This is a genomic window from Pseudomonas marginalis (genome assembly GCF_900105325.1).
Classification (GTDB): Bacteria; Pseudomonadota; Gammaproteobacteria; order Pseudomonadales; family Pseudomonadaceae; genus Aquipseudomonas; species Aquipseudomonas marginalis.
This window is the reverse complement of sequence record NZ_FNSU01000002.1, coordinates 1-57,671: the sequence shown is the minus strand read 5'-3', so window position 1 is coordinate 57,671 and position 57,671 is coordinate 1. Positions and strand designations below refer to the sequence as shown.

Sequence of the window (57,671 nt, the reverse complement as noted above, 5' to 3'; positions counted from 1 at the left end):
TGGAATTCAACCAATGCCGCCAGATCTTCACTGTGTTCAGCCAGCAGGTAACGCAGGATATTGGCGTGCAGGATGGCGCTGGCATTCGGGTTGGGCGTGTTCAGCCAAGGAGCTGGCTCGGGCACCGGATAGTCACCGGGGGCAGGGTTGTCACCACAGTGCCAACTGCCTTCATGCCAGTAGCACACACTGATCAGTGGGCCGAGGAATGCTGGCCAGTGTTCAAGGCCCAGATGGTTCAGTGCGCGCGCCAACGTACGATTGTCGTGAAGGCGGTACAGCGTCCGGTTATTCTCCGGTCCGACCAGCAGCCGGTCGCGCCAATGCCGGGACATGTCCGTCAGGTCCGCGTCTGGCAAGCTGCCCAGCCAGCCCCAATTCATCTCTGGTTCTTGCAGAAGATCGAGCAACGCGGGCTCCCCTACCTGATCCAGCAACAGGATCACGGGGCCAGCCGTGGCCATTTCCGCCAGTGGGGTTTGTGCGTAGAGGTGGCAGTACGCCGGAAAACCGCGTGCCGCCAACATTGGCTGGCACGCTGCGTTATTCCCCTCAAGCATCAGGCACAGCCTGTGCCCCGCCTGTTGCTGTTGGCTCATCCATCGGCTTGGAAGGTTTTCCATCAGGCTGCCCTCCCGCCGACAGTGCAGAGGCCTTCGCGGCAGTCCTCGCATAGCGGGCAGAAGTCCGCATCCAGTTGCCTGGCCAAGTGCATGATGGCGCCCTGTGTGGCGGAGATTTTCGGGCTCTGCGCAACCAACAGGGCGTTCGCAGACCCGGTCGCGGACGGGGTTCCACCGAGGGTGATGGGCCGACTGCTGAAAATGCCGCCTGCCTGGATCACCAGGTGCTCTCCGCCGGCCTTGAAACTCAGTTGTACGCCCGCGTCGATCACCAGGCTGGCGCCGGCCTTGAGATGCACCTGTTGCCCGGCTTCAATCACCAGGGTTTGCCCGACATAGGTCCGGCTGTCGCCCTGCACGTCCAGATGATCGCTGGCCTTGAGCACAACCTTGCGGTCACCGGTGACGTGACGATGCTCCTCGCTTTCCAGGTGCGCCGTACTTATCCCTCGAATGATTTCACGCCGCTCACCGGCCACTTCCAGGCGACTGTCATGCCCCACCTGCTGCTCCAGGTCCCGCTGGGCACGAAGGTAGATGAGCTCCTTGCCACGGCGGTCTTCCAGGTGCAATTCGTTGCCGCCGCCTCCGCCCGGGGTGCTGCGACTGCGCAAGACGCTGCGGGTCTTGTGTTGCGGCAAGGAATAGGTCGGCATGTGCAACGCATTGGCCAGGCAACCGTTGATCAATGGTTGGTCCGGGTCGCCCTCCAGGAATGTCACCAGCACTTCCATACCCACCCGCGGGATCATCGTTGCGCCAAACCCGTCTCCGGCCCAACCCGATGCCACCCGCACCCAACAACTGCTTGTGTCATCGCTCTTGTCCAGTCGGTCCCAGTGAAACCGTACTTTTACCCGGCCGTATGCATCGCAATGCACCTCCTCGTCGGCAGGCCCGGTCACCGTGGCGGTCTGGGTGCCGTGGATGGTCGGCTTGGGGTGCTTGAGAGGGGGTCGATACGGCGCACTCCAGGGTGTCGCGGTGAAACGGTTGCGATACCCCTGGAATGCATCCACCTCACCTGTCCCATCCTCCAGCACCTGCGGTTGATAACCCTCGTGACGGACCGAAGTGATCAACCATAAATCATTGCAGGCCGGATCCGGATGGTCGTGCAGCTCAAGAAAATGCCCACTGCGCAGCACCGCTTGGTCGCTCCTGCCCAATGCCCGATATCCGCCGATCTGAAGGCGCTCCAACCCCCTGCGCGCCAGGCGCGCGCCCCGTGCATGGCCGGTAAATCCAGCCGGGTAGCGGTAGTCCTCAAGGGGTTGCGCTGAGGCAGAACCCGCGCTGTCTTGCAGACATAAGGACGGATGCTCGAAGTCATGATCACGACGCACCGTTTGCTGGCTGCGGGTCGCCAGGCGTACGTCGAAACGCTGGATAACCCGTGTCTCGGCCAGCGGCCCGCCGGCAGCTGAATAACGCTGCGCAGGCAGGCGGTGGAACACGGTCTGGTCGTCGCCAAACACCAGCACATGCTGGTGCTCGCTGTGACGGAAGTGGTAGTGAATGCCCTCCTCTTCACACAGCCGCTGGATGAAATGCAGGTCGGTTTCCGCGTATTGCACGCAGAACGTCCGCGGCGGGTAGACCACCGGCCCCAACTCAAAGGCATAGCGGTCGGCCAGGATGCCGTGGTGTTCGAGGACTGCCGCGATGATCTGCGGAACACTGCGCTGCTGGAAAATCCGCTGGTCGCGTCGATGGGCAAGGTAGGCGAGATGCGGCGCCAACGTCAGGTGATAACGGGTGAGCCGCCGCCCGGGATCATCGCGGCCAATCGCGTAAACCTGCCCGTGCAGGCCTTCATTGGCATCGCCAAAAACCAGGTAGGCAGGCTGGTGGAGCAGTGACTCCAGGTCCAGTGAAGGGTTTTCGCTGACCACCTGCACCTGGATGAAAAACGGCTGATCAAGCACCTCCTGACCGTTGAACGCCAGTACTTGAAAGTCAGTCTTTATGCCTGGAAGGATTAATTTGAAACGTGACGAAACAAACGCGTTAACCATCCGTTGTTACCCGCCAATATCGATAGTTATTACCGGACTGAGATACCTCCCCCGCCAAACATGAAATAAGTTGCCGAGGAAAAGCGCCTGAACGCCTTGAAGCTTAGCGTTTCCAGGAAAAAATCGGCCCCCAAAAAATAAAAAAGAAGTTTCGTACGACTGAGATTGAAGTGTCTTTTACAAAATAATAAATCAAGTCAATGAGCCACTTCTCAAACATAAGAAATGCCCTACACCAACTTTTATCTGATCAATTAATTAATAGCGAAACAGCTGACACCCACTCAGGGCGTCAACTGCTCAAAAGACTTCATGTCCGAGGCCGTGCAGTCCCGAACAGACTGACGCTCAGCAGCGTATCGACCTGGGTGTGCAAACGTACCGGCGCAGTGCCACCCGGCATCACCACCGCGACTTCACCTCCCTCAACCCAACCCGCTCGCCACGCCGCACAGGCCACGGCACTGGCGCTGGTGCCGGAGGACGCCGTGGGGCCCTCTCCCCGCTCGAACACCCGGGCAACCACCCGGTTGCCGGATTGCCTGGCGACCCATTGCAAATTGACTCCGGCCAAGCATGGCTCGCCGCTTCCTGCCGGGGGGGCGAAGGCAATCGCCTGCAACGGTTCGAACAGCGCTGGCTGTTGCATCTGCAGATTGTCCGGCAAGGCTGACATGTGTTCGACCAGGGTCACACAATGAGGATTGCCCACACGCACAAACTGACTGTGCGCCCACTGTGGGTTGATTGCCGACAACGCCTTCACATGGCTCAGTTCAATGTCGCCTTGGAACACCTGCTCAACCCCCTGAGCACCCACGGCCGACGGCCCGAACCCGGGCAACCCCAATGCCAGCCAGAATCCAGAGCGGTGCTCATAGATGGCAGGTTCGACCCGAGTCACCAACGGCGACACCCCGTCAGGCTGGTCATGATGCACGCGCAAATCACAGGCCTCGGTCATCAAGCCCTGGTCAGTAAGCGCCTGGGCAAAAATCGTCAACCCATTGCCACTGCGCTCGGCCAGGGAGCCGTCGGTGTTCACGATCAACAGGTCAAACGGCGGCTCGGCCTGGAACGGGCCCACCAGCAAGCCATCGCAGCGGTGGGCCTTGGCATTGGCCGGGCGCGGCGTCGAGCCCCACTCGCATTCAGACCTTATGGCCGATGCAGCCCAAGCCTCGCGAGTCCTCGCGGCCTGCGCCGCGCTGTCGGGCACCTCGATACCCCGCTGTCGTAGGAACGCCGGGCTGGCGACCCCGTAAATGTTGCCACGTGCGTCATAGAACTGGGTCATGGCGCCACTTGCCTTGCAATCTTCATCGGTGCGTCCGCTCGGTTGCCTACAGGGTTGGACCAGCAGCGTATTACACAATGCAGGGTGTGTGGGAGGCGGCCTGGAAGGTGGTAATCCACCGTGAAAACCCGGGGGTTCACCAGCTCCCACAGGGATTACACACCTTCCAGAACGCCTTCCGCAAAGACACTCCGTGTGTGGTTGCCAACGCCCATGGCGTTCCAGAATTGCAAAAAAACTCATCGCCGCTGATCTCGGGGGGAACCCGGCTCGCCCCCCAAGGCCTGATGTGCAAGGATGTCGCGCCGGACATCGTTCGCTGAACGCAAAACCAAGGATTTTTTCATGACTGCCATCCCCACCTCAGCACCCGTGGTTCCCGGGCGGCTGGAACAAATGTCGACCCGTATCGCATTTTTCATCGCCGGCTTCGGCATTGCTGCCTGGGCGCCGTTGGTGCCATACGCCAAAGCACGCGCCGAACTGAGTGAAGGCACTCTGGGCCTGCTGCTGTTATGCCTGGGGGTGGGGTCTATCATCGCCATGCCGGCCGCCGGTGCGCTGGCGTCTCGTTATGGCTGCCGACGCGTGCTGAGCGCCGGCACGATCATGATATGCCTGGCCTTGCCCATGCTGGCCACGGTCAGCTCGATTCCGTTACTCATCGCCGGATTGTTCCTGTTTGGCGCGGGCCTTGGCACGGTGGACTCCACGGTGAACCTGCAAGCGGTGATTGTTGAGCGCGCCAGTGGCAAAACCATGATGTCGGGCTTCCACGGCTTGTTCAGCCTGGGAGGGATCGTCGGCGCGGCCGGGGTTGCCGGGCTGCTGGGGTTGGGTCTGTCACCTCTGCACGCGACCCTGGTGGTGATCGTCATCATGGCACTGGCGCTGCTCAAGGCCGGGCCCCATTTGTTGCCCTATGGCAGTGAAAGTTCGGGTCCGGCATTTGCGATCCCCCACGGCGTAGTACTGTTCATCGGCTGTCTGTGCTTTATCGTGTTTTTGGCAGAAGGCGCCGTACTGGATTGGAGCGCCGTGTTCCTCAGTGCCGAACGCGGTCTGGACGAAGCTTACGCCGGCCTGGGTTACGCAGCCTTCGCCCTGACCATGACTGCCGGGCGCCTGACCGGCGATGCCATCGTGCGGCGCCTGGGCGCGACCCGTGTGATTGTGATCGGTGGTGCACTGGCCACTGCTGGCATGTTGCTGGCAACATTATTGCCAGCCTGGGAAACCGCATTGCTGGGGTATGCGCTGGTAGGTGCCGGTTGTTCGAATATCGTACCGGTGCTGTACACCGCCGTCGGCAAGCAAACGGTGATGCCGGAACATATTGCCGTGCCTGCCATCACGACCTTGGGGTATGCCGGGATTCTTGCCGGCCCCGCAGTGATTGGCTTCATTGCCCATGGCAGCAGCCTGAGCAGTGCCTTTGTGCTGATCGCAGTGCTGCTCGCCGGTGTGTCCCTGAGCGGCAAGGTCCTCAAGGTATGACCCCCGCACATCAGCGCGCTTTGCGGGCCTTGTCCTGTTCCAGCCAACGCTCGAGGCTTTTGTTACTGAGCCAGCCGTCTTTTTGCGGCAGACCAAACAATCGTGTGCCGTTCGCACGTATCAGCGAAGGCAGCAGACCAGGCCGCTCAAGAATGTTCTTCGCCGTGTAGACACAGAGCTCGCTGTACCTGGGCCGAGGCATGCCGGAGGAAGGATCCAGCACAGGCGCACCCTCTTGATCAACGGCATGCGGGTCCTGCATGACGGCCTTGAGCATGGCGATTTCAACGTACTGGTGTTGTTCAAAGAAGAACGTCCGATCCTGCGATTTATCCCTCAATTGTTCGAACTGGCCCTGCAGGGCCAGCACCACCTGGGTATTGCCCTGGGCATGGAACGGGTCCTGGCTGAACACACTTGGTGAGCTGTTCCCCTGTAGCGTTTGGGCTGCCGCCCTGAGACTGTCCCGGGTGATATCGCCGTCGCGGCTCAAAATTGCATCGCTCAACCGCGGGCGCTTGAGAATCTCGCTGACCACTTGAATCGTCCGGTCCAACTCCTCGCTTTTCCCCATACGTTCGTCTGCAACACGCTGCAATGACGAGCAGGTCAAACGCCCGTCGTTCAGGAAGGGGTACAGCCTGCCAAAATCTTTTTCCAGGCCCAACGCCAGTTGGCTGTCGGTGGACGTTACGCCGGGCTGGGCGAGGTTCACGCGCGTAGCAGCGGGCAGGTTCTGCAGCGCTCGCTGGCGCAGCACCGACATTGTTCCGCGCAGCACCAGAGGCAACCGCGACACGCCGTCGAGGCGCGCAGGAACAGCCCCCTGTCAGGTTTCAGAGGGCGTGAGCGGCGCTGGCACTGTAGACCGTAAAGCCGGCTCATCCAGTGCCAAGGGCAGACCATGAGGGGGTGCACCCTCGATCGTCATGGGTTTTCTCCAACGCGTTTCCGATACATACCTGCCCGGTGATCACCACCCCCAGACGGAATCAGCGAATGGATTCCACCGGCAAGCACCCCATGTGTGGTTGGACAAACACAACAGTTCCGGACAACCGATGAATACCAATGACAGCATGTAAACAACGACCAGAAGGTACGGTGATTCCCACCCTTACCGACGCAACCAGGTCGTCAGGCTATTGATCAGCCTGGAATATCTGGGGGGCTTGGCGTCGTCACTCGCCATCTGTCCGGTCGCGAGCATGCCCCGGGAAAAGTCTTCCTCGACCGGCGCCTGGAATTGGCACTGACCGGCGAAAGCCCTCATGCGCCTGGCTTCGACAGCATGCACATCGGCCAGGGCCGGGGGCTCTTGCGCAACGATGGCACCCGTGGGCACAGTCGGATCGCCATCATCCGTATTGCGAAAGAGCTCATGACAGCTGGGCTGGGGCGGGTGAAACGAGCTTGACGTCATTTGCTAGCTCTCCATACGGAATCTGAAAGCCGACCGGTTTGATCAAGGCCGGTGCCTATGAACGACTTGGTCAGTCGGCGTAAACAGTTCCTGACAAAATTGAGCCAGGCACCGTCATTCAGCGGCGGCGCCTGGCGGACGGTCAGCGGGAAAGCAGGTAAAGCGCTTGCCAGCTGATCCGGCCGTCATTATCACGACCGGCGAGATTGTCCATTTTCCTCAACACGTCACTGCGCTTGAGTATCTCCTGGGACAGCTGGATCAGATGATCCATGGGCGAATCGCCTGTCTGCTCCTGGGCCGCCAGGCTCCTCAGGTGGTTGAAGCTCAGCTCCCGGTCCCAGGGATTACGTTTCAACTCGTCGAAATGCTCAAGCATTTCACCGGCCATTTCCTTGTCGGTCTTGTACTTGAAGTAGTTTTCCCCCTTGACCACGATGTTCACATTTTGCCGGTCGATCAGGCCATCCAATGCACCGGTGGAGGAGTGCCGGTCCAGGGCGCTCATCAGTTCCGGACGTCGCAGCAACTCGTTGGCCAGGCGAATGTTCGCGTTCGTGACCGGATTGGGAGACCAGGTTTTTTTCGCCATCCCATAGATACTGTCAACGCTGACATACCCAGGGTTGCTGCGGTCCCTGAAGGCATTGAAATTGTCACGTAACTGTTGCGCCAACTCGTCATTGCTTTTCAGCGAGTACGTCGGATCAGGCCAGCCCGGCGCGGGCGGATACGGCTTACCCACGGTAGGATCGGGGCGTGGTGGCGGATTGCAGTAGCCAGGACCTGGTTGTGGGCGATGCCAGGCAAACCAAGGGCTCACCCAGTGTCTGACCGTATCCATCAGGCCCTGCCTGGCCGGCTCGCTGGAGTGACGCATCACGTTGTCAGCAGCACTCTGACGGGGGGCCTGCGAAGAGGGCGCGCCGAACACGGGCCCCCTCTGGTTTTCCCGAGGCAGGAAGCTGACGTTTGCAGCCGCTTGGCCGTTGGGGGCAGTCGCTGGCCGAGGGGCTTTGACCTCAGGCCTGGAAGTGGCCTGCAAAAGGTCAGAAGTTGATGAGGTCGAGGCCTGTGTATCGGACACCAATACCGACATAGTTTTCTCCATTACAGTGGGCGCGATCTTCAGCTTGCCGCTCCAACGCAACGTCGAAGCCCTTTAGCTTTCCCATGTGTGGCACTTCTGTCGGAAACGGTTCCTGAACCAGCCGCAATATGCACTGCGAGGATGTAAGAAACAGGACAAACGATCGCAGCCTCTTGCAAGACTGCGACTTTTCCAAACCGATAAAGGTCAGAACCCGACGCTGGCCTGTACAAAAAACGTACGCGGCTCGCCCAGGTACAGCCCGGCATTGTTGTCGCTGGAGCGGGTGTAGTGCTGCTGGTCAAAGACGTTTTTCACCCCCACCCCCAGCTTCAGGTTCGACAGTTGTTCGCCAAAGTCGTAGCCACTGCGCACGTTGACCGAGACATAGCCCGGGATATCACCGTACTGCCCATCGGCGCTGCCCTGGGTAATGTAGGTGCTGGTGGTACCCGGTGCACGCTGTCCGGACTGGGCGTACACATCCAGGTTGTGGGTCCAGTGGTTGACGTCGTAGCGCAGGCCCAGGGTTGCCACTTCCCGGGAATACAGTGGCAGGTCGCGTCCTTTGAACGGTACGTCACCTTCGGCGGTAGCCTTGGTGTAGGTGAAGCCGGCGTTGGCGGTCAGGCCGTCCAGGCGAGGGTCCAGGTTCGACAAGTCATAGTGGGCCGACGCTTCGATGCCGGTGTGCTTGGTGGCGCCAAGGTTGGTCCAGCCCACGGCATTGCTGACGTATTGCAGCTCATCCGAGAAGTCGATGTAGAAATACGTGAGTTCCCCGCCCCACACACTGTCGCTGTAGCGCGTACCGACCTCATAGGTCTTGGCTTTTTCCGGGTTCAGGCCGCTGGCGGTCTGGTCGCCGCTGCCGCCTTGTCCGAGTTGGAAGTACTGCAGGCTGCCGAAGGAGGTTTCGTAGTTGGCGAACAATTTCCACGCATCGGAAAGGTGGTACATCACGCTCAGGGCCGGCAGCGGTTCCTGGCTATGGACCTCGCGGCGTTTTTCCTGGGTGCGGGGCCCCGTAAGGGGGATGACCGGACGGTCGTGCCATTCGGTGCGGATGTCTTCAAAACGGATGCCCGGGGTGACGGTCCACTTGCCGATATCGATCTTGTTGTCCACATAGAAGGCGTTGGCCTCGGTGCCACCGGTGCGATCCTGGTAGACGTGACCATCGCTGCGGCCACCCGACGTCGGCACGTTGTTGATCAGGTTCAGACTGGTGGCCTGCTCATGCATGCCTTCCTTGAGGTAGCGGTAACCGACGCTGACTTCCTGGGTGCTGGGGCCCACGTCGAATACATGGGATACCCGCGGCTCGATGCCGAAGGTGTAGTAGGTGCGCGGGTAGGACCCGAGGGTCGCGAGGTCGCGGTTAGCGATGTTACTGCCGCGGAAACTGTCGGAATAATAAGTCAGCACTTCGGCCTGGGTCCGGTCGTCGATTTGCCGGTTGTACTTGAAGGACACGTCCTTGCGACGCCCGCTGAAATTGTCCCAATCGCGCACCGACTGGTACGGGTTGGCATCGAACTGTTTCTGGGTCAGCCCGCCGGGCATGTCGGCGCTGGCATCGTAGTAATGGAAGTTCAGCGAGAAGTCGTCCTGGTCGGTCGGCGCCCAGTGGGTCTTGAAGATCACGTCGTCGATGTCGTTGCCGTTGTTGCTGTTGCGGTAACCGTTGCCATTCACTCCGGAGTACAACAGCGCAGCGCCGATGCCGTTTTCGGCAGTGCCGCCGATAAAAGCGCTCTCGATGTGCTTCCAGCCACCATGGGCGGAAGTTTGCAGGGTGGTGCCGACTTCACCGGAGAATTTCTCGGGGATCGCGCGGGTCACGAAGTTGATCACGCCACCGACGTTCTGTGGCCCATAACGCACGGAACCGGCGCCGCGTACCACGTCGATGCTGTCCAGGTTGCCGGCGGAAATCGGCGCCATCGACAGTTGTGGCTGGCCATAGGGCGCGAATGCCGCCGGCACCCCGTCGATCAGCACGGTGGAGCGTGGCGACAGACGTGATGTCAGCCCGCGTACGCCGACATTGAGGGAAATATCGCTGCCACCTGTGCCGTTGGATTCCTGCACCTGGACCCCAGGCATACGACGCAGCACATCACCGACATTCATCGCGCCCTGCTCCACCATGGCTTCGCGGCGAATCACCGTACGCGCGCCCGGGTGGTTCTGCACCACTTCGGCATCGGCATCCCCAAGCCAGTCGCCGACCACCCTGATGTCGGTGGCACTCAGTTCCAGGGGCGAACCGGCGTCACCGGCGCCGCTGCCGAGCGGGCGCAGGGTCACGGAACCGGCGTCGATCTGATAGTCCAGGCCACTGCCTTGCAGCAATTGGCGCAGGGCCTGTTCCGCCGACAGGTTGCCATCTACTGCCGGGGCCTGCTTGCCGGCGACCAGGTCGGGGCTGAAAAACACTTGCAGGGACGTCTGCTGCCCCAGTTGGCTCAGCGCGCTCCCCAGGGGTTGGGCCTGGATATGGATAGCGTCGCCAGCATAGGCCGCCGGCACTGCGGCACTGACAGCAAGCGCAAGGGCAAGCGGCGCCCAGCGGGAGATTTTATTGTTGTGAACGGCACATTTTTTCACGTCGACCCCAGTCCTGTAATCGCAAGAGTATGCGACTGTTAATGCAAACCAGTTGCAGCTGCAGGAGAAGACGAAGAACTCGGAAAAAACCTGAATCTCAGCGTGAAATAATTTCCTGGCTGCCATCCGGCAGGGTCCTCAGGGCCACGGGCAGGATATGGGGCAAGGCCTTGAGCAAGGCATCGGTGTCATTGGCCTTGAACACACTGGTCAGTCGCAGGTTGCCAACGGCGGGTGTGCTGACGCGCAACGGGCGCTCGCGATAACGCGACACCTCACGGGCGACTTCACCCAGGGATGCGTTGTTGAACACCAGTTTGCCGCTGCGCCAGGCCGTCAGTTCCTCGGCATTCACTGCGTAGGACGCTGCCACCAAGCCTTGGTCATTGATATGGGTTCCCAGCCCCGCCGTCAGCGTCACCCCCTCGTTCGGTGAGCGCCCTTGCACCTTCACCGTACCGGCCTCGACCACCACACGGGTCTGGTCATCATCGCGACGCACATCAAAGCGCGTGCCGGTGACCGTCACCTGCCCTGCACCGGCGGCGACCACAAAGGGACGGCTGCTGTCATGCTCGACATTGAACATGGCCTCGCCCTGCTTGAGTTCAATACTGCGGCGGCCTTTTTCGTAGTGCACCGAGACAACACTGCGGCTGTTCAAATCCATCATCGAGCCGTCGGGCAATGCCACCTGGCGATGCTCACCCAGGCGCGTGCTGAAATCGGCCCGGTAGGGCTTCGGATGATCAAGGCCGCTGAACAAGCCGAGCCCCAAGGCCACGGCGACCACACTGGCGGCGACGGCGTAACGCAACACGCCACGACGTTTTGGACGCTCGGCCGGCGCCTCGCCCAACGCCTGCAAGCGGGCCTTGGGCACCAGGTCGGCGGCGCCCCACAGGCCTTGCAGCACATCGAATTCATATTGGTGCTCGGGCTTTTCATTGCGCCACACATCGAAACGCTCGCGCTCGGTGGCGTCCAACCCAGCGTCTTGCAGGCGTACAAACCATTGCGCGGCTTCGTCGCGGGCACGGTTATCCATCATGGAAGGTCCTGTTTCAGAGCGAGCGTGTGTCATGGGGCCATCGCATCCAGGCGGTCACGCAAATGCCGCAGGGTGCGGATCATATACTTTTCCACCATGTTCTTGGACAAGCCCAGGCGCTCGGCGATCTCCTGCTGGGTCAGGCCCTCGATCTTCTGCCAGATAAAGATCCTGCGGCAGTTGAGCGGCAACTCGGCCAATGCCCGCTCGATGGAGTCCGCGAGCTGGATCGCGTGCATGAAATGCTCCGGGTCACCGCCGTGGGGCTGGCTCTGATCAAAGGCTTCCAACGCCATGGCTTCCCGCCGGTCTTCGCGTCGGTAGGCGTCCACGGCGATATTTCGCGCAGTTTGATGCAGATAAGCGCGCGGTTGCTCTACCTGGGAGGCGGTTGTCTCCAGCACTCTCACAAAGGTGTCATGGGCCAGGTCCTCGGCCTGCTGACGGTTTCTCAGGCGGCGTGTCCAGGTGCCGATCAACTCTTCGTAGTGCTCGAAAAAGCCTGTTCTGCGGGGCGGCTGAGGGATCATCGCGGGAGCACTGGGGAGGCGGGGCGTGAATAGTAATGCTTCCTATTAAGTGGAGCAATTGCTACCCGTCGACCGCGCCACTGCCTGGAAACTAAAGCGCCTGTTTAAGGCGACTCAATTTCTCCCGGCTGCCGCACACGCTCATCTGGCACCATTTGCGCAGTTTGTTCTTGGAGATATCCAGGAATAGCCAATCACAGTCGGTGGCCGTGCAGCACTTCAGCACGCGAAGATCACCGGACACCAGCAACTGCGTGGCCTCGATCGCCAGGCGCCCGATCAACATTGCACTCAGTTCCTGAGCAGAGGTGCAGGTTTTCCACGCCCAGGCCGGTGTCCCATCAACCATGCGCAGCACCCGCCAGGCGGTGCCTTGCTGGAAATTCAGGTTGATCTGCTGCAAGGCGTCATCGGCCGCAGCCTGGCGCAAGGACAACGGGTAAAACACGGCATACAGGCATTCGCGGAACGCAATGATGGCGTCCAGATCCGGCTGGTAGGAAATAGGCGACTCAAACACCATGGCCTTGTATTCAGCGAACTCCTGGGTGGAGATCAACGAGGCGTGCAGCGCCCATTCAAAGAAAAACTGAAAACTGGTAAGCCGCTCTTCCATGACTTTGAGCGGCGACCCAGGGCGGCGGCCGTTGGTGGTATTGATGAAGTCCAACACCTGGGCCCCGCCGATCAGGCGGATGGATTTTGCAGTGCCGGTGAAATGCGTCATGCCTGCTCCTGAAAAAACGCGGTATGCCTGCGATGGCGCAGATTACCTTGTTTTCCGAAGGTGCAGGCACCGCCACCGCGGCGCAAAGACCAGCGGCTATGTGCGCTCGTCGTTGCGGGCCATCCAATCGAGAATAGTCGCGACAGACTGTTCGACAGACAGCGCCTGGGTGTCCACGTGCACTTCCGGAAAGATCGGCACGTCGTAGTCCGAATCAATCCCGGTGAAGTGTTGGATCAACCCCAGGCGGGCTTTTTTGTACAAGCCCTTAGGGTCACGTTGCTCCGCCGTTTCCAGCGGCGCATCCACATGCACCTCGACAAAATGCTCATTGCCGACAATGGCGCGCGCGTAATGCCGGCTGGCCGCCGACGGTGAGATCAGCGCCACGATCACCACCAGCCCTGCGTCCAGCATCAAGCGCGCCACTTCGGCGACCCGCCGGATATTTTCATCGCGGTCGCTGTCGGTAAAACCCAGGTCGCGGCACAGGCCGCCGCGCACCGAGTCGCCGTCAATGATGCAGGTCAAGCGCCCCTGTGCCTGCAAGGCCCTGTCCAGCGCATCGGCAATCGTCGACTTGCCGGCCGCCGAGATGCCCGTCATCCAGATGACCAAGGGCTTTTGCCCCATACGCGAGCGTTCCGCGGCGAGATGGCTGAACGCAAACGCATGCAGATTCCGTTCTGGACGTTCCGCAAAATGACTCATGGCCGCTCACCCTCCGTCACCGCCACAGGCGGTTTACCCAACAGGAATACCATCACGCATTGCACGAACAGCAACAGCGCAACCACCCAGTAGACGGTCGCGAACGAGCCGGTCAGGTCCTTGGAAAAACCGCCCAGGAAGTTACCGCACACACCCCCCAGGCCGATCAGCACATTGGCAATGCCGAATGCCTGGGTCAGTCGGCTGACCGGCACGATTTGCCCGATGTAGCTGGGGACAAGCCCGAAGATGGGGTAGAACGCCAGCGCAAACAAAAATGCCGCCAGGTAGAACAGCGGGAGGCTGTTGAAACTGAACACCAGGGTGGCGGCCAGCCCCGCACTCAAAAAGCACATGGCCAGCGACGCCCTGACGCCCACCTTGTCGGCGATCCACCCCACCAGAAAGCCCGAGGCCATGCCCACCGCGCCAATGGTGGTCCAGACAAACCCGGCGTCCTGTACCGACACCCCCAACTCGTCCCGCAGGAACGGAGCCAGGTAAGTCTGGAACGGCAACAGCGCCATCCCATTCAAAAACGCAATGGCCCAGGTCAGGTACAGCGAGCGACTCAACCAAGGTGCATGACTCTCGAACGCCGTCGAACGCGGCCCGGAAAAACCGGCGTCCTTGTCCGCCACCAGGTTGCGCAGCAGAAACCAGGCCACCACGCACAGGGCCACCGAGATCAGGCCCGCGGTGAGCCAGATCGAGCGCCAGCCACCCTGCAGGGTAAGGAACGACACCAGCAAGCCATTGATGAACACGCCGTAGCTGGTGCCGCTGGAAATCAGCCCCATGACCCGCGAGCGATTACCCGGGCTGAAACCCTTGGTGACAATCTCCGCCAACGGGATGTACACCGAGGCCGAGCAGCCGCCGAGCAAAATCAACAGCGCCCCGGACAGCCAGATACTGTTGCTGACACTCAGCCCCAACAGCGCCAGGGAGGTCATCAGCGTCGACACCAGGCTGATCTTCCAGCCTTCGAAAAAACGACTGATGTAACTGGTGACCGATGAAAACAGCAGGAAGCCGATCTGCGCACCGCCGGTGATCAGGCCCACCGTGGTGTAGTCGAAACCGATGTCACGGCGCATGTCCACCACCAGGTTGGCGAACAGGTAGACGCCAAACCCGTAGGTACTGGCCACGAACCCGGTCAACACCACCGCCAGCACGACGCTGTCCAACGGGCGCGCGCTACTGTGTACCAGTGTGCTCATCAGGTACTCCTTAAACGGCGCGTGCCGTGTGGATGACAAAATCACAATTCATCATGTCGTAGTCACGCTGGAAATCCCCGTAACTCTCATGGGCGCAAAATCCGGACTTGAGCACCTCCCCCTTCAACTCGCCCGGCAACAGCGGATAGACCTGCAACCGATACTGCTCGGCGTTATCGAACGAGTAGATGAACTCACACACGTGTTCATCCACCTGCCCCAGGCCGACGGATGCCTGCGTGCCGCAGTAATAGTAATGACCGCTGGATTTGAACTTGCCTGCGCGAATGGCAAAGAAGTTACGTTGATCCACAATCAGCAAGCCGCCCGGATTGAGCAATGCCCTGAATTTCTCCAGCACCTCCAGCCGTTCATGGGCTGCAAACACATGGCACAGCGAACTGCCCAGGCACACCACAGCATCGAAGCGCCCCAGTTCGGCGGGATCGAGGGCCTGCCAATCCCGGTAGTGCGATTCGATCGCCAACCCGCGTTGCCGAAAATTCTCCCGGGCCTTGGTCAACATCGTGCTGCTGCCGTCCGTGGCGACGACATCGAACCCCGCCTGCTTAAGCTGGACCGCATGAAAACCACTGCCCGTGGAGACGTCGATCACCGACTTCACGCCGTGCTGCTTCAGCAGGTTTTCAAAGAACCCGTTCTCCCCCGCCTTTCTTTTTTCCCAATCGATCAATTCATCCCAGCGCTCGACGAATTTTTTCGAGTATTGCGTGGCGTAACTGGCGACTTCGCCGCGCTTGTGCACCGACATCCGATTCATCACACACCTACCAGGTTGAATGTTTGAAAGACAGGTATTTGCTCGACAGCTCGTGGGCAAACTCGGCGGACTGTTCGATGGACATGGTTTTCTTCGAGTACCCCAGCATCGCCTGCATCACGGCCATGCATTGCGGGTTATAGGTGACCGAGCCATCGCAATGAATCTCATCGATGCCATCCTGGCTCTGGCAGATGGTGTTGATACGCACCGCTTCGTCCTGGGGGCAGTCGGCGCTGAACTGCACCTTGATCTGCCCCTCCTGCAGCCACACCGGATAGCCGCCCGGCAACCCCAGCGGGCCGGGCGCGTGCACCAGCACCGGCGTGGGCGAAAACAACCCTTCGATCACGGTGACGGCCGAGCACGCCGTGAGGAACTGCCCATCGATACCGCCCAGGCGGCGGAACTCGGATTTAACCGTGGAAAAAATCGCTTCGGCCGGCAGGTGGGCCGCGGCCGGGCGGTCGCGCACCTCATGCAACAAGCGGTAGCTGGCACGCGGGGGCAAGCCGCCGCGCGGCACGTAGTGGCTGAAATAGTGCTGGGCATACAGGCACACCTGCACATCGGCAGGCGCACACTCCAGCAGCCGCGCGATGGAAAATCGCAGCGCCGGGATCAGGTTGGCGACATTGCCCACGCCAATATCCGGCGCCAGCCCGACCCTGGCCAGGATCGGGTTGACCGCATCGGGAAAGGCCGCGTTGACCGTCCTGGCCGCGATACCGGAGGCTTTCACCGCCTGCATCAAGTGATGCATCAGCGTCAGGTGCATGGGCAGCCAGGGGCCGAACTGCGCCTGGTCGAGTTGCTCGAACGAGAGCCTGGGCAACCCGGTGATCACACGCCACGACTGCAACGACGCGCAGTTCACCACCAGGTCCGGCGCCTCTGCACGCAGCACCTGGGTGACCCGGTCGATATCGGTGAGGTCGGCGATCACCGGCTTGATCGTGATGCAGTGCCCCAACTGCGCACACGACAGGGCCACCAGGTTGCATAGCCGCACGGTCGCGTCTTCATTGCGCCCCAGCACCACGAATTCAAAGGCATTTTTCGGCCCGAGAATCTTCAGGATCTGCAGGCACAGGTTGCCTGCGCCCACCAGCAGCAGTTTCTTCTTGGGGGCTGACGGGCTCATCGTGGGTAGGCTCCATTGTCTACCGGAATGACCTTGCCGGTGACATGCCGCATGGCATCGCTGATCACCAGCAAAATGACCTCGGCGACGCCGCCGGGCAGGATCGGTTCCTTGAGGATTTCCTGGCGCGCGTACTCGGCGCGGCGGTATTCAGGGATGGTGTCGTAGATGGCGGTGTCGTGGATCAGCGCCGGCGACACTGCGTTAACCCGCACGAACGGCGCAAAATTCCAGGCATTGGCTTTGGTCAGGCCGATCACCGCCGCCTTGGTGGCGCCGTACAAAGCATCACAACTGCCCACTTCGCCCGCCACCGAGGCGATATTGACGATGCAGCGCGGCGCCTCGTGTTTCATCTCCCGTTCGGCGAAGTCTTTGGAGAGATAGACCAAGGCCTTGAGGTTCACAGTCAGGATTTCGTCCACTTCGGCATCGGAATAGGCGTAGATGCTTTTGCCGTGGTAAATACCGGCGTTATTGATTAATGCATGAATAGTTGCGTGGCGCTCGTACAGCGCAGGGATAAAACCCTTGATCAGCGCATTATCCGAAAAGTCCGCGACATGGGTTTCCAATACATCCGCCGTGTAAGTGCGCTGTAATGCACGCAGGCCTTCGGCATCCTTGTCGGCACCGATAACGAAATAACCTGCCTGGATAGCCTTTTCCACAGTAGCCCGGCCGATCCCATTGGCCGCACCGGTGACAATCAACTTTTTCATACAACAATCCTTATTGGCAAAATTCATTCATGCGTGCGTAGAAGGGTCGGTGGTATTCGTAAAAGGCTTTTAATTTTGGCGACTGATCGAAAGTATCCATATCGATAGCAGGTTTATCCGGCAGAGCAATGCGTTCACTGTTCTCCGCCGCCACATGCCAACTTCTCCAGGTTTTCCACTGTCGTGGACATTCACGTTTCCATGTCATGGCACGGGGCAAAAATTCAATCTGCAAGTAGTCACACAGTTTACGAATGACACGCTCCGGCTCGGCGGCGAGGTCATCGGCATTAATCACATAAGGCACTTTTCCGATGAGTTTGGTGACCACACAAAATATCTCGTACAAGGCTTTATGCCCGATGGCCTGCACGGGCATATCGGGGTGTACCCGGTGATGGGAAACAATGCTGCTGGCGGGCTCGCGAATAATAAAAATATTGTGTTGTTGCGCCAGGAAGTCCCGGTCAACTTTCAAGTCATCCAGGCAGTGGTAACACATGTCTTTGTGAAAGACATTGGTACTTTCCCAGGCCTTGAGCAGTTGCTCTTTTATACCTTGATACGTGGTGGGCAAACTGTGGTCCCATTCATCCGAAGGAATCATTGAATCTGCGGAAAATGCCATATGGGCAAACGGCTCGTGGAAAACCTCAAAATCCCCTCGCTCGATAAACACACGCTCCAACACCGTGGAACGGGAACGCGGGTGCGCCCACAACCCGACCATCTTGTTCATGCCAGCACCCCGTATTCAGCGGCCAGGATGGCGTTGAGCGAGCGTGCGAAAGGCTTCGTCACCGGGCACAGGCGCACGCAGTAGTCGGTCAGGCGCCGATGCGCACTGTTGGCTTCGTTGCAGGCGTTGATAAACGCCTCATGATTGCCAAAGTCGTAGGGCTCGATGCTGTCGATGAAATAGGCTTCGCAGAAGTACGGAATGCGGATGAGCCGGGCGAACGTCTCAGCCGGCGCCTGCTGGGGTTCACAGGCGGGTGCCACCGGTTTGCCGTGGCTTTCACGCTCGATCAGAAACTCCACCACCTCCGGCGTCAGCGTGTAGCACGTGGTGGTCAGCCCGGTCTTTTCCAAGTGCCAGCAGTGCTTGTGGCCACGTTCGTCAACGTCGACCTTGATACTGGAAAGCAGGGTCTTGACCGGCACCTTCGAGGCCGCGACCAGGGCCTGGATCTGCTGGTAAATCATCAGCTCGGCCCAGCGCATGTCCTCCGGGCCCAGCGCCAGGCCACGCTCGGCGGCCTGCAAGGCGAACTCGGGCTGGCAGGAAAAACGCCCGATCATAAAGGTGATCACATACTTGCAACAGCCGGTGTCGACGCCATTGCGGCGGGCGCAGGCGATGCCCCGCTCTATTGCCTGGAGACCGGCATGGAATTGCGAAACGGTGAAGCAGAACGTGATATTGACCGAAACGCCTTGGGCCACCAGGTGTTCGATCGTCGCGAAACCCTCCAGGCTGCCCGGCACTTTGACCATCACATTCGCGGCCAGGCGATGCAGCTCCAGGCCTCGTGCGGTCATGCGTTCGCTGCACCGCACATCCGACGGGTCGACTTGGGCGCATATCCAGCCGTCGGCCTGGGCCGATTGCACCCACAGCGGCTTGAGCGTCGAGGCGCCCTCTGCAATCACTTCGTTGTAGAGTTGCTTGCGCAATTCGCCGGGAGACAGGCTGGCCAGATTAAAACGCGACGACCAGTACTCTTTCTTGTCGAGGATCGTCGCCGTCACCAGCCGGGGGTTGGTGGTCACACTGCTGAAGCCCCAGGGCTGGGAGAGATCCTGCGGCATCAACTGTTCGATATGGGCGGCGGCTGCCGGGTACTTGTCCAACAAATGCTGTTTATACGGTGCGTACACCACGGGCGACGAATCCCACCACACTTCCGAACAGGGATCATTACGTTTAAGTCGCTCTATATAACCCAGTGTGCCCACAACACTTGCTCCTTGAGTAACGTGATCAATGAGGGTCGGTAACTCACGCATATCGGCAAAAGGTAACGCGCCGGCTTCGGCCAATATTCGATGTCGAGACAACGGACCAAAACCCAGGACTTTTATAGTGGCTGCCACGGCGGCTTGAATCCCTGTGACACTGTCTTCAATCACCAGCGCATCACAGGGTTCGACGTTGTAAGTTTCACACGCTGTTAAAAACACCAGCGGATCAGGCTTCCAACGCCCCAATTCATAACAACTGAATATTCGCCCTTCGAAATAAGGCAACAACCCCACAAGGCGTAAACACTGTTCGATCTTATTGCGCGGCGCACTCGAGGCTACGCAATAGGGAATTCCCAGCACTTCCAATACGTCAAGTACCCCATCAGTCGCTTTCACATTAAGCGTCAATGCTTCCAGCGCTCGAACTCGGAAGTCCTCTTCAAACTGAGGAGTCAAACAAATACCCATTAACTGTTCTGCTTCGCGCAGACAATCGGCAATCTTTCTTCCACGAAAGTGCTCAATGAAATACGCACTATCCAGTGTCTTGCCGTCCTGTACGTGTGCATTAAGCATGCCGATCAATACAGACAGGGTGATCTCTTCGCTTTGGACGAGTACACCGTCGCAATCGAAAATAACTAACTTAGGCAACGTCGTAGCTCCCTGCTCTGGTAGTTCCCCTATAGCTGCCGATGAACACATAGGCATCTCTTATAGGTGACTCCGCATGACTTCCGAACTACCAGCGGAGCGGGTTGAGGTGTGCTTATAAGACACGGGGCAAAAAACCCTGTCAAACGCTTTTTAGCGGTTTTTTAGTATCTTATGGTTATTTTTTATTCTTCTGTTATTCCATTTTCCACCATGGTTGTAGTCGCTAATTTCACACGGCTGAACTTCCGTTATGCGCCGTCAGTCAGCTACTTGAACTCACGAATTCAAGGTCGGGTGGGCAATGCATATCTCGTTGGAGCAACAAGTGGCGCTGGTAACGGGCGCCAGTTCCGGTATCGGCGCCGGTGCGGCCAGGGCCCTGGCGCAAGCCGGCGCTGCGGTGGTGCTCAATTACAACAGCCAGGCCGCGCCCGCCGAGGCGTTGGCAGAGCAGATCAACGCCGAGGGCGGCCGGGCGATTGCCATCGGCGCCGACGTGTCGAAAGAAGCCGATGTGGAACGCCTGTTCGCAAAGACCCTCGAGGCGTTCGGCCATCTGGACATCCTGGTGGCCAACTCCGGCATGCAGAAGGACGCCGCCGTGGTCGACATGACCCTCGACGACTGGAACGCCGTGATCGGCGTCAACCTCACTGGCCAGTTCCTCTGTGCCCGGGCGGCGGTACGCCTCTTCAAGCGCCAGGGCATCCGTGAAGGCGTATCCCGCGCCGCCGGCAAAATCATCCACATGAGCTCGGTGCACCAGTTGATCCCCTGGGCCGGGCATGTGAATTACGCGGCGTCCAAGGGCGGCGTTGAGATGCTGATGCGCACCCTCGCCCAGGAGGTCAGTGAACAGCGCATCCGTATCAACGGCATTGCGCCGGGGGCGATTCGTACGGCGATCAACCGTGCCGCCACCGAAGGCGCGGCGGAACAGGAGCTGCTCAAGTTGATCCCCTATGGCCGGGTCGGCGATGTGGAGGACGTGGCCAACGCCGTGGTATGGCTGGCCAGTGACGCCTCGGATTACGTGGTCGGCAGCACCCTCTTCATTGATGGCGGCATGAGCCTTTACCCGGAGTTTCGTGACAATGGTTGATTTGAAAAACGAACCACAAAGCGCCATCGATGCCCACGGCATCATCGGCGATATGCGCAGCGCGGCGCTGGTGAACGATAAAGGCAGCATCGATTTCTTCTGCTGGCCGGAGTTCGACAGCCCGTCGATCTTCTGCTCACTGCTGGACACCCCCGATGCCGGCACGTTCCAACTCACCCCGGACCTGCCCAACGCCCGCCGCGAACAGATCTACCTGCCCGACACCAATGTGCTGCAAACCCGTTGGCTCAGCGATGAAGCCGTGGTGGAAATCACCGACCTGCTGGTCATCAGCGAAGAAATCGACGACTTGCCCCTGCTGATTCGCCGCGTACGCGTGGTCAGCGGCACGGCCACCCTCCATCTGCGCTGCGCCGTGCGCCATGACTACGCGCGCGCCACCACCGAGGCGAGCCTGGATAACGCCAGCATCTGTTTCAACGCCGATGGCCAGCCGGGCATGCGCCTGTGCGGCAGCCATCCGTTGCAGATCGAAGATAACGCCGCCGTGGCCCGCTTCACCCTGGATCAGGAAGAAGGCGCCGAGTTCGTACTCGGCGGCCAGGACGATGAGCGTGTGGCGAGTGTCTGCACCGACCTGGCCCTGGCCCACACCTTGAAGTTCTGGCGCGGCTGGATCGCGCAGTCGAACTACCGCGGGCGCTGGCGCGAAATGGTCAACCGCTCGGCCCTGGCCCTCAAGCTGCTGACCTCGCGCAAACACGGCGCAATCATCGCCGCCGCCACCTTCGGCTTGCCGGAAACGCCTGCGGGCGAACGCAACTGGGACTACCGCTACACCTGGATCCGCGACGCCTCGTTTACCGTCTACGCCTTTATGCGCCTGGGCTTTGTCGACGAGGCCAACGCCTATATGCGCTGGCTCAAGGGCCGGGTCAGCGACTGCTGTGGCCAGCCGACCAAGATCAATATCCTGTACGGCATCGACGGCCGCCAGGAGCTGCCCGAAACCACGCTGGAGCACCTCAGCGGCCACGGCGGCGCCAAGCCGGTGCGCATCGGCAATGGCGCGGTCGACCAGGTCCAGCTGGATATTTATGGCGAGTTGATGGACGCGGTGTACTTGGTCAACAAGTACGGCGAAGCCATCTCCCACGAGGGCTGGAAACACACGGTGGAAGTCGCTGACCAGGTGTGTGAAATCTGGAACCGCAAAGACGTGGGCATCTGGGAAATGCGCGGCGAGCAGCATCACTTCCTGCATTCGCGGCTGATGTGCTGGGTGGCCCTGGACCGTGCGATCCGCCTGGCCTCCAAGCGCTCGTTGCCGGCGCCGTTTGCACGTTGGGACCAGACCCGCCAGGCGATCTATGCCGATATCTGGAGCAACTTCTGGAACGAAGAACGCGGGCATTTTGTGCAGCACATCGGCAGCACCGCACTGGACGGTTCGATGCTGCTGATGCCGCTGGTGCGTTTTGTCGCCGCCACCGACCCGCGCTGGCTGAGCACGTTGCAGGCGATCCAGAAAAGCCTGGTGCGCGACGGCATGGTCTACCGCTACCGCAACGACGACAACGCGATCGACGGCTTGCAAGGCACCGAAGGCGCATTCGCCGCCTGCTCGTTCTGGTACGTCGAATGCCTGGCCCGCGCCGGGCAAGTGGAGAAGGCCCACCTGGAATTCGAACAACTGCTGCGCTACGCCAACCCGCTGGGCCTGTATGCCGAAGAGTTCGACAGCCAGGCCCGCCACCTGGGCAATACGCCCCAGGCGTTGAGCCATCTGGCGTTGATCAGCGCGGCGACGTTCCTGGACCGCAAGCTCAGTGGCGAGAAGACGACCTGGCAGCCCTGAGGCGCCCTGCCTTTACAGGCAGGGCATCCCGTCATGTCTTTCGACTAGAGTTTCAACACCTGACAGGAGTCCACCATGACCATCACCGCCCCACTCCTCTACGTGCGCACCTCCATGCTCGATGTGGCGTATGAAACCCACGGTCCCATTGACGGCGAGCCTGTGATCCTGCTGCATGGTTTCCCTTATGACCCTCGCGGCTATGACGAGATTGCGCCGGTGCTGGCCGAACGCGGCTACCGGGTGCTGGTGCCGTACCTGCGCGGTTATGGCCCTACGCGGTTTATCAACGCGCAGGTGATGCGCTCCGGCCAACAGGCGGCGCTGGGCAAGGATCTGCTGGATTTCATGGATGCGCTGTCGATCCCGCGCGCCACCCTGGCCGGGTATGACTGGGGCGGGCGTGCCGCGTGTATCGTCGCGGCCCTGTGGCCGGAACGGGTACGCGGGCTGGTAACGGGCGATGGCTATAACATCCAGGACATTGCCAGGTCGCGCCAGCCACGGGCGCCGGTGACGGAACATCGGTTGTGGTACCAGTTCTACCTTCACACCCAGCGCGGTGTGGACGGGCTGACGGCCAATCGCCGCGAACTCTGTGAGTTGCTGTGGTCGCTGTGGTCGCCGTCCTGGGCCGACGGGCCAGGGCTGTATGGGCAGACGGCGCCGTCATTCGATAACCCGGACTTTGTCGAGGTGGTGATTCATTCCTATCGCCATCGTTTCATGTATGCGCCTGGCGATCCGGCGCTGGAAGCCATCGAGCAGGCCCTGGCGCGGCAACCGGCGATTGCGGTGCCGAGTATTTCGCTGTGCGGCGCCGATGACGGCGTGGGCCCGCCGTCGCAAGAGGATGACGACGTGGAGCATTTCAGCGCTTTTTACCGGCGGGAGGTGTTGCCCGGTGTGGGCCACAATATTCCCCAGGAAGCACCGCGGGCCACCCTCGACGCCCTGTTTGAATTGCTCGCCTAGGCCACCGGCGAGAACCGCTCGCGGTAGGCCTGGGGCGTCACCGACAAGGCCCGCATAAAGCTGCGGCGCAAGGTTTCTTCGCAGCCGAAACCACACTGCACGGCGATGCGCTTGATCGACGCCGTGCTGTCCGCCAGTTGCCGACGGGCGCTTTCGACGCGGATCAGTTCGACGGCGCGCGCGGGCGTCTGGCCGGTTTCAGCGCGGTAGTGGCGCACGAAGCTGCGCTCGCTCATGCCGGCCTGGGCGGCCAGGGTCGGGATACTCAGGTCGAGGGTCAGATGCTCGGCTATCCAGGCATGCAGCTCGGTGAAACGGCTGCCGCCCTTTTGCAGGGACAGGGTCACGCTGAATTGCGACTGGCCGCCGGGGCGCTTCAGGAACACCACCAGGTGCCGCGCCACTTCCAGGGCCACGGCGCGGCCCAGGTCTTCTTCCACCAGAGCCAGGCACAGGTCGATACCGGCGGTCACACCGGCGGAGGTCCACACCGCGCCCTGCTGGATAAAGATCGGGTTGGGCTCCACGGTCAACGCCGGAAACTTGCGCGCCAGTTCTTCGCAACGGGTCCAGTGGGTGGCGACGCGACAACCATCGAGCAAGCCACTGGCCGCCAGCAAAAACGCACCGGTACACACCGACGCCATGCGCCGAGTGTGCCGGGCTTTTTCGCGCACCCAATCCACCAGCGCAGGCTTTTCAGCGGCGCCGTACACGCCCCAGCCGCCCGCGATCACCAGGGTGTCGCAGGGCTGGTCGACCGCAGGCAACGGCTCGGCCACCAGCGCCAGGCCGGCGGAGGTCATCACCGGTCCGGCCTGGTCGGCGATCACCGTGACCGCATAAGGCAACGGCACGCCACGCTGGCGCGCCAGGTCATTGGCCGATGCAAACACCTGCAGCGGCCCGGTGACGTCGAGCACCTGGGCATTCTCGAAAGCGAGTACGTGAACAATTCTGGGCATGGTTGGCGTGATTCGTGGGTTCAATGGCGTATTCGCCAAAGCCTAGGCCGCTAGAGTGAGGTCGTCTACCCCTTTCTCGGAGCTTCATTCATGACCTTGCAGATCGGCTTTCTGTTGTTCCCCGGCATTCAGCAACTGGACCTGACCGGCCCCTACGACGTATTGGGTTCGCTGCCGGACGTGAAACTGCACCTGATATGGAAGGACCTGGCGCCGGTCACCTCCAGCACGGGCCTGGTGTTCACGCCGACCATGACCTATGCCGACTGCCCGACGCTGGATGTGATCTGCGTGCCCGGTGGTTCCGGCGTGGGCCCATTGATGGAAGACCCGCAGACCCTGGACTTCCTCAAGGCCCAGGCGCAGACCGCGCGCTACGTGACCTCGGTGTGCACCGGCTCGCTGGTGCTCGGCGCGGCGGGGTTGCTGCGCGGGCGCAAGGCGACGACGCACTGGGCCTACCACGACATGCTCGCCCCCCTCGGCGCCATCCCGGTACAGGAGCGCGTGGTGCGTGACGGCAACCTGTTCACCGGGGGTGGCATTACCGCCGGTATCGACTTTGCCCTGGTGCTGGCGGCGGAGTTGTACAGCGAAGCGGCGGCGCAACTGGTGCAGTTGCAGATTGAATATGCGCCGGCGCCGCCGTTCGATTCGGGTCGCCCGGACACAGCGCCTGCGCATGTGCGGGAAGAAGCCAACAAACGCACCGCCGAATCGCGCAGGGTGCGCGGTGAAATCGTCGCGCGCGCAGCAGCACGGCTGGGCTGAGCCTGTACCTGTGGTGAGCGAGCTTGCTCGCGCTGGGGCGCGAAGCGGCCCCAAGCTTTGGAGGGGCTGCTGCGCAGCCCAGCGCGAGCAAGCTCGCTCACCATAAGAAGCTCGTTCACCACAACAAGCTCGTTTGGCCACAGACCGCTTGCTCGCCGCACAATCCCTTCACCTCATGGGGTCAGGCTGGGCGCGACATCACCGCCAGGCGCACCGCCAACACGCTCAGCACCGTCGCCAAGCCCCATTTCTGTAGCCAGGCGGCTCTTGGGCGCCTGGCGAGGAAGCGGCTCAGCACCCCGCCGAATATGCCCAGCAGCAGGTGAAACACCCCAGCGATCAAAGTCAGCACGCCCCCCAACAGCATCAACTGCACGGCGATGGAGCCGGCCTGCGGCCGTACGAACTGCGGCAAAAACACCACAAAAAACAGCAACGCCTTGGGGTTGAGCAGGCTGTTGAGCATCGCCTGCAGAAACACCCGGCCAAGGGGCACACGGTGCGGGCGGGCAGTCTCCAGCCCAGTTTTTTTCTGCAGCGTCTTGAACACCAGCCACAGCAGGTAGACCACACCCGCACAGCGGATCACGTCAAAGGATGGCGGCCAACTGGCGACCAACGCCGTTACCCCGCTGGCGGTCAATGCGCTCAGCAGTATGTCGGCGACACCGATGCCCAGGGCCGAAGCCACTCCCCCGCGCCAGCCGTGGGTGACGCCATGGCTGATCACAAAGGCCATGTTCGGCCCCGGGGATAACAGCAACAACAGCACAGCACCTGAAAAAACTGCCAGGGTCGCAAAGTCGATCATGCTCAAGCCGTCCACCGGGAAAAGCCTGCAGATTAGTGCGTGGGCCTGGGGCGAACAAAAAATTGTGCTGGATACATTGTTCATCGGCAATTGCGAATGGCCACGACCAGCGTCTAGAATGCGAAACATTATCAATTAAGACTGCTGCGCCAGGATGCCCATGTCGAGCGATCACCCACTGGACCATGCCGCTATCGGCCAGCTTTACCACACCCATCACTCCTGGCTGCGCGGCTGGTTGAGCCGGCGCACCGGTTGCCGTGAACGTGCCGCCGACCTGGCGCAGGAAACCTTTGTGCGCCTGCTCAACGCACGCAAACAGCAGGCCGTACTGCAGCCGCGCGCGTACCTGAGCAGCATCGCCCGCAGCTTGATGATCGACCAGTACCGGCGCCGCGAACTGGAGCGCGCCTACCTCGAAAGCCTTGCGCATTTCCCCCAGGCCGACGTGCCGTCGGAAGAAACCCGCCTGCTGATTCTCGACAGTCTGGAACGCATCGACCGCCTGCTCGACCAGCTCAAGCCGCGGGTGCGTGAAGCATTCCTGTTGGCGCAACTGGACGGCCTGACCTGTGCGCAGATCGCCCTGCGCCTCGGGGTGTCCAAGGCTACGGTGGAGCGTGACCTGTCCAAGGCGCTGCACGCCTGCTATCGGTTGCGCTATGCCGACCTCTGACCCGCGCCTGGTCGACCAGGCCATCCAGTGGATGATCAAGCTGCGCTTCAACGTCGCCGACGACGCGAGCACCGCTGCGTTCGAGCGCTGGCTGCACACCAGCGCCGAACACCAGCAGGTCTGGCAACGGGTGGCGACGATGAATGATGAGTTCAGCCACCTGCCCGCACAGGTCGGCCGCCACGCCCTGCACGGGGCGCGTCGACGTATCAGCCGCCGTGAAGGGTTGAAGCTGCTCGGCCTGGTGGCCGGTACGGCCGGCCTGACCTGGTTCGGCCGCGACTACACCCCGCTGCCCGCCTTGATGGCCGACTACCGCACTGCCACCGGCGAACGGCGTTGGGTGGCGTTGAACGACGGCAGCCGCATCCAACTGAACAGCGCCAGCGCATTCGACGCGGTATTGACTCAGGAGCGGCGCCTGGTGCAGTTGCGCCAGGGTGAAATACTGGTCAATACCGGTGCCGACACGCGGCCCTTCTGGGTACAGACCCGTGACGGTTACCTGCGCGCCCTCGGCACGCGCTTCCTGGTGCGCGAAGACGCCCAAGGCACCATGCTCGCCGTGCAGCAGGGCACGGTGGCGGTGTTTGCCGACAACCACGCCGCCGGCGCGCGCCAAGTGATCAACCCCGGCGAACAGGTGCTGTTCGACCGCAGTGGCATTCGTTCTCTGGTCGCCAATGGCCTGGACCCTTGGGCCTGGAGCGAAGGCGTGATCAGCGCCCGGGACATGCGCCTGGATGCTTTCCTCGCCGAACTGGGCCGCTACCGCAACGGCCTGCTGCGCTGCAGCGAAGCGGTGGCCGGGTTGCGGGTGTCGGGCACTTATCAGTTGGACGACACCGATCAAGTGCTGGGCCTGGTAGCGCACTCACTCAAGCTCGATGTCACTTACCGCAGCCGCTACTGGGTGACCGTCACCGCCCGCGTTTAACATTCTCGAAAATAAATGAGGTGAATTCTCATTGCCGCTCGACCTGTAAGGAAAGGCCGATCAACAGGCCGGTTCTGTTCACTTCCTTCAGGAGCATCCCGCGGTCATGCAAGCGTTCCCCTCCCCACGTTCCCCCCTCAAGCACGCGGTGCACGCCGCCTTGCTCGGCGCCTGCCTGAGCTGCGCCGCCGCGCCGCCGTTCGCATGGGCCGAAACGCCGGCCAGCGACACCCAGGCCCGCGACTGGAACATTGCAGCCGGTTCCCTGGCCACGGCACTGGACCAGTTCGCCCGTCAGGCCGGCATCAGCCTGTCGTACGACGCCACCAGCGTCGCCGGCAAGACCAGCCCGGGCCTGAGTGGTCGCCTGGACCGCGAGCAGGCGCTCGACCGGTTGCTGCGTGGCCAGGGCCTGCAAGCCCAGCGCCAGGGCAACAGTACCTGGCTGCTGTTGCCGCAAGTGGCCGACAGCGGCGCGCTGAACCTGGGCGCCACCACAGTCACTGGTGAGCGGTTGGGCGCCACCACCGATGGCACCGGGGCCTACACCACGGGCGCGGTGACGATCGGCAAGGGCGAACACAGCCTGCGGGAAACGCCGCAATCGGTGAGTGTGATGACCCGCCAATTGATGGATGACCAGAACCTCACCACCATCGATGACGTGATGGAACGCACGCCCGGGATCACCACCTACGAATCGCCCATGGGTGGCAAATATTTTTATTCCCGTGGTTTCAAGATGCTCGGCCAGTACCAGTACGACGGCGTGCCCCTGGACATGGGCAAGGACTACGTGCAGGCCGACAGCTTCAGCGCGAACATGGCGATCTACGACCGCGTCGAAGTGCTCAAGGGCGCGGCCGGCATGCTCAAGGGCGCCGGCACCGCCAGCGGCGCGGTGAACTTCGTGCGCAAGCGGCCCCAGGCCAAGCCCACCACCAGCCTGTCGCTGTCCGCCGGCACCTGGGACAACTACCGCGCCGACGTCGACACCGGCGGCCCGCTGAATGACAGCGGTACGGTGCGCGGCCGCGCGGCGATCAGCCAACAGAATCGCGGTTCCTACATGGATATTTCCAAGCGCCAGGACCAGGCTTTCTATGGCGCCCTGGATGTCGATCTCAGCGCCGACACCACCCTGGGCTTCGGCGCCAGCCATGAAGACGTCGACGCCACACCGTGCTGGGGCGGCCTGCCGCGCTATGCCAACGGCAAAAGCGCCCACCTCAGCCGCTCCACCTGCCTGGGCCAATCCTGGAACGACTGGCAAAGCCGGCGCACCACCTTCTTCGCCGACCTCACCCACTCCTTCAACGATGACTGGAAACTCAAGGTTGCGGCCGTGCACAGCCGCAACCTGCAAGACACCAAATACGCCGCCAGCGAAGGCACCATTGCCTACGGCAACCCGACGCCTACGGCCAACTCCTATGCGGCGCTGATGGACTACGACCACAAGGACTTCGGCCTCGATGCCTATGTGGACGGCAAGTTCGAAGCCTTCGGGCTGGAACACGAACTGATCCTCGGTGCCAATGGCAGCCGTGGTACCCAGGACGATGTGTACGCGATCCAGAACCTGCCCAGGCGCCAGGGCATCTACCAACCCGACCACCATTTCCCGGAGCCGGCCAACAGCACCTTCTGGCCGAACATGTATCGCGGCGGCACGGTGAAGGAAACCGCCACCCAGTACGGCGCCTACACCACCTTGCGCCTGCGCCTGGCCGAGCCGTTGATGTTTATCGTAGGCAGCCGCGTGAGCTGGTACGAGAACCGTCGCCAGTCCAACAACCTGGCCTGGGGCGAGTGGGCCTTGCAGGATGCCCGCACCCGGGAAACCGGTGAAGTGACGCCGTTTGCCGCACTGATCTACGACCTCAACGAGCACCTGTCGGTGTACGCCAGCTACGCGGATATCTTCCAGCCGCAAAGTTCCTATGCCACGCTCGATGGCGCCGCGCTCAAGCCGAAGATCGGTGACAACTACGAGCTGGGTATCAAGGGCGAATGGTTCGACGGGCGCCTGAACAGCTCCCTGGCGCTGTTCCGCGCCGTCGAGAAAAACGCGGCCGAATCCGATTACATCGCCCAGTGCCCGACCTCCGCCGACGGCTATTGCTACACCGACAGCGGCAAGGTGCGCGCCCAGGGCGTGGAGGCGGAAATCAGCGGTGAAGTCCTCGAGCGCCTGCAGGTATCCGGCGGCTACACCTACACCCAGACCAAGTCCCTGAAGAACATCGATACCGCCCTGGAAGGCGGCACGTCCAACACCTACGTACCTCGACACATGCTGCGCATGTGGGGCGACTACCAGCTCGACGGCGCCCTGTCGAAATGGAGCGTGGGCACCGGCGTCAACGCCCAGAGCAGCAATTACCGCGTGCAGACCATCAAGCTCGAACAGGCCGGTTACGCAACCTGGAGTGCCCGTGTGGCGTACCGTATCGACGACACTTGGACCGTCGCACTCAACGGCAACAATCTGTTCGACAAAAGTTACTACAACACGGTGGGTACAGCCTCCTGGGGTAACTTTTATGGCGAGCCGCGAAATTTTACGGTGAGTTTGAAAGGCAACTTCTGATCTGGCGAAAGTCCCGCAGGCAGGGCACTTCGTGCGCCCTGCCAACCCCTCTTTGCCCCCCCTTCCTACCGCCTTTGAAAAAAGGTTTTTCCTTTATGCAGGAAAAATCCTGCATTTGTTTCTACACTCAAAAACACACCCAATCACCGCGTACCCGGACAAGGAATGTCAATAAAATGCCGAACAAAACACTGATAAACCTGTCTGCCCTGCCACCTCCGCACCATCGTCAATTCATTGACAAGTTGATTAAGGGAACACTCCTGTAGTCACTACCCCCGCAAATTCCCTTCAAATGGATAGCTGCATTTGAATTGATAGTTGCGTATTACCCAGAGTAGCCGTAGTTGGAAGTGCCCTCTAAAGCAGTTCGCTGCTTTATTGAACAAACATCCAAACAATAGCTCTGGCGTGCAATGAGGGATGTTTTATGCGAGAGAAGTCGTCCGTCGACAGCCTGTTTTTAACGCGCGCCGGTTTTGTTGAGTTCTTTGTTGTTTTCGTCAAGTTCATACATGGCCTGAGTGCCATTTTGCCCCCGTTGATCCTGGTGATGTTCATCGACCCGATGGACCCTGAACTGCGCGGGCACTTCCTCGGCCTGCTGGTATTTTTCGCGGTCCTGACGATCATTCTGTTCCAGGCCCTGGGCATCTATTCCGAAGAACTGTTCAGCAACCGACTGCGCCTGAAAACCAAGGTGAAAGCATGGTCGGCGGCGTTTTGCATCCTGTTGTTCATGTACCAGATCCTGCAGTTTTTCCCGCAATTGACCCCGCGTAACCTGGTGGCCTGGTACTTCGCCAGCCTCGGGTTGTTCTGCCTTGAGCGCCTGCTGATGCTGCGCCTGTACCGCAGCCTGATGCGCAAGGGCAAATACCTGCAACGTACGGTGATCCTGGGCTTTACCGACACCGCCATGCACGTCGCCGACCACCTGCAACGCAACGGTGATATCCGCTCCGGCCTGATCGGCTTTATCGACGATCGCACCGAGCGGATCCCCAAGGAATTGAGCAACCTGCCCCTGCTGGGCAACACCCGTGAGCTGGAAAAACTCATCCGCGCCGAGCAGGTCAACCAAGTGATGATCTGCCTGCCATGGGCCGCCGAGCAGCGCATCCATGGGTTGGTCAACCGCCTGCGGCAGATGTCGGTGAACGTGATGCTGGTGCCCGACATGGCCGCGCTGCGCTACGGCCATAGCCGCATCACCGACGTGGGCGGGATCCTGATGTTCAACACCTCGCAATTGCCGTTGCGTGGCTGGTCGCCGGTGATCAAGCGCCTGGAGGACGTGCTGCTGGCCAGCCTGGCCCTGGTGGCGCTGTCCCCTGTGATGGTGGCGACGGCGATTGCGATCAAGCTCGACTCCAAAGGGCCGATCCTGTTTCGCCAGAACCGCTTTGGCTACAACGACAACGAAATCCGCGTGTTCAAGTTCCGCTCGATGTACACCGACCAGAGCGACTTCACCGCCGAACGCCAGACCACCCGCGCAGACCCGCGCATTACCCGGGTGGGGCGCATCATCCGCAAGACCAGCATCGACGAGCTGCCGCAGTTGTTCAACGTGCTGCTGGGCAACATGTCCATGGTCGGCCCGCGCCCCCATGCCACGGCGACCAAGGCCGCCGGCATACCCTTCGAAGTGGCGGTGAGCGAGTACAGCTCGCGCCACCGCGTGAAACCGGGGATCACCGGCTGGGCGCAGATCAACGGTTACCGGGGTGAGACCGACACCCTGTTCAAGATCCAGAAACGTGTCGAGTACGACCTGGAGTACATCTCCAAGTGGTCGGTGTGGTTTGACCTGTACATCGTTTTCATGACGGTCCCGGCCGTCCTTTCCACCAAGGAAGTCTATTGATGAAGACCCTCAACGGATTAATTCCCTGCATCGTTTCCGGTGGTTCGGGCACTCGACTGTGGCCGGTGTCGCGGCAGAACATGCCCAAGCCCTTCATGCGCATGCGCGATGGTCAGAGCCTGCTGCAAAAAACCTTCCTGCGCGCGGCCAAACTGCCCGGCGTGGAAAGCGTGCTCACGGTGACCAACCGCGACCTGTTGTTTCGTACCCTCGATGACTACCGCGGAGTGAACAACGCCCGCCTGCCCCTGGACCTACTGCTGGAACCGTTCGGGCGCAACACGGCGGCGGCCATCGCCGTGGCGGCCCTGCATGTGCAGGAGCATTTCGGCGGCGACGCACAGTTGCTCGTGATGCCCGCCGACCACCTGATCCTCAATGAAGTGGCGTTCGCCGAGGCCGTGACCCAGGCCCGCGACCTGGCCGAAGCCGGCTACCTGGTGACGTTCGGCATCCAGCCCGACCACGCGGAAACCGGTTTTGGCTATATCGAGCAAGGCGAGGCGCTGAGCCAGGGCTACCGGGTCAAACGCTTCGTCGAGAAACCCGACCTGGCCACCGCCCAGGCCTATCTGGACGGCGGCAAGCACCTGTGGAACGCCGGCATGTTCTGCTTCAAGGCCAGCACCCTGGTGGATGAGCTCGCCACCCATGCACCTGACGTGCTGGAGGCCGCACGCGCCGCGCTGGAGCACAGCCAGAGCCTGCAGAACATAACCTCGCGTCAACGTGAACTGGATGCGGATGCGTTCGGCAGTGCGCCGGATATTTCCATCGACGTGGCCTTGATGGAAAAGTCCCGGCAAGTGGCCGTGGTGCCCTGTGACATTGGCTGGAGCGACATCGGGTCCTGGGAAGCGCTGCGCCAGCTCACCCCCAGCGATGCCCATGGCAACCAGGTCAATGGCGAAGCGATTTTGCATGACGTGCACAACTGCTACATCGACTCGCCCAAGCGCGTGTTGGGCGCCGTTGGGGTGCACGACCTGATCATCGTCGACACCCCCGACGCGCTGCTGATCGCCGACGCCCACCGCAGCCAGGATGTGCGCTACATCGTCGCCGAGCTCAAGCGCCAGAATCATCCGGCGTACAGCCTGCACCGCACGGTGACCCGGCCGTGGGGCACCTACACCGTGCTGGAGGAAAGCAGTCGCTTCAAGATCAAGCGCATCGTGGTCAAGCCCCTGGCCTCGCTGTCGTTGCAGATGCACCACCACCGCAGCGAACACTGGGTGGTGGTCAGCGGCGCGGCACAGATCACCAATGGCGACCGCGAATTCCTGATCAACGCCAACGAGTCCACCTACATTCCCGCCGGGCACAAACACCGGCTGACCAACCCCGGCATCATCGACCTGGTGATGATCGAAGTGCAGAGCGGCGAGTACCTGGGCGAAGACGACATCGTGCGCTTCGACGACATCTACGGCCGCGCGCCTGCCGAGGCGAAAAAATGACATGCGCACTTCATTGATCATCCCCACCCGTAACGCCTCCAACCACCTGGCACGCCTGCTGCCCGCGCTGAAGATGCAAACCCTGCAACCTGACGAGATGCTGGTGGTGGACAGCGCCTCCAGCGATGACACCGTGGCGCGCTTTCGAGCGTTCGGCGCGCGGGTCGAGGTGATCGACGCCCGTGACTTCAACCACGGCGGCACCCGCCGCTGGGCCAGCGAACAGGTGGGTGGCGACGCACTGATCGTGATGACCCAGGACGCCATCCCCGCCACCCCCGAGACCTTTGCCAACCTGCTCGATGAATTGCAGCAGGACCCGCTCAACGGCGTCGCCTACGGGCGGCAATTGCCCCATCCCGATGCGGGCGTGCTGGGCGCGCAATCGCGGCACTTCAACTACCCGGAACACAGTCGCAGCAAAAGCCTGGCCGATGCACCGGAGCTTGGGATCAAGACCTGCTTCAGCTCCGACTCGTTTTCGGTATACCGGCGCAGTGTGTTGCAGGCCGTCGGTGGCTTCCCTGCCGACGTGATCGGCAGCGAAGACGCCTTTGTGGCCGCACGCATGCTGCTCGACGGCTACAAGGTGCGCTACGCCGCCACCGCGCTGGTGCATCACTCCCACGATTACAAACTCATGGACGAGTTTCACCGCTACTTCGACATTGGCGTGTTCTACGGCCGCGAGCCGTGGATCAAGCAGGCCTTTGGCGACGCGGGTGGCGAGGGCAAACGCTATGTGCTGGCCGAACTCGCGGCGCTGCGCAAAGCCGGCGCCTTGCACCGCGTGCCCGAGGTGCTGGTACGCAGCGTGTTCAAACTGCTCGGTTACCGCCTGGGCCATCTTGAACGCCGCCTGCCGCTCGCCCTCAAGCGGCGCATCAGCATGTTTCCCGGTTATTGGAGGTGAGCAGCATGACCCACAGGAAGTCCCCCTTGATGAAGCGAAGCGTGCTCGCCCTGGCCATGCTGACCCTGGCCGCCTGCAACACCCCGGCGCGTATCGAGCCACCGGACAGCAAGACCGTCGAGGACGGCAAGCGCGCCCTCGACCAACTGGCCCAGCTGCCACCGGCGGTGGAACGCATCCGTATCGGCGACCAGTTGCGCATCGTCCGCGATGCCGGCGAGATGCCGACGCTGTCGGCGTTCAACGTCAGCACCATCTACGAGCTGACGCTGTACACGGTGCAGACCGACGGCAAGATCAACTACCCGTTCCTGGGGCCGATCCAGGTTGCCGGGCGCCAGCCATCGGAGCTGGCCACCCAGTTGACCCACGAGCTCGCGGCGACCTACCGCGAACCCCGGGTGACGGTGAACATCAACCAGGCGCCGAGCAACTCGGTGATCGTCGGCGGTGCGGTGAATAACCCCACGGCGGTGCAGATCGCCACGGCCAACACCCTGGAGCAGGCGATTGTCGGCGCCGGCGGGGTCAGCCCGGCGGGCAACGCGAGCATGGTCGCGCTGCTGCGCGAAGATGCCCAGGGCGCCTATCGTGCTTACTTCCTGGACTTCAGCCAGCTCCTCAAGACCGGCGCCAACGGACGCAAGCCGGTGCGCCTGCAACGCGGCGATGTGGTGTTCGTGCCCAAGTCCAACGTCGGCGAGCGCATCCAGGGCGTGGACACCTACATGAACCAACTGATCCCGTTCACCAAGTCCATCGGGGTCGGCTACAACTACACGCGAACCAGCGGCGGCAGCAATTAAAGGAGCGACATCCCATGATCGAGATCCGTTCTTTTCGTGATCTGCTACGCCTGTTCTTCATCTTCCGCCACGAGTTCAAACTGGCCGCCATTGCGGCGCTGGTGATCATTCTGCTGGGGGCTTTCCTGCTGCCGGCCAAGTACGAATCCACGGCGCGCCTGCTGGTCAAGCCGGGGCGTGATTCGACCTTGCCCATCGAGATCAGCAATCGCCAGGCGCTGGTGATGCCCAGCACCCAGCGCGACCCGATTGTCGACGAAGAGCGCCTGCTCACCGGGCGCCCGATTGTGCGAGCGGTGGCCGAGCACTACCTGGAAGTGATCAGTAACGCACCGCCACCGGAAGGCTTCTGGAAGCGCACCAAGTACTACGTCAAGAGTGGCATAGGCGCGGTGTTCGATGGCATCCGCGTGGTACTGGAAACTGTCGGCGTGGTGGAAAAAACCACGCCGGTGGAACGCCTGGCGGCGGGCCTGGAAAAGAACTTCGAGGTAAGCCACGCGGCCGGTTCCACGGTGATGGACATCACTTTTACCTGGGGCGACCCGGAGATAGCCCAGGCGGTGGTCAAGGATTGGGTCGAGACCTATGTCAACGAACGCACCCAGGCCCTCGGGCGCAAGAGCCTGTACGTCTTCTATGAAGGCCAGGTCGCCACCAGCGCCACCGAGATCCAGAGCTACAAGCAACAGATCCTCACGCACCTGAACCAGATCGGCGCGGCGAGCATCACCGATCGCCTGGAAGACTTGTCCGAGCGCATCAACGTACTGCGGGGCGAAACGTTCAACACCACGCGCCTGATCGCCTCCTCCGACAGCGCCATCCAGAGCACCCGCACCCAGCTCAAGAGCCAGCCCAAGGAAGTCACCACGGTGCGCCAGATCGCACTGAACCCCCAGCAGCAGGACCTGCGCCGCCTGCTGAACCAGAAGCTGCTGGAAAAGGCCGACATGATGCGCACCTACACGGACAACGCGCCGCCGGTCAAAGCCCTGGATGCATCGATCCGCGCAATGCAGGCCCATGTCGCGAGTGAAAGCAACACCGTGCAAAGCTCGGAAAACCGCGCGCCCAATACCCTGGAAATCCACTTGCAGCGAGTACTGCTGGATGAGTCGAGCAACAACCTCGCGCTGCGTACCCAACTGACACAACAACAGAAACAACTGGCCAACCTCGAAGCCCAGCGCAAGCAAGCCCTGGAGATCGAACCGGAACTGACACGCCTCGCCCGGGAGCTGGGCGCCGCCGAACGCAACTACGCGTTGTATGTGGACAACCTGGAAAAATCACGCATTGACCGCGAACTGGATAACAGCCAGATCAGCAACATCGCGGTGATCGAAGAGGCCACCCTGAACCCCGGCCGTATCTTCCCCAAAACCCTGGTGATGCTGGTGCTGGCGGTCCCATTCGCCCTCGTCGTCGGCCTGCTGGTGATCTACCTGTGCTACCTGCTCGACCAGCGCATCCACGATGGCGGCCTGGCGGAACGCAAGTTCGGCCTGCCGCTGTGGACCACCTTGCCCGAGCTGGACACCAGCACCGCCCAAAGCACCAACGCATTCAATGCGAGCATCTACCGGCTGTACGGGTTGCTGCAGTTGGAGCGCATCGCCGAGCAGGGCCTGACCCTGGGGCTGACCTCGGCACGGCACGGCGAAGGGGTGACCTTTGTGGTGGAACAACTGCGTCAGTTGCTGCAGGAAAACAGTATCAACGTGCGTGTGGGCGGCGCCGAACCGGCGGCGCCAGGTGAAGTGGTGCTGCTGGACGCCTCGGCGCTGCTGGATAACCGCGATGCGTTTATCAACCTGCGTCGGGCAGACCTGATCGGGCTGGTGGTGGAAGCGCAGAAGAGCACGGTGCCGGTGGTGGAGCACGCGCTGTCGATCCTCAACACCGCGTTCGGCAAGGTCGACGGCATCATCATCAACCGGCGCAAATTCGAAGTGCCGGCCAAGGTGCTGAAAACCATCGCCAAGTACCGGGGGGCGTTCTGATGCGCGTCGCCCTGCTCGCCCCGTTGCCACCGGAAAAAAATGGCATCGCCGACTACGCGAACCATTTCCGCACGGCACTGGAACAACTGGAGGTGACGGTGCTGACGCCGTTGGCCGGGGTGGCGGGCAACAGCGAGGCAATCAAACAGGCCATCGGTGGGTTCGACTGGCACAGCGTGGACCTGGTCCACGCCGAGCTGGGCGGTGGACGGCTGGGGGAGTTCCTGGCCCTGCGCGAATTGCGCAAGGCCTACCCGGCACTGCCCTTGACCGCCACGGTGCATGATCCGGAACGCATCGTCTGGCGGCGTGAGCGGTTGCCATTCCCGTTGAACCTGCTGGAGCGCTTGCCCAGCCCGATGCCACAGGCGGCAGTGGTGCTGGCGGATCCGCTGACCTTGCGTGAAGAGCGCCAGGTCGCCGCCGGGTTGACCCGTTTGATCACCCTCACCCGCCTGGGCGCCGAGTGCCTGGGCCAACGCATGCAACTGCCGACGGGGAAAGCCGCGGTGATCAACCATGCAAACCTGGCGATTCCATCGGCGCCGTTGCCGCCCCTGGATACGCTGCGCCTGCTGTACTTCGGGTTTATATACCGGGGTAAAGGCATCGAAGACCTGTTAGAGGCCCTGGCCGGCGTGTTCAAGCAGGCCCCCGAATTGCGTGAGCGTGTGCGCCTGACCCTGGCCGGTGGCACCGCCGCCGAAATGGCGTTTGGCGCAGGCGGCAACTACCTGGAGCAGTTGAACCGCCAGATCGCTGAACTCGGCCTGGCGGATGCCATCGACTGGCGGCTGAACCTGCCGGCTGAAGAGATTGCCCAGACCATCCAGGCCCACCATGTGATGGTGCTGCCCTATCGCGAATCGAAAAAACTCGGCCTGCTCGGGCGCCAGCGCGGTACCAGTGGCGCGCTGTCCTGGGCTGCCGCCTGCGGGCGTGGGGCGATCACGTCTGACGCTCGCGCGTTTGCCGAGGAAGTCGCCAGCGGCAATGGCGCTATCTACCCCGAAGGCGATGTGGATGCCCTCAGCGAGCAACTGCTGCGCCTGGCACGCACGCCGCTGCTGGCCCGGGACTGGGCCGAACGCGCCGGCGAAATCGGCCGCGAACGCTTGTGGCCGTTGACCGCGCAGAAGTTCAAGGCGCTGTTTGAGCAAACCATCGAGGGCAGCCGCCATGGCGCGTAAACGCACCTACGTCGCCACCCTGGTCGTGGTCGCCGCCCTGGGCCTGACCGCGTTTTTGTGGGGGCGCCAGGCCGATGCCGAGAGCCATGTGCTCAAGGGCAACAAAACCGTGGTGTGGAAAGATTTCCTCGGGGTGAACGCGCAGTTCCTGTGGTTCGCCCCTGAGCGCTATCAGAAGCAGATCGACCGTCTCAAGGCGCTGGGCCTGGAGTGGGTACGCCTGGATTTGCATTGGGACCAGCTGGAGCCGGTCGAAGGGCAGTACCAGATTGCGACGCTGGATCAGTTGGTGGGCAAACTGCAGGACAACCAGCTCAAGTCTGTGTTCTACCTGGTCGGGTCGGCGCCGTTCGCCACCACTGCGCCGGTGGGTGCGCCGTATCAGGACCAGTACCCGCCGAAAGACCCGAACGTGTTCGCCAACCGCATGGCGCTGTTGGCACAGCGCTACCCCAGTGTCGACGCCTGGCAGGTGTGGAACGAACCGAACCTGCTAGGCTTCTGGCGCCCGGCAGCCGACCCGGCCGGCTACGCCGCACTGCTGACCACCACCGCCGCCGCGTTGCGCGCAATGAGCCCGAGCAAACCGGTGGTGGCCGCCGGCATGGCATTCTTCAGCGAAATGCCCAACGGCCAGAGCATGTTCGATGCCCTCGGCGCCCTGGGCGTGGCCAGCCTCAATACCGTCGTCTCGTACCACCCTTATACCCAATTGCCCGAAGGCAACGACCCGGCCAACCTGGACTTTATCGCCAGGACCACCGCGCTCAACCAGGCCCTGCGCAACGGCGGCGTGCAGACCCTGTGGAGCACCGAGTGGGGCTGGTCGACCTACACAGGTCCCAAAGACGCCCAGGACATCATCACCCCACAGGCCCAGGCCGATTACGTGGTGCGCCGCCTGGCGCTGATGAGTGCGCTGGATTACGACCGGATCTTCCTGTTTACCCTCAGTGATCTGGACCAGCGCGCCAGTGTGCGTGATCAGTCTTACGGTTTGCTCGACATCGACGCCAACCCCAAGCCGGTCTACACCGCGCTGAAAAATTTCCTCGACGTCAGCGGTCCGACGCTCACCCCCGGCGACCCGCCCAGCGCCGATCAGTTGCCCGACGGCCTGTTCAGCATCGGCTGGACCCGCGCCGACGGGCGCAAGCTATGGTTCTTCTGGGCGGCCGGGGGCGGCAACGCACACCTGCCCAACCTGGCCAGCGCCACCCTGTATGACCCGCTGCGCGGTACGCAAACCCCGGTAAGCGGCACCCACGGGCTGACCGTCATGGTCAAGCCGAACCTGCAAATTCTGTTATGGGAGTGAGGCCCGCCATGCGCATTTTATGGATCCTGCCCTACTCGCCCTGGCCCGCCACCAGCGGCGGCAAGACGCGCCAGTTCCACCTGCTGCGCAGCCTGGCCGCGCGCGGGCATCGGATCACCTTGCTGCTGCATGACAAGCACCCGGTATCCCTCGCCGACCGCCAGGTGCTGGAGGCGTTTGTCGAACAGTTGATCATCCTGCCGCGCCGCCCGTTGCGCAGCCTCAAGACCCTGGTGGCGGGGCTGTTTGCACCCTACCCGCTGCTGGCCAGCGTGAATGGGCTGGCGGGCGAGTTGCAGGACACCTTCAACTGGTTGCTGGGTGAGCAGTGGGACGTGGTGCAGATCGAGCACAGCTACAGTTTCCAGCCTTACGAAGATGCGCTGGCGCGTAAATCACAGCCCTTTGTGCTGACCGAACACAATGTGGAGTCGGCCCTGGGCGCGGCCACCTACGACCGTTTGCCGCGTTGGTCGCTGCCGTTCATTCGCTACGATCAATGGCGCTATGCCCGCTGGGAACGCCGGGTGATGCGCCAGGCCGCGCAGGTGGTGGCGGTCACTCAAAACGATGCGCACGTCCTGGAAAAAATCGCCGGCAAACCCGTACCGGTGGTGGTCAATGGCGTGGACTGCGATCACTTCGCCGCCGCCCATCCCGACCCGTCGACACGCCGCGTGCTGTTCCTCGGCAACTATGAATACGCGCCGAACGTGGACGCCATCGAATGGGCCCTGGATGAAATCCTGCCCAAAGTCTGGGCGCGCTGTGCGGATGCGCGCATGAGCGTGTGCGGCTTCGGCATGCCCGGCAACTGGCGCGAGCGTTGGAAAGACCCGCGTATCGAGTGGCAAGGCTTCGTGCCCAACCTGCTCGACCTGCAATCGAGCTGTTCGGTGTTCCTGGCGCCGTTGCGCCACGGCGGCGGCTCCAAGCTCAAGGTGCTCGAAGCCCTGGCCGCCGGCCTGCCGCTGGCCAGCACCGAACAAGGCGTGTCGGGGTTGGACCTGGTGGAAGGCCTGGACTACCTCGGTGGGCAAAGTCCCGCCGACCTGGCCGATGCCGTGGTGCGCCTGCTGCAATGCCCTGAAGCCGCCGCCCCGATGGGTGAGGCCGGCCGCGCCTACGTACGCCGCGCCCATGACTGGAGCGTCGCCGCCAGCCAACTGGAGCAGGTGTACGCCACCCTCGTGCCGCTGAGCCAGAGGGAGCCCGTATGCGTATAGGCCTGGATTACCGCACCGTCGGCACCTCGCCGCAATCGGGCATCAGCCGCCAGGTGTACGCACTGGAAAGCGCCCTGCACACCTTGCCGGGCATCGAGCTTGAACGGTTTACCGTGGCACCACTGGTCGATGAAACGCGCCTGCAGGCCCACTGCCCGGCGTGGGGCTGTGCCAAGACCGCCATGCACCAGCCGCAGAATCGTCTGCGCTTTGAGGCCGGTTTTCTGCCCCGCGCCTTGCGCGAGGAGCGTATCGACCTGTACATCAGCACCTTCAACATGGGCCTGCCCTTGCCGCCCAAACCGAAAGGCTTGCGCACCGTGGTACTGCTGCATGACCTGTTCCAGATCACCCTGGACAACTACCATGCCAACCGCTTGAAGGCGCTGATCTACAAGACCAGCGATCGCCTGTCGATTGCCTACGCGGTGCACAGCGCCGACCGCGTGTGGACGCCGTCGCAATACAGCGCCGATGAAACCGCACGGCTGTTTCCCAAGGCGGTGGGCAAGATTCGTGTGCTGCCCAATCAGGTCGATGGCTTTGCCGGGCTGGTGGCGGACCTGAGCCGGCATCAATTGCCCGAGCGCTACTGGCTGCTGGTGGGCACCCGTGAGTTGCGCAAGAACGTGCCGTTTTTGGTGGACGCCTGGCAGCAGGCGCGGCGCCAATCCCCTTCGGTGCCGGAGTTGGTGCTGGTGGGCAGTTTGGAACACTTGCCCGAAGCCCAGCGCACATTGCCGGGGATTCGTGCGCTGAGCGGCGTGTCGGACGCCGAGTTGCAGGCGCTTTACCGCCAGGCGTCACGCCTGTGGCAGCCGTCCTATGCCGAAGGCTTTGGCCTGCCGGTGATCGAGGCCCTGAGCGTCGGTACGCCGGTGGCGGTGGCGAGCGGCACTTCGCTGGATGAAATCACCCCGCCGTCGGCCCCGCGCTTTTCGCCCATCGATGGCCCGGCGCTGGTGCAATTGATGCTCAGCCTGGGCGCGCGGCCGGATGAAGACTGCGCCGAGCAACGGCGCCTGTGGGCGCAACGTTTCAACCATCATGCCTATCGCCAGCGCCTGGCCGAACTGATCGAGGAACTTCAGTGAGAGTGAACCTGGTAAGCCTCGTCGCGATCCTCTTCGGCCTGCTGTTTGGCGCTCTCGCCCTGTTGCTGTCGCCGGCCAAGGCGTTTCTCGCCGTAGTCGGCCTGGCCGGGGCGGTGACCATCCTGCGCTTTCCGTTCTGGGGCCTGTTGCTGTTTGCCCTGATCGCCACGTTCATGCCGTACTCGACCCTCAACCTGGGGATCCGCAGCACCGTCAGCGAAGCGATCCTGGCCCTGACCTGGGGCGCGGTGCTGTGGCACAACTTCCTGGCCCGCCTGCCCGATACGCCCAGCCTGACCCGCCGCCCCACCGACCAGATGCTGCTGTGGCTGATGCTGTTCAGCGTGTTCCCGTTCATCGTCGGCCAAGTCACCGTCCACGCCGACAGCAGCGGCGTGGCCAACTGGCTGCGCTGGTTGCTGAGCCTGTCGGCAGTGTTTCTCTGCGCCAGGTTGCTGGTGGACCGCAAGCAGCGTGAATCCTTGGTCATCGCCCTGTTGCTGGGCAGCCTGGCGATGCTGGTGCTGTCGATTGCGGTGTTCGTGCGCACGCGCTCCGGGGCGGGCATTGCGCCGATTCTGGCGTTGTTCAACTACGGCAACTTCGACATGTTGAAATTCGGCCTGGAGGCCATGTCTTCGCGCATGGGTTCGCCGTGGATGCACCCGAATGCCATCGGCGGAATCATGGCATTGCTGCTGCCCCTGGCCTTCTGCTTCGGCGTGACCGAACAGGGCTGGAAACGTGCGCTGGGCCTGGGCGTCGCCTGCCTGGGCGCGGCCGCGTTGCTGTTGGCCAGCAGCCGCGGCGCGATGGTCAGCCTGGCGTTGGTGCTGGTGTGGATGGCTACGCGCCGCGTGCCCTACACCGGGCGCCTGCTGATGATCGGCGCGGCGCTGACCGTGGCACTGGTAATGGCCTACCCACCGTTACAGGAACGCCTGGCGACGATTTTCTCGTCGGACAACGCCAGTACCGAAGTGCGGTTCGACGAGTACCGCATGTTCCCGCAGGCGGTGGTGTCCTATCCGTTCGGGATCGGCTTCAAGGTTGACCCGCCGGTACCGGGTACCCACCTGCTGGGGATCTCCAACCTGTGGCTGAACTTCATCTACAAGACCGGCATCGTCGGCATGCTGTTCTTTGTGGCGGTGACCGTGCGCTGGTGGCGTGAGGCGCGTCCGCAAAAAGGCCCGATCCGCCTGACCAAGGACAATGCCCTGTGGCTGGGCACCACCGGCGGGATTCTGTCGGCGCTGGTCAGCGGCCTGTTCGACCACTACTTCAGTTTTGCGGTGGTGATGGTGGCGTTGTTCTGGCTGATGGTGGGCATCAATGTACTGGAGGCGCGGCGGTTGTTTCCGGCGCGGCTGCCGCAAGTGAAGACCGTGGCCTACCGCAAACACCTGCGTGATGGGGCACGGCCCTGATGCTCGGCTCTGCCGCCTGGCTGACATTGGCGACCCTGGTGGGCCTGTGCCTGGGATTTGCCCGTGAATGGCTGCTGGTGGCGGCCTGGGGCGCCGGAGAGCGCAGCGATGCCTTCCTGATCGCGCTGTTTTTGCCGGAAGCGCTGCGCATGTCGTTGGCCGGCGGTGTGCTGAGCGCCGCCGCGCTGCCGTTGTACCTGCAACGCAAGCATGGCGAACGCCTGGAGTGGCTGGCGGTGCTGTTCCCGGCGTTGCTGCTGATCGCGCTGGTCATCAGCCTGCTGCTGACGCTGTTGGCACCGTGGCTGGTGCAAATGCTCGGCCCGGGGTTGGCCGACACCGCCACAGTCTTGGCCAGCAGCAACCTGCAGATCGTCGCCTGGTGTGTGCCGGGCTTGATGTTGCATGGGCTGTTCAGCATTCCCTTGCAGGCCAGCGAACGTTTTGTCCTCGCGGGGCTGGGCTCGTTGCTGTTCAACCTGCCGCCGGTGACGTACCTCGCCCTCGCGGGCACTACCAGCCAACCGCACGCGCTGGCCCTGGCCTGCCTGGCCGGCAGCCTGTTGATGCCGCTGGCGCTGTTGCCGTCGGTGTGGCGCCAAGGCTGGCGGCCATGGCGCTGGCAACTGAGCGTCGCACCCTTGCGGGAGCTGGGCCAGCGCATCGGACCGCTGTTGCTGAGCAATGGCGCCAGCCAGGGGTTGGCGCTGATCGAGCGGCTGGTGGCATCGCTGCTGGGCGAAGGCGCGGTGACCTGGGTCAACCTGGCGCGCAAGCTGATGAACCTGCCGCTGATTGCGCTGATGAGTCTCAACCAGGTACTGCTGGGCATGATGAGCCGCCGTCAGGGCGATGAGCGCCTGGCCCTGCTCAAGCGCGGCCTGGAAACCGCCAGCGTACTGACCCTGCCTGCCGGTGTCGGCCTGGTGGCGGCAGCCCCGAGCCTGGTGGCGCTGCTGCTGCCCAGGCAATCGGCGGATTCGCCGTTGCCGCTGCTGCTGGCCTGGTTTGCCGTGCCGTTGGTGTTCGGCGCCTGGAACGCCTTGCTCGCGCGCTATGCCTACGCCGCCGGCGATACGCGCCAGCCGCTGCGCTGCGAGTTGCTCGGCAGCCTGGTCAACGTGTTGTTGCTGGGAGCGCTGCCCTGGGTGTTCGGCCTGGCCGGCATCCCCTTGGCCGCACTGGCCGGCGTGCTCTGCACCGCACTGTTGCTGATGCAGCGCCAGGCCTTGCTCGACGCCCTGCCCTGGGCCCGGCACTGGCTGCTCAGTGCACTGCTGATGGGGCTGGCGGCGCTGATGCTGTTTGGTATTGAGGGCGTGTGGCTGCAACTGGGGCTGAGCACCCTGGCGGGCGCCGTGGTGCTGCTCGGCATGGGGCTGTGGCTCAAGCCGTGGCGCAAGGCATGACGCTTATTGTAGGAGCTGGCTTGCCAGCGAAAATCGTCAAGGATAACGCGGGCATTCTGGATGCACGTGGTGCCCTTGCGTTCTTCGCTGGCAAGCCAGCTCCTACAGGGGCGGTGGAGTTTATAGATCGGGAGCACTCAGGTGAAAAATCGCTGGATTCAAATGGATATCGCCAAGGGCATCGGCATCCTGGTGATCGTGTACGCCCACAGTTGGTTTGTCGCCACGTCGCCGGACTTGATGTACCCGATCCTGGCGTCGTTCGTACTGCCGTTGTTCTTCTTTCTGTCGGGGGTGTTTTTCAAACCTGAACAGCCGTTTGTCGAGATGGCGGTGCGTAAGGCCGACGGCCTGCTCAAGCCGTTTTTCTTCACCATGCTGGTGTATGTGATCGTGCGCGATGTGCTGCGCGGCCAACCGCTGCTGCCGGATATCGGCGGCGTGCTGTACGCCTCGGTGGACACCATCCCCTGGCAGGCGCTGTGGTTTTTGCCGCACTTCTGGGTGGCGATCCTCTTCAGTTGGGCGGTACTGCGGCTGATTCAGCGCCTGCCGCTGGCGGTGAGCTGTGCAGTGATGCTGGTGCCGCTGCTGATCGGCATCTGGATGCTGCCGTGGTTCTGGCAACTGCCGGTGACTCTCGGCGGGCAAACCTGGGTGCTGCCCGGCTTGCCCTTCAGCCTGGATATCACCCTGATCAGCAGCGCGTGTTTCGTCTACGGCTACCTGCTGCGTGACTGGCTGCGTACCCATGCGGGGTCAATGCTGACCCTGCTGGTGTCGGTGGCGCTGTTCGCGGCGGTGTTCCTCTACCGGGGCGATACCATGGACCTGGCGCAGCGTCGCTACGACCACTGGCTGTGGACCAGCCTGCTGGCGGTGATTGGGGTGTACCTGTGCTGGGCGTTGGCGCGGGTGCTGATGGCGTCGGCCCTGATCACCCGGGTCATGACCTACATCGGCCAGTCGACCCTGATCCTGCTGATCTTCCATGGGGAGATCCAGCACAAGACATTCGATTTGATGGAGCGTCTGGGGCTGCACGCGTTTGTCGCGGCCTGCATCGGTTTTGTGGTGGCGGTAGTGGTGCCGTTGTTGATCGGGGAAGTGATCAAGCGGGTGGCATTCCTGCGGTTTTTCTACTTTCCATTTCCGCTGCGCAAGGCTGCCAGATAACGGTAGGAGCGAGCGTGCTCCTACCGGGTATCGGGTTCAGTCATCCAGTTGTTGCGCGGCGGGCTTGCCGGCGTGTTTCGCCGGCTTGGCGCCCTTGGCCGGAGCCGGTGCAACGGGCTCGGGTTCCGGGGCGGCGGCGGTTTCTTTCTCGGCCATCGGCATCTGGTCGATGGCGCTGAAAAACTCTTTCAAATCGAGGGTATCCGGTGGCACGGTCTTCTCGACTTTCTTCTCGCCATCCTTGCCCACCAGGATCACTTTGGTGCCGCTGCCGGCACCCAGTTTGAGGGCGCGGATCAGCGCATTGGTCTCGGGCGGCGTGAGCTTCTTGTTGTCCTTGGGGTCCTTGGCGAACTTCTCCCCTTCGGCACCGATGCTGCCAAACTTCACGGTGTAGAACACCATGCTGCGCTCTTCAAAGGACTGCTTGGTGGCAGGCTCGTCCAGTTGTTTCTTGAGGGTCGCCAGTGTGTCGTTGCCGGAATCAAGCTCCACCACCACCAGTGGCCGGGCTTTGCCCAGGTCCTGCTTGAGCGGGTTGATATCATCAGCAGCCAACAGCGGCCCCGTAAAAGCCATCAAGGTAGCCAGGGTCAGCGACCGGATGAGCATGCGCACCTCCTTTGAATTCCATGCAGGGTTCTTGAGTTTCATGTCTGCGACAGTCAAATTCAAGGATGATTCCTACACCGCGTTCAGAAAGCGTAGGTCAGGACGCCCGCTCCGCAAGGGCTTGGCGGCGACATGCGGCATTGTTTCCTTTGATTGCACAAACATTACGAGACCTTCCAGCCCGGCCAATGGCGGGCAAAGACAGGCGCAACGATCGGGTCGGCATCCACCTGCGCCAGGGTCTGGGCAAAGCCTGGCGCCAGGGCAGTCAAGGCCTCACGCGCCTCATCCCAGCGCGACACCGCCGCCGCCATGATGCCCAGCGCATTCGGTTCGCCGTTGGACGCGAACAGTTGGCCGGCAAACTGTTCGGCAAACACCACCCAGGCCTGATGCAGATAGCGACGCGTGCCCGCGACCAATTGCGCCTGCACCGCTTCATCGGCATTGCCCACCCAGCGTTGCGGGTAGTCAATGATGCCAATCGCCGAATAGCAATTGGCCGCGATGTACACCAGGCCGCGGATGATCTGGTCACGGTCGCCGCCCAGCAGATGCGCATCGGGAAACGCCAGGCCCAGGTGGATCAGGATCGCGGCACTTTCCGTCAGCACCTGTCCATCGGGGATAACCAGGGTGGGCACCTGTTTGAGCGGGTTGATACGGGCAAGCTCATCACTGCCCTCGCCGTCGGCCCAGGAGGCGGCGTCCACCCGTCGCCATGGTACCGCGCACCGTTGCAGGGCGATTTCAATCATGCAGGAGCCGGATTCGTCGATGCCATAGAGTGTGTACATAGCCTTTCCTCCATTGGATGAATCAAGAATTTTAGAACAAGCCCATTTGCCCGCCGACCAGGGTGCTGAAATCGTCACTCACGAACGGCAGGATGGCATCTGCGACCGGTTGCAATTGCCGGGTGACGTAGTGGTCGTAATCAATCGGCGCCTGGCGTACTTCCAGCGGTTCGGGGCCGTTGACGCTGATCACATAGCGGATCCAGCCGCCGCGCTGGTACTGGCGCGGGCGCCCCAGGCGGTCGTTGTATTCATCGGCCAGGCGCGCCGCGCGTACATGGGGCGGCACGTTGCGCTCGTAGTCATCCAGTTGACGGCGCAGACGTTTGCGGTAGATCAGCAGTTCATCGAACTCGCCGCTCAAGGTGCGGCGCACGTAGTCGCGTATGTAGTCCTGATGGGGCTGGCGGTGGAAGATGCGCTGGTAGAGTTCCTGCTGGAACCGGCGGGCCAGGGGCGACCAGTCGCTGCGTACGGTCTCCAGGCCTTTGTAGATCATCTCTTCGCTGCCGTCGGCACGTACCACCAGGCCGGCGTAGCGCTTCTTGCTGCCCTCCTCCGCGCCGCGAATGGTCGGCATCAGGAAGCGGCTGAAGTGGGTTTCGTATTGCAGCTCCAGGGCACTTTGCAGGCCGAACGCGCTGTGCAGGTGCTCACGCCACCAGGTGTTGACGTGCTTGACCAGCGCTTGGCCGATACGGCTGGCGTCGTCCTGGGAATGCGCGCTGCCGAGCCACACGAAGGTGGAGTCGGTGTCGCCGTAGATCACCTCATACCCCTGGGCTTCAACCAGTTCGCGGGTCTGGCGCATGATCTGGTGGCCGCGCATCGTGATCGACGAAGCCAGTCGTGTATCGAAAAAGCGGCAACCGCTGGAACCGAGTACGCCGTAGAACGCATTCATGATGATTTTCAGCGCCTGGGACAGCGGCGCGTTGTGCTCACGCTTGGCCTCTTCGCGACCTTCGGAGACACGCGCAACGATGGCCGGCAGGCAGTGCCGGGTGCGAGAAAAGCGTGCACCGCGAAAGCCTTCGACGGAGTCGCTGTCGTCGGGGTGCTTGAGGCCTTCGATCAGGCCCACCGGGTCGATCAGGAAGCTGCGGATGATCGACGGGTAAAGGCTTTTGTAATCGAGCACCAGCACCGATTCGTAGAGGCCAGGACGCGAATCCATGACAAACCCGCCGGGGCTGGCCTGGGGTGGTTTGTCGCCCAGGTTCGGCGCGACGAAGCCCTGGCGGTGCATCAGCGGCATGTACAGGTGGGTAAACGCCGCCACCGAGCCGCCGTTGCGGTCGGCCGGCAACCCGGTGACGCTGGCGCGTTCGAGCAGGAACTTGAGCAGTTCGGTCTTCTCGAAAATCCGCGTGACCAGCTCGCAGTCCTTGAGGTTGTAACGCGCCAGGGCGGGCTTGTCCTCGGCGAACATGCGGTTGATTTCGTCCATGCGTTGATACGGTGTGGAGATGTCCTTGCCCTCGCCGAGCAGGGTTTGCGCGACGTTTTCCAGGCTGAAGGATTCGAAGCTCCAGGTGGCCGAACGCAGGGCCTCGATACCGTCGATGATCAGACGCCCCGCCGCTGCGGCGAAGTAATGGTTGCGGCTGCCGTGTTCGCGCCAGGCCATGGGCTCATCGCCGCGACCGAGCATCAACGGTACGTTGAGGCGCTGGGCATGTTCGTGGAGTACGCGCAGGTCGAACTGCACCACATTCCAGCCGATGATTGCATCGGGGTCATGGGTGGCGAGCCATTGGTTGAGGCATTCGAGCAGTTGGGCGCGGGTGTCGCAGTAGTCGAGCTTGAAATCCACCGCGTCAGTCTTGTTCGGCGGGCCGAGCATGTACACCTGGCGTTCGCCGCAGCCTTCGAGGGCGATGGAATAGAGGTCGCCCTGGGCGGTGGTCTCGATGTCCAGGGACACCAGCTTGAGCGGCGGGCGGTAGTCGGGCGCGGGCTTCATCTGCGCATCGCACAGGGCACCACTGGCATCCGGTGTCCCACCGAACCAGACCGGAGCGGTGATGAAACGCTCCATCATGTAGCGTTCCGGCGGGCGCACATCGGCTTCGTAGACATCGACACCGGCGGCGCGCAGGCGTTTTTCCATGTCCATCAACTGGCGATGCTGGCGCGTGTAGAGGCCCAGGACCGGGCGGTGATGGAAATCGCAGAGTTGCAGCGGGCGCAATTCGATATCGCGTTCGCCTTTGAGCAACCAATCCAGCGGCTTGCGATGGGCCTCGGGAATGAACATCACCGAGGTCTGCACGGGTAGGCGGATAAACCGTGGCCCCTGGTCTGTGGCCAGCCAGAAACTGACCTCCGTGCCCGCCGGGGTATCGCGCCAATGCCGGGTCAGGACAAAACCCTGCTGTAAATCCACCGTACCGCACCTCAGGAATAGCTTTCAGGCGTTGATTCTACGCGGCATCTGCGCAAACGCGGCAGGTAAACGCGCACGCAAGCGGTGGACTTCTAAAGGCGGCGAAAGCGGGCACCGCAATGGTGCCATTTCTCCAGCTCACGCCCGACGTGTTTTGCTCAAATAGTTTTCGATATTGCCCATCTGCTCGTCCCAGCCACGGGAATTCATCTTGAAGGCTTTTTGCCGACGAGCCTCCGGCACCGCGTCGAAACCGGATTCAACCACCCGCAGCAAAATGCCCGGCGCCCGATCCTCAATGGTGAATTCAACCAGTGTCGGGGTTTCCTTGTCGTAGTCGACGCCCTTTTCTACCGCGAAGGGGTGCCACCAGAAAGAGAACAACGTTTGCGGCAGGATGCGTTCGATTTTGGCTTTCCAGATCACGTGTTCGTAACCTGGGTAGGTAATCGGCGCCTCTATGGTTTCCCCTGCCACAAAGGCTTTGCCCTTGAGGGCGATGCCAAACCAATCGCCGAATTGCTCGGCATTGGTGAGCGCTTCCCAGACCTGTTTACGTGAAGCGTTCAGCAGAACTTTTCGCTCAATGCGATCTAATACGTGCATAAGTCACCTCCTCCATTGACAGTAGGCGACACCAAATAATGCGCAACCTCAGGTTGTAAGCAATCATGATGACCCCGTCCTTGAACCGGCAATACGTTTATGACTGACCCATTGAATGGAAGTTGCTTCTGCAAAGGTGTCCGCTATCAGGTGGACCAGTTGGACATGCCTATCAGCCACTGCCACTGCGCAAGCTGCCGCAAAATACATGCGGCACCGTTTGTCGCCACCGCAGGAGTAATGCGCGAACATTTTCGCTGGACGCTGGGGGAGGAACTGTTGGCGTCCTTTGAATCTTCGCCGGGCAAGCTCAGGCATTTCTGCTCGCGCTGTGGCTCACATCTGATAGCAGAACGTGGGCATCAGCCCCATGTGATCGTGCGGGTGGCGACGCTGGACGATGATCCGGGCGTCAGGCCCACCTCGCACATCTGGATGGCCCATGATGTGCCCTGGCTTGACCATGAAGGCATAGAGCAATGGGACGAGTGGAAGGCATGATTTAGACGTGGGGGTCACCTGGCGCTTTTGCCGGCGTCGCATATTGCGGCTTCAGGTGACCGTCCTGGTCGAGTAGCCAGGCATCCATGATTTGCCGCACCACCGGACCCGCGACGCGACCACCGGCCTCACCGTTTTCGATCATCACCGAAATCACGATCTTCGGATGTTCGGCCGGAGCGAAGCCAACGAACAACGCGTTGTCGCGATGGCGCTCCAGGGTTTTTTCGCGGTTGTAACGCTCACCTTGCTTGATCGCAACCACTTGCGCAGTACCGCTCTTGCCGGCAATGCGGTATTGCGCCCCTTGTGCGGCGGCCCGGGCGATACCTCGCGGGTCATGCATCACCAACTGCATACCGTGATTGACCTGCTCCCAATCACGCGGATCCTTGAGGACGACGTTGGGCATTGGATTCTGGTCCACCGGCGGCTCACCATTGATCGTCTTGGCCAGGTGCGGGCGATTCCACACACCCTTGTTGGCGATCAACGCCGTGGCCTGGGCCAATTGCAGCGGAGTGACTTGCATATACCCCTGGCCAATGCCGAGGATCACGGTTTCGCCCGGGAACCAGGGTTGGCGCCGCGTGGCGCGCTTCCAAGCCTGGGATGGCATCAAGCCAGCGGACTCTTCGAACATGTCCAGGGAGACTTTCTGGCCCAGGCCAAACTCCGCCAGGTAGTCGTGCAGACGGTCGATGCCGAGTTTGTGAGCAAGGTCGTAAAAGTAAGTGTCGTTGGAACGCATGATGGCAGCGTCCATGTCTACCCAGCCGTCGCCGCTGTGGTTCCAATTGCGGTATTTGTGGTCAAAGTCGGGGAGCTGGTAGTAACCGGGGTCGAATACACGGGTCTGTGGGGTGACGACACCGCTGTCGAGGCCAGCGATGGCCACTTCCGGCTTGATGGTCGAGCCCGGCGCATAGAGCCCCCGGAGGACACGGTTGAAGAGCGGCCGGTCAATGGAGTCGTGCAGGGCGGCATATTCCTTGAAACTGATGCCGGTGACGAACAGGTTCGGATCAAAACTCGGCTTACTGACCATGGCCAGTACTTCGCCGGTTTGCGGATCGAGGGCAACCACTGAGCCACGGCGATCACCCAGGGCTTCTTCCGCAGCTTCCTGGAGCTTCACGTCGAGGCTCAGGACGATATTTTTGCCAGGAATCGGGTCGGTGTGCTTGAGCACACGGAGTACGCGGCCTTGGGCATTGGTCTCGACCTCTTCGTAGCCGACATGACCATGCAGTTCGGATTCGTAGAAACGCTCGATACCGGTTTTGCCGATGGACTGCGTGCCACGGTACTCCACCGAGTCGAGGGCTTTGGATTCTTTCTCATTGATCCGCCCCACATAGCCGATGGAGTGGGCAAAATGCGCACCCAGCGGGTAGTGACGGACGAATTGCGGCTCTACATCTACTCCTGGCAGGCGGAACTCATTCACCGCCAGCAATGCGACTTGCTCTTCGGTCAACTCGTAAAACAACGTCACGGGGACGAAGGGGTGCCGTGCCTGCTTCAGGGCCTTGTCGAACAACGCACGGTCTTCGACAGGCAGGTGCAGCAAGTTGACGATGGCGTCGAGTTCGCCCTTGAGGTCAGTGGTGCGCTCGCGGGTGATGGTCAGGTTGTAGCTGGGTCGGTTATCGGCCAGCACCACGCCATTACGGTCATAGATAAGGCCGCGCGTCGGAGTGATGGGCAGCACGTGGACGCGGTTGTTTTCAGAAATCGTGGAGTGGTAGTCGAACTGTACGACTTGAAGGAAATACATACGCCCCACCAGGGCACACGTAATGCCTATCACCAACAACGCACAAGCGAGCAGGCGCTTGTTGACCAGGCGGTTTTCTTTTTCGTGATCTTTAATCGGTATCGGTTCAGGCATTTCTACAGCATCTCGTTGAAGAAGGTCGACGCCGCATCCTGCGATGAAAGATCAGTCCTTGGGAAATGTGCTGCACCATACCAAAAATGCAGAAACACTTTGCATTGAATTCCCCAACGGCACTCTGAAGTGAGTTCCCTCTCGACGGGTACGGTGATACGGCAGCTGCCCTTGAAGATACTCAACAGCTCATCCGCCTAGGCGTACCCACTTTTCGAGCGCCCAAAACAAAACCCCACCTGCTTTCGCAAATGGGGTTTCGGAATTTAATCTTGACGATGACCTACTCTCACATGGGGAAACCCCACACTACCATCGGCGATGCATCGTTTCACTGCTGAGTTCGGGATGGGATCAGGTGGTTCCAATGCTCTATGGTCGTCAAGAAATTCGGGTACTGAGTCGTGGCCGGCTGGCCTCGCTTCAGCAAATTGGGTATGTGACAGCTGTCGGTGTTTTGTAAGATCTCGAACTTTCGGTTCATTGCGTCTTCACACACCGCAATCTGGCCTTTCGACGCAAATTGCTTGGGTGTTATATGGTCAAGCCTCACGGGCAATTAGTATTGGTTAGCTCAACGCCTCACAGCGCTTACACACCCAACCTATCAACGTCGTAGTCTTCGACGGCCCTTCAGGGGACTCAAGGTCCCAGTGAGATCTCATCTTGAGGCTAGTTTCCCGCTTAGATGCTTTCAGCGGTTATCTATTCCGAACATAGCTACCCGGCAATGCCACTGGCGTGACAACCGGAACACCAGAGGTTCGTCCACTCCGGTCCTCTCGTACTAGGAGCAGCCCCTCTCAAATCTCAAACGTCCACGGCAGATAGGGACCGAACTGTCTCACGACGTTCTAAACCCAGCTCGCGTACCACTTTAAATGGCGAACAGCCATACCCTTGGGACCGGCTTCAGCCCCAGGATGTGATGAGCCGACATCGAGGTGCCAAACACCGCCGTCGATATGAACTCTTGGGCGGTATCAGCCTGTTATCCCCGGAGTACCTTTTATCCGTTGAGCGATGGCCCTTCCATACAGAACCACCGGATCACTAAGACCTACTTTCGTACCTGCTCGACGTGTCTGTCTCGCAGTCAAGCGCGCTTTTGCCTTTATACTCTACGACCGATTTCCGACCGGTCTGAGCGCACCTTCGTACTCCTCCGTTACTCTTTAGGAGGAGACCGCCCCAGTCAAACTACCCACCATACACTGTCCTCGATCCGGATAACGGACCTGAGTTAGAACCTCAAAGTTGCCAGGGTGGTATTTCAAGGTTGGCTCCACGCAGACTGGCGTCCACGCTTCAAAGCCTCCCACCTATCCTACACAAGCAAATTCAAAGTCCAGTGCAAAGCTATAGTAAAGGTTCACGGGGTCTTTCCGTCTAGCCGCGGATACACTGCATCTTCACAGCGATTTCAATTTCACTGAGTCTCGGGTGGAGACAGCGCCGCCATCGTTACGCCATTCGTGCAGGTCGGAACTTACCCGACAAGGAATTTCGCTACCTTAGGACCGTTATAGTTACGGCCGCCGTTTACCGGGGCTTCGATCAAGAGCTTCGCGTTAGCTAACCCCATCAATTAACCTTCCGGCACCGGGCAGGCGTCACACCCTATACGTCCACTTTCGTGTTTGCAGAGTGCTGTGTTTTTAATAAACAGTCGCAGCGGCCTGGTATCTTCGACCGGCATGAGCTTACGGAGCAAGTCCTTCACCCTCACCGGCGCACCTTCTCCCGAAGTTACGGTGCCATTTTGCCTAGTTCCTTCACCCGAGTTCTCTCAAGCGCCTTGGTATTCTCTACCCAACCACCTGTGTCGGTTTGGGGTACGGTTCCTGGTTACCTGAAGCTTAGAAGCTTTTCTTGGAAGCATGGCATCAACCACTTCGTTAACTAAAAGTTAACTCGTCATCAGCTCTCGGCCTTAGAATCCCGGATTTACCTAAGATTCCAGCCTACCACCTTAAACTTGGACAACCAACGCCAAGCTGGCCTAGCCTTCTCCGTCCCTCCATCGCAATAACCAGAAGTACAGGAATATTAACCTGTTTTCCATCGACTACGCTTTTCAGCCTCGCCTTAGGGACCGACTAACCCTGCGTCGATTAACGTTGCGCAGGAAACCTTGGTCTTTCGGCGTGGGTGTTTTTCACACCCATTATCGTTACTCATGTCAGCATTCGCACTTCTGATACCTCCAGCAAGCTTCTCAACTCACCTTCACAGGCTTACAGAACGCTCCTCTACCGCATCACTTACGTGATACCCGTAGCTTCGGTGTATGGTTTGAGCCCCGTTACATCTTCCGCGCAGGCCGACTCGACTAGTGAGCTATTACGCTTTCTTTAAAGGGTGGCTGCTTCTAAGCCAACCTCCTAGCTGTCTAAGCCTTCCCACATCGTTTCCCACTTAACCATAACTTTGGGACCTTAGCTGACGGTCTGGGTTGTTTCCCTTTTCACGACGGACGTTAGCACCCGCCGTGTGTCTCCCATGCTCGGCACTTGTAGGTATTCGGAGTTTGCATCGGTTTGGTAAGTCGGGATGACCCCCTAGCCGAAACAGTGCTCTACCCCCTACAGTGATACATGAGGCGCTACCTAAATAGCTTTCGAGGAGAACCAGCTATCTCCGAGCTTGATTAGCCTTTCACTCCGATCCACAGGTCATCCGCTAACTTTTCAACGGTAGTCGGTTCGGTCCTCCAGTTAGTGTTACCCAACCTTCAACCTGCCCATGGATAGATCGCCCGGTTTCGGGTCTATTCCCAGCGACTAGACGCCCTATTAAGACTCGCTTTCGCTACGCCTCCCCTATTCGGTTAAGCTCGCCACTGAAAATAAGTCGCTGACCCATTATACAAAAGGTACGCAGTCACCCAACAAAGTGGGCTCCCACTGCTTGTACGCATACGGTTTCAGGATCTATTTCACTCCCCTCTCCGGGGTTCTTTTCGCCTTTCCCTCACGGTACTAGTTCACTATCGGTCAGTCAGTAGTATTTAGCCTTGGAGGATGGTCCCCCCATATTCAGACAAAGTTTCTCGTGCTCCGTCCTACTCGATTTCATGACTAAGAGATTTTCGCGTACAGGGCTATCACCCACTATGGCCGCACTTTCCAGAGCGTTCCGCTAATCTCAAAGCCACTTAAGGGCTAGTCCCCGTTCGCTCGCCACTACTAAGGGAATCTCGGTTGATTTCTTTTCCTCAGGGTACTTAGATGTTTCAGTTCCCCTGGTTCGCCTCTTACGCCTATGTATTCAGCGTAAGATAACCATCTTATGATGGCTGGGTTCCCCCATTCAGACATCTCCGGATCAAAGTCTGTTTGCCGACTCCCCGAAGCTTTTCGCAGGCTACCACGTCTTTCATCGCCTCTGACTGCCAAGGCATCCACCGTATGCGCTTCTTCACTTGACCATATAACCCCAAGCAATCTGGTTATACTATGAAGACGACATTCGCCGAAAATTCGATCATACTCAATTAAGAGCCACTCACAAATTTTACCTTAGCCTGAGCCGTTACCAGTGAAAGTAACGTTCAGTCTATCTTTCTATCACATACCCAAATTTTTAAAGAACGATCTAATCAAGACTAGAAATCAACATTCACCATCATACTGATGGAATGCTCATTTCTAAGCTTTCATAACGTAGAAGCAGTAGTGGTGGAGCCAAACGGGATCGAACCGTTGACCTCCTGCGTGCAAGGCAGGCGCTCTCCCAGCTGAGCTATGGCCCCGTATTTCTACAGGCGTTTCCCACACAAAATTGGTGGGTCTGGGCAGATTCGAACTGCCGACCTCACCCTTATCAGGGGTGCGCTCTAACCAACTGAGCTACAGACCCAATTTCGGGCTGCTTCTTTATCGTCTTCTTCAATGAATCAAGCAATTCGTGTGGGAACTTATGAGCAGCTGATGTCGTCGATTAAGGAGGTGATCCAGCCGCAGGTTCCCCTACGGCTACCTTGTTACGACTTCACCCCAGTCATGAATCACACCGTGGTAACCGTCCTCCCGAAGGTTAGACTAGCTACTTCTGGTGCAACCCACTCCCATGGTGTGACGGGCGGTGTGTACAAGGCCGGGAACGTATTCACCGCGACATTCTGATTCGCGATTACTAGCGATTCCGACTTCACGCAGTCGAGTTGCAGACTGCGATCCGGACTACGATCGGTTTTCTGGGATTAGCTCCACCTCGCGGCTTGGCAACCCTCTGTACCGACCATT

At 61.0% G+C, this 57,671-nt stretch carries 44 protein-coding genes, 2 tRNA genes, 3 rRNA genes and 1 pseudogene (1 of these 50 running past the window's edge); 21 read left to right on the top strand and 29 right to left on the bottom strand.

Annotation, left to right across the window (positions count from 1 at the left end; genetic code table 11):
- The 3 genes from BLW22_RS07805 to BLW22_RS07795 all read right to left on the bottom strand — a co-directional run.
- Nucleotides 1-623 carry the 5' portion of a DUF4123 domain-containing protein gene (locus BLW22_RS07805; protein ID WP_074845278.1) on the bottom strand. 214 nt of this gene lie to the left of the window's left edge, so only the first 623 of its 837 coding nucleotides appear in the window; it begins with the start codon at nucleotides 621-623; the stop codon falls past the left edge of the window.
- Nucleotides 623-2,641 (bottom strand): type VI secretion system Vgr family protein, encoded by a 2,019-nt coding sequence (locus BLW22_RS07800; RefSeq protein ID WP_074845275.1) that lies wholly within the window; start codon nucleotides 2,639-2,641, stop codon nucleotides 623-625. The genes BLW22_RS07805 and BLW22_RS07800 overlap by 1 nt, the downstream gene beginning before the upstream one ends.
- Before the next feature lie 310 nt (nucleotides 2,642-2,951).
- Complete coding sequence (locus BLW22_RS07795; protein WP_074845273.1) at nucleotides 2,952-3,938, bottom strand: diaminopimelate epimerase; 987 nt, start codon at nucleotides 3,936-3,938, stop codon at nucleotides 2,952-2,954.
- A gap of 345 nt (nucleotides 3,939-4,283) precedes the next feature.
- Here BLW22_RS07795 and BLW22_RS07785 point away from each other — a divergent pair, with 345 nt between their 5' ends.
- Nucleotides 4,284-5,435 (top strand): MFS transporter, encoded by a 1,152-nt coding sequence (locus BLW22_RS07785; protein WP_074845269.1) that lies wholly within the window; start codon nucleotides 4,284-4,286, stop codon nucleotides 5,433-5,435.
- 10 nt (nucleotides 5,436-5,445) lie between these two features.
- Here the strand turns inward: BLW22_RS07785 and BLW22_RS07780 are convergent, their stop codons facing one another.
- The 14 genes and pseudogenes from BLW22_RS07780 to BLW22_RS35675 form a co-directional block, all read right to left on the bottom strand.
- Entirely contained in the window at nucleotides 5,446-6,216 is a 771-nt protein-coding gene (locus BLW22_RS07780) for a type III secretion effector protein (protein WP_235865576.1), read from the bottom strand.
- A gap of 784 nt (nucleotides 6,217-7,000) precedes the next feature.
- On the bottom strand, nucleotides 7,001-7,957 hold the full coding sequence (locus BLW22_RS35085) for a type III secretion effector protein (RefSeq protein ID WP_065926924.1): 957 nt from the start codon (nucleotides 7,955-7,957) through the stop codon (nucleotides 7,001-7,003).
- A 198-nt stretch (nucleotides 7,958-8,155) separates the two neighbouring features.
- A complete protein-coding gene (locus BLW22_RS07765; RefSeq protein ID WP_065926923.1) occupies nucleotides 8,156-10,561 on the bottom strand; it encodes a TonB-dependent siderophore receptor in 2,406 nt (801 codons plus the stop codon).
- A 97-nt stretch (nucleotides 10,562-10,658) separates the two neighbouring features.
- Nucleotides 10,659-11,612 (bottom strand): FecR family protein, encoded by a 954-nt coding sequence (locus tag BLW22_RS07760; RefSeq protein ID WP_065947062.1) that lies wholly within the window; start codon nucleotides 11,610-11,612, stop codon nucleotides 10,659-10,661.
- 29 nt (nucleotides 11,613-11,641) lie between these two features.
- Entirely contained in the window at nucleotides 11,642-12,142 is a 501-nt protein-coding gene (locus BLW22_RS07755; protein ID WP_065926921.1) for a sigma-70 family RNA polymerase sigma factor, read from the bottom strand.
- 91 nt (nucleotides 12,143-12,233) lie between these two features.
- Nucleotides 12,234-12,869, bottom strand: a complete 636-nt coding sequence (locus BLW22_RS07750; RefSeq protein WP_065926920.1) for a CGNR zinc finger domain-containing protein — start codon at nucleotides 12,867-12,869, stop codon at nucleotides 12,234-12,236.
- A 96-nt stretch (nucleotides 12,870-12,965) separates the two neighbouring features.
- Nucleotides 12,966-13,580 (bottom strand): adenylyl-sulfate kinase, encoded by a 615-nt coding sequence (gene cysC / locus BLW22_RS07745; protein WP_065926919.1) that lies wholly within the window; start codon nucleotides 13,578-13,580, stop codon nucleotides 12,966-12,968.
- Nucleotides 13,577-14,806, bottom strand: coding sequence for an MFS transporter (locus tag BLW22_RS07740; RefSeq protein ID WP_065947060.1), 1,230 nt, complete (start codon nucleotides 14,804-14,806; stop codon nucleotides 13,577-13,579). The genes cysC and BLW22_RS07740 overlap by 4 nt, the downstream gene beginning before the upstream one ends.
- A 10-nt stretch (nucleotides 14,807-14,816) precedes the next feature.
- Nucleotides 14,817-15,587, bottom strand: a complete 771-nt coding sequence (locus BLW22_RS07735) for a class I SAM-dependent methyltransferase (protein WP_074845264.1) — start codon at nucleotides 15,585-15,587, stop codon at nucleotides 14,817-14,819.
- A 7-nt stretch (nucleotides 15,588-15,594) separates the two neighbouring features.
- On the bottom strand, nucleotides 15,595-16,731 hold the full coding sequence (locus BLW22_RS07730) for an SDR family oxidoreductase (RefSeq protein WP_065926916.1): 1,137 nt from the start codon (nucleotides 16,729-16,731) through the stop codon (nucleotides 15,595-15,597).
- Nucleotides 16,728-17,453, bottom strand: coding sequence for an SDR family oxidoreductase (locus tag BLW22_RS07725; RefSeq protein ID WP_065926915.1), 726 nt, complete (start codon nucleotides 17,451-17,453; stop codon nucleotides 16,728-16,730). Before BLW22_RS07725 ends, BLW22_RS07730 begins: the two co-directional genes overlap by 4 nt.
- A gap of 10 nt (nucleotides 17,454-17,463) precedes the next feature.
- Nucleotides 17,464-18,192 carry a sulfotransferase-like domain-containing protein gene (locus tag BLW22_RS07720; protein ID WP_074845261.1) on the bottom strand — a complete coding sequence of 243 codons (729 nt, stop codon included), beginning with the start codon at nucleotides 18,190-18,192 and terminating at the stop codon, nucleotides 17,464-17,466.
- Complete coding sequence (locus BLW22_RS35680; protein WP_074845796.1) at nucleotides 18,189-19,412, bottom strand: transaldolase family protein; 1,224 nt, start codon at nucleotides 19,410-19,412, stop codon at nucleotides 18,189-18,191. The genes BLW22_RS07720 and BLW22_RS35680 overlap by 4 nt, the downstream gene beginning before the upstream one ends.
- 123 nt (nucleotides 19,413-19,535) lie before the next feature.
- Nucleotides 19,536-20,126 (bottom strand): annotated as a pseudogene (locus BLW22_RS35675) (HAD family hydrolase); the annotation flags it as partial.
- A 253-nt stretch (nucleotides 20,127-20,379) separates the two neighbouring features.
- Here BLW22_RS35675 and BLW22_RS07705 point away from each other — a divergent pair.
- The 3 genes from BLW22_RS07705 to BLW22_RS07695 all read left to right on the top strand — a co-directional run bounded on the left by BLW22_RS07705 (nucleotide 20,380) and on the right by BLW22_RS07695 (nucleotide 23,974).
- Nucleotides 20,380-21,180: a glucose 1-dehydrogenase gene (locus BLW22_RS07705; protein ID WP_074845258.1), complete on the top strand. Its 801-nt coding sequence runs from the start codon at nucleotides 20,380-20,382 to the stop codon at nucleotides 21,178-21,180.
- Entirely contained in the window at nucleotides 21,173-22,999 is a 1,827-nt protein-coding gene (locus tag BLW22_RS07700) for a glycoside hydrolase family 15 protein (RefSeq protein ID WP_065926911.1), read from the top strand. Before BLW22_RS07705 ends, BLW22_RS07700 begins: the two co-directional genes overlap by 8 nt.
- A gap of 75 nt (nucleotides 23,000-23,074) precedes the next feature.
- Nucleotides 23,075-23,974, top strand: coding sequence for an alpha/beta fold hydrolase (locus BLW22_RS07695; RefSeq protein WP_074845255.1), 900 nt, complete (start codon nucleotides 23,075-23,077; stop codon nucleotides 23,972-23,974).
- Here BLW22_RS07695 and BLW22_RS07690 read toward each other — a convergent pair.
- The gene (locus BLW22_RS07690; protein WP_065926909.1) at nucleotides 23,971-24,939 is read right to left on the bottom strand and encodes a GlxA family transcriptional regulator; all 969 of its coding nucleotides are present in this window, start codon (nucleotides 24,937-24,939) and stop codon (nucleotides 23,971-23,973) included. The genes BLW22_RS07695 and BLW22_RS07690 overlap by 4 nt on opposite strands.
- Nucleotides 24,940-25,029: 90 nt before the next feature.
- Here BLW22_RS07690 and inhA point away from each other — a divergent pair, with 90 nt between their 5' ends.
- Nucleotides 25,030-25,710 carry an isonitrile hydratase gene (inhA, locus tag BLW22_RS07685; RefSeq protein ID WP_065947053.1) on the top strand — a complete coding sequence of 227 codons (681 nt, stop codon included), beginning with the start codon at nucleotides 25,030-25,032 and terminating at the stop codon, nucleotides 25,708-25,710.
- 181 nt (nucleotides 25,711-25,891) lie between these two features.
- On the opposite strand, the gene BLW22_RS07680 is transcribed toward inhA, so the two are convergent.
- Entirely contained in the window at nucleotides 25,892-26,521 is a 630-nt protein-coding gene (locus BLW22_RS07680; RefSeq protein WP_074845793.1) for a LysE family translocator, read from the bottom strand.
- 160 nt (nucleotides 26,522-26,681) lie between these two features.
- Between BLW22_RS07680 and BLW22_RS07675 the strand changes: the two genes are divergently transcribed.
- From BLW22_RS07675 to BLW22_RS07605, 15 genes are all read left to right on the top strand, one after another.
- Complete coding sequence (locus BLW22_RS07675; RefSeq protein ID WP_053132260.1) at nucleotides 26,682-27,197, top strand: sigma-70 family RNA polymerase sigma factor; 516 nt, start codon at nucleotides 26,682-26,684, stop codon at nucleotides 27,195-27,197.
- Nucleotides 27,184-28,134 carry a FecR domain-containing protein gene (locus BLW22_RS07670; protein WP_065926907.1) on the top strand — a complete coding sequence of 317 codons (951 nt, stop codon included), beginning with the start codon at nucleotides 27,184-27,186 and terminating at the stop codon, nucleotides 28,132-28,134. Before BLW22_RS07675 ends, BLW22_RS07670 begins: the two co-directional genes overlap by 14 nt.
- Before the next feature lie 106 nt (nucleotides 28,135-28,240).
- Complete coding sequence (locus tag BLW22_RS07665) at nucleotides 28,241-30,727, top strand: TonB-dependent siderophore receptor (protein ID WP_074845252.1); 2,487 nt, start codon at nucleotides 28,241-28,243, stop codon at nucleotides 30,725-30,727.
- A gap of 430 nt (nucleotides 30,728-31,157) precedes the next feature.
- Nucleotides 31,158-32,597 carry an undecaprenyl-phosphate glucose phosphotransferase gene (locus BLW22_RS07660; protein ID WP_065926905.1) on the top strand — a complete coding sequence of 480 codons (1,440 nt, stop codon included), beginning with the start codon at nucleotides 31,158-31,160 and terminating at the stop codon, nucleotides 32,595-32,597.
- Nucleotides 32,597-34,057, top strand: coding sequence for a mannose-1-phosphate guanylyltransferase/mannose-6-phosphate isomerase (locus BLW22_RS07655; RefSeq protein ID WP_074845249.1), 1,461 nt, complete (start codon nucleotides 32,597-32,599; stop codon nucleotides 34,055-34,057). Before BLW22_RS07660 ends, BLW22_RS07655 begins: the two co-directional genes overlap by 1 nt.
- 1 nt (nucleotide 34,058) lies before the next feature.
- Entirely contained in the window at nucleotides 34,059-34,970 is a 912-nt protein-coding gene (locus BLW22_RS07650; RefSeq protein ID WP_074845245.1) for a glycosyltransferase family 2 protein, read from the top strand.
- Between the two features lie 29 nt (nucleotides 34,971-34,999).
- The gene (locus BLW22_RS07645) at nucleotides 35,000-35,776 is read left to right on the top strand and encodes a polysaccharide biosynthesis/export family protein (RefSeq protein WP_065926902.1); all 777 of its coding nucleotides are present in this window, start codon (nucleotides 35,000-35,002) and stop codon (nucleotides 35,774-35,776) included.
- A gap of 14 nt (nucleotides 35,777-35,790) precedes the next feature.
- Entirely contained in the window at nucleotides 35,791-37,782 is a 1,992-nt protein-coding gene (locus BLW22_RS07640) for a GumC family protein (RefSeq protein ID WP_065947050.1), read from the top strand.
- Nucleotides 37,782-38,972 carry a glycosyltransferase gene (locus BLW22_RS07635; RefSeq protein WP_074845241.1) on the top strand — a complete coding sequence of 397 codons (1,191 nt, stop codon included), beginning with the start codon at nucleotides 37,782-37,784 and terminating at the stop codon, nucleotides 38,970-38,972. The genes BLW22_RS07640 and BLW22_RS07635 overlap by 1 nt, the downstream gene beginning before the upstream one ends.
- Complete coding sequence (locus BLW22_RS07630; protein ID WP_074845238.1) at nucleotides 38,962-40,290, top strand: GH39 family glycosyl hydrolase; 1,329 nt, start codon at nucleotides 38,962-38,964, stop codon at nucleotides 40,288-40,290. Before BLW22_RS07635 ends, BLW22_RS07630 begins: the two co-directional genes overlap by 11 nt.
- A gap of 8 nt (nucleotides 40,291-40,298) precedes the next feature.
- Nucleotides 40,299-41,516 carry a glycosyltransferase family 4 protein gene (locus BLW22_RS07625; RefSeq protein ID WP_074845235.1) on the top strand — a complete coding sequence of 406 codons (1,218 nt, stop codon included), beginning with the start codon at nucleotides 40,299-40,301 and terminating at the stop codon, nucleotides 41,514-41,516.
- On the top strand, nucleotides 41,507-42,610 hold the full coding sequence (locus BLW22_RS07620) for a glycosyltransferase family 4 protein (protein WP_074845232.1): 1,104 nt from the start codon (nucleotides 41,507-41,509) through the stop codon (nucleotides 42,608-42,610). Before BLW22_RS07625 ends, BLW22_RS07620 begins: the two co-directional genes overlap by 10 nt.
- Before the next feature lie 2 nt (nucleotides 42,611-42,612).
- Nucleotides 42,613-44,040 carry an O-antigen ligase family protein gene (locus tag BLW22_RS07615; protein ID WP_074845229.1) on the top strand — a complete coding sequence of 476 codons (1,428 nt, stop codon included), beginning with the start codon at nucleotides 42,613-42,615 and terminating at the stop codon, nucleotides 44,038-44,040.
- On the top strand, nucleotides 44,040-45,449 hold the full coding sequence (locus tag BLW22_RS07610) for a lipid II flippase MurJ (protein ID WP_065947046.1): 1,410 nt from the start codon (nucleotides 44,040-44,042) through the stop codon (nucleotides 45,447-45,449). Before BLW22_RS07615 ends, BLW22_RS07610 begins: the two co-directional genes overlap by 1 nt.
- Before the next feature lie 141 nt (nucleotides 45,450-45,590).
- On the top strand, nucleotides 45,591-46,625 hold the full coding sequence (locus BLW22_RS07605; RefSeq protein WP_074845226.1) for an acyltransferase family protein: 1,035 nt from the start codon (nucleotides 45,591-45,593) through the stop codon (nucleotides 46,623-46,625).
- Between the two features lie 36 nt (nucleotides 46,626-46,661).
- Here the strand turns inward: BLW22_RS07605 and BLW22_RS07600 are convergent, their stop codons facing one another.
- From BLW22_RS07600 to BLW22_RS07585, 4 genes are all read right to left on the bottom strand, one after another.
- Nucleotides 46,662-47,237 (bottom strand): DUF4174 domain-containing protein, encoded by a 576-nt coding sequence (locus BLW22_RS07600; RefSeq protein ID WP_065926894.1) that lies wholly within the window; start codon nucleotides 47,235-47,237, stop codon nucleotides 46,662-46,664.
- 164 nt (nucleotides 47,238-47,401) lie between these two features.
- A complete protein-coding gene (locus BLW22_RS07595) occupies nucleotides 47,402-48,034 on the bottom strand; it encodes a glutathione S-transferase family protein (RefSeq protein ID WP_065926893.1) in 633 nt (210 codons plus the stop codon).
- Between the two features lie 31 nt (nucleotides 48,035-48,065).
- Complete coding sequence (locus BLW22_RS07590) at nucleotides 48,066-50,423, bottom strand: DNA polymerase II (protein WP_074845223.1); 2,358 nt, start codon at nucleotides 50,421-50,423, stop codon at nucleotides 48,066-48,068.
- 138 nt (nucleotides 50,424-50,561) lie between these two features.
- Nucleotides 50,562-51,029, bottom strand: coding sequence for an SRPBCC family protein (locus BLW22_RS07585; RefSeq protein WP_065926891.1), 468 nt, complete (start codon nucleotides 51,027-51,029; stop codon nucleotides 50,562-50,564).
- A gap of 99 nt (nucleotides 51,030-51,128) precedes the next feature.
- Here BLW22_RS07585 and BLW22_RS07580 point away from each other — a divergent pair, with 99 nt between their 5' ends.
- On the top strand, nucleotides 51,129-51,530 hold the full coding sequence (locus BLW22_RS07580) for a GFA family protein (RefSeq protein ID WP_065926890.1): 402 nt from the start codon (nucleotides 51,129-51,131) through the stop codon (nucleotides 51,528-51,530).
- Nucleotide 51,531: 1 nt separating this feature from the next.
- Here the strand turns inward: BLW22_RS07580 and mrdA are convergent, their stop codons facing one another.
- The 6 genes from mrdA to BLW22_RS07550 all read right to left on the bottom strand — a co-directional run.
- Nucleotides 51,532-53,424 (bottom strand): penicillin-binding protein 2, encoded by a 1,893-nt coding sequence (mrdA, locus tag BLW22_RS07575; protein WP_065926889.1) that lies wholly within the window; start codon nucleotides 53,422-53,424, stop codon nucleotides 51,532-51,534.
- A 270-nt stretch (nucleotides 53,425-53,694) separates the two neighbouring features.
- Nucleotides 53,695-53,810, bottom strand: a 5S ribosomal RNA gene (gene rrf, locus BLW22_RS07570).
- A 152-nt stretch (nucleotides 53,811-53,962) separates the two neighbouring features.
- Nucleotides 53,963-56,854: ribosomal RNA gene (locus tag BLW22_RS07565) — 23S ribosomal RNA — on the bottom strand.
- A gap of 248 nt (nucleotides 56,855-57,102) precedes the next feature.
- Nucleotides 57,103-57,178 (bottom strand) — tRNA-Ala (locus BLW22_RS07560).
- A 30-nt stretch (nucleotides 57,179-57,208) separates the two neighbouring features.
- Nucleotides 57,209-57,285: transfer RNA gene (locus BLW22_RS07555), tRNA-Ile, on the bottom strand.
- 82 nt (nucleotides 57,286-57,367) lie between these two features.
- Nucleotides 57,368-57,671: ribosomal RNA gene (locus BLW22_RS07550) — 16S ribosomal RNA — on the bottom strand; the annotation flags it as partial.

Coding starts and splice junctions, on each gene's coding strand:
- BLW22_RS07580 (WP_065926890.1), top strand. CDS start 51,129: ATGACTGACCCATTGAATGGAAGTTGCTTCTGCAAAGGTGTCCGCTAT.
- BLW22_RS07610 (WP_065947046.1), top strand. CDS start 44,040: ATGCTCGGCTCTGCCGCCTGGCTGACATTGGCGACCCTGGTGGGCCTG.
- BLW22_RS07750 (WP_065926920.1), bottom strand. CDS start 12,869: ATGACGCATTTCACCGGCACTGCAAAATCCATCCGCCTGATCGGCGGG.
- BLW22_RS07640 (WP_065947050.1), top strand. CDS start 35,791: ATGATCGAGATCCGTTCTTTTCGTGATCTGCTACGCCTGTTCTTCATC.
- BLW22_RS07630 (WP_074845238.1), top strand. CDS start 38,962: ATGGCGCGTAAACGCACCTACGTCGCCACCCTGGTCGTGGTCGCCGCC.
- BLW22_RS07705 (WP_074845258.1), top strand. CDS start 20,380: ATGCATATCTCGTTGGAGCAACAAGTGGCGCTGGTAACGGGCGCCAGT.
- BLW22_RS07675 (WP_053132260.1), top strand. CDS start 26,682: ATGTCGAGCGATCACCCACTGGACCATGCCGCTATCGGCCAGCTTTAC.
- BLW22_RS07655 (WP_074845249.1), top strand. CDS start 32,597: ATGAAGACCCTCAACGGATTAATTCCCTGCATCGTTTCCGGTGGTTCG.
- BLW22_RS07785 (WP_074845269.1), top strand. CDS start 4,284: ATGACTGCCATCCCCACCTCAGCACCCGTGGTTCCCGGGCGGCTGGAA.
- BLW22_RS07755 (WP_065926921.1), bottom strand. CDS start 12,142: ATGATCCCTCAGCCGCCCCGCAGAACAGGCTTTTTCGAGCACTACGAA.
- BLW22_RS07795 (WP_074845273.1), bottom strand. CDS start 3,938: ATGACCCAGTTCTATGACGCACGTGGCAACATTTACGGGGTCGCCAGC.
- BLW22_RS07650 (WP_074845245.1), top strand. CDS start 34,059: ATGCGCACTTCATTGATCATCCCCACCCGTAACGCCTCCAACCACCTG.
- BLW22_RS07730 (WP_065926916.1), bottom strand. CDS start 16,731: ATGAGCCCGTCAGCCCCCAAGAAGAAACTGCTGCTGGTGGGCGCAGGC.
- mrdA (WP_065926889.1), bottom strand. CDS start 53,424: ATGCCTGAACCGATACCGATTAAAGATCACGAAAAAGAAAACCGCCTG.
- BLW22_RS07740 (WP_065947060.1), bottom strand. CDS start 14,806: ATGAGCACACTGGTACACAGTAGCGCGCGCCCGTTGGACAGCGTCGTG.
- BLW22_RS07700 (WP_065926911.1), top strand. CDS start 21,173: ATGGTTGATTTGAAAAACGAACCACAAAGCGCCATCGATGCCCACGGC.
- BLW22_RS07620 (WP_074845232.1), top strand. CDS start 41,507: ATGCGTATAGGCCTGGATTACCGCACCGTCGGCACCTCGCCGCAATCG.
- BLW22_RS07660 (WP_065926905.1), top strand. CDS start 31,158: ATGCGAGAGAAGTCGTCCGTCGACAGCCTGTTTTTAACGCGCGCCGGT.
- BLW22_RS07760 (WP_065947062.1), bottom strand. CDS start 11,612: ATGATGGATAACCGTGCCCGCGACGAAGCCGCGCAATGGTTTGTACGC.
- BLW22_RS07645 (WP_065926902.1), top strand. CDS start 35,000: ATGAAGCGAAGCGTGCTCGCCCTGGCCATGCTGACCCTGGCCGCCTGC.
- BLW22_RS07690 (WP_065926909.1), bottom strand. CDS start 24,939: ATGCCCAGAATTGTTCACGTACTCGCTTTCGAGAATGCCCAGGTGCTC.
- BLW22_RS07635 (WP_074845241.1), top strand. CDS start 37,782: ATGCGCGTCGCCCTGCTCGCCCCGTTGCCACCGGAAAAAAATGGCATC.
- BLW22_RS07625 (WP_074845235.1), top strand. CDS start 40,299: ATGCGCATTTTATGGATCCTGCCCTACTCGCCCTGGCCCGCCACCAGC.
- BLW22_RS07600 (WP_065926894.1), bottom strand. CDS start 47,237: ATGCTCATCCGGTCGCTGACCCTGGCTACCTTGATGGCTTTTACGGGG.
- BLW22_RS07595 (WP_065926893.1), bottom strand. CDS start 48,034: ATGTACACACTCTATGGCATCGACGAATCCGGCTCCTGCATGATTGAA.
- BLW22_RS07670 (WP_065926907.1), top strand. CDS start 27,184: ATGCCGACCTCTGACCCGCGCCTGGTCGACCAGGCCATCCAGTGGATG.
- BLW22_RS07800 (WP_074845275.1), bottom strand. CDS start 2,641: ATGGTTAACGCGTTTGTTTCGTCACGTTTCAAATTAATCCTTCCAGGC.
- inhA (WP_065947053.1), top strand. CDS start 25,030: ATGACCTTGCAGATCGGCTTTCTGTTGTTCCCCGGCATTCAGCAACTG.
- cysC (WP_065926919.1), bottom strand. CDS start 13,580: ATGAGTCATTTTGCGGAACGTCCAGAACGGAATCTGCATGCGTTTGCG.
- BLW22_RS07725 (WP_065926915.1), bottom strand. CDS start 17,453: ATGAAAAAGTTGATTGTCACCGGTGCGGCCAATGGGATCGGCCGGGCT.
- BLW22_RS07735 (WP_074845264.1), bottom strand. CDS start 15,587: ATGAATCGGATGTCGGTGCACAAGCGCGGCGAAGTCGCCAGTTACGCC.
- BLW22_RS07720 (WP_074845261.1), bottom strand. CDS start 18,192: ATGAACAAGATGGTCGGGTTGTGGGCGCACCCGCGTTCCCGTTCCACG.
- BLW22_RS07665 (WP_074845252.1), top strand. CDS start 28,241: ATGCAAGCGTTCCCCTCCCCACGTTCCCCCCTCAAGCACGCGGTGCAC.
- BLW22_RS35085 (WP_065926924.1), bottom strand. CDS start 7,957: ATGTCGGTATTGGTGTCCGATACACAGGCCTCGACCTCATCAACTTCT.
- BLW22_RS07695 (WP_074845255.1), top strand. CDS start 23,075: ATGACCATCACCGCCCCACTCCTCTACGTGCGCACCTCCATGCTCGAT.
- BLW22_RS07585 (WP_065926891.1), bottom strand. CDS start 51,029: ATGCACGTATTAGATCGCATTGAGCGAAAAGTTCTGCTGAACGCTTCA.
- BLW22_RS07680 (WP_074845793.1), bottom strand. CDS start 26,521: ATGATCGACTTTGCGACCCTGGCAGTTTTTTCAGGTGCTGTGCTGTTG.